Annotated in this window: 45 protein-coding genes and 2 pseudogenes; 18 read left to right on the top strand and 29 right to left on the bottom strand. The window is 41.3% G+C overall.

The genetic code is table 11. The annotated features are described in order from the left end of the window. Positions 1-87 precede the first annotated feature (87 nt). Complete coding sequence (locus AC5590_RS16235; protein ID WP_169264596.1) at positions 88-234, bottom strand: hypothetical protein; 147 nt, start codon at positions 232-234, stop codon at positions 88-90. A 345-nt stretch (positions 235-579) separates the two neighbouring features. Here AC5590_RS16235 and AC5590_RS16230 point away from each other — a divergent pair, with 345 nt between their 5' ends. Then, a complete protein-coding gene (locus AC5590_RS16230) occupies positions 580-1011 on the top strand; it encodes a hypothetical protein (protein WP_169264595.1) in 432 nt (143 codons plus the stop codon). Between the two features lie 275 nt (positions 1012-1286). On the opposite strand, the gene AC5590_RS16225 is transcribed toward AC5590_RS16230, so the two are convergent. Beyond that, positions 1287-1943 (bottom strand): LabA-like NYN domain-containing protein, encoded by a 657-nt coding sequence (locus AC5590_RS16225; RefSeq protein ID WP_169264594.1) that lies wholly within the window; start codon positions 1941-1943, stop codon positions 1287-1289. 681 nt (positions 1944-2624) lie between these two features. On the opposite strand from AC5590_RS16225, the gene tatA reads away from it, so the two are divergent. Next, on the top strand, positions 2625-2798 hold the full coding sequence (tatA, locus tag AC5590_RS16220; RefSeq protein ID WP_169264593.1) for a twin-arginine translocase TatA/TatE family subunit: 174 nt from the start codon (positions 2625-2627) through the stop codon (positions 2796-2798). 93 nt (positions 2799-2891) lie between these two features. On the opposite strand, the gene cphA is transcribed toward tatA, so the two are convergent. From cphA to AC5590_RS16205, 3 genes are all read right to left on the bottom strand, one after another. Next, the gene (gene cphA, locus AC5590_RS16215) at positions 2892-5591 is read right to left on the bottom strand and encodes a cyanophycin synthetase (RefSeq protein WP_169264592.1); all 2700 of its coding nucleotides are present in this window, start codon (positions 5589-5591) and stop codon (positions 2892-2894) included. Between the two features lie 195 nt (positions 5592-5786). Beyond that, entirely contained in the window at positions 5787-6650 is an 864-nt protein-coding gene (locus AC5590_RS16210; RefSeq protein ID WP_169264591.1) for a cyanophycinase, read from the bottom strand. 63 nt (positions 6651-6713) lie between these two features. Then, complete coding sequence (locus tag AC5590_RS16205) at positions 6714-6935, bottom strand: hypothetical protein (protein WP_169264590.1); 222 nt, start codon at positions 6933-6935, stop codon at positions 6714-6716. A 391-nt stretch (positions 6936-7326) separates the two neighbouring features. On the opposite strand from AC5590_RS16205, the gene trmD reads away from it, so the two are divergent. The 6 genes from trmD (at position 7327) to AC5590_RS16175 (ending at position 12913) form a co-directional block, all read left to right on the top strand. After that, the gene (gene trmD, locus AC5590_RS16200) at positions 7327-8031 is read left to right on the top strand and encodes a tRNA (guanosine(37)-N1)-methyltransferase TrmD (RefSeq protein WP_169264589.1); all 705 of its coding nucleotides are present in this window, start codon (positions 7327-7329) and stop codon (positions 8029-8031) included. A gap of 262 nt (positions 8032-8293) precedes the next feature. Beyond that, positions 8294-8788: a 2-C-methyl-D-erythritol 2,4-cyclodiphosphate synthase gene (gene ispF / locus AC5590_RS16195; RefSeq protein ID WP_169264588.1), complete on the top strand. Its 495-nt coding sequence runs from the start codon at positions 8294-8296 to the stop codon at positions 8786-8788. A gap of 481 nt (positions 8789-9269) precedes the next feature. Then, positions 9270-9878, top strand: a complete 609-nt coding sequence (locus tag AC5590_RS16190; RefSeq protein WP_169264587.1) for a hypothetical protein — start codon at positions 9270-9272, stop codon at positions 9876-9878. Positions 9879-10687: 809 nt separating this feature from the next. Beyond that, positions 10688-11362 carry a cadmium resistance transporter gene (locus AC5590_RS16185; RefSeq protein WP_169264586.1) on the top strand — a complete coding sequence of 225 codons (675 nt, stop codon included), beginning with the start codon at positions 10688-10690 and terminating at the stop codon, positions 11360-11362. A gap of 388 nt (positions 11363-11750) precedes the next feature. Next, complete coding sequence (locus tag AC5590_RS16180) at positions 11751-12038, top strand: hypothetical protein (protein ID WP_169264585.1); 288 nt, start codon at positions 11751-11753, stop codon at positions 12036-12038. A gap of 245 nt (positions 12039-12283) precedes the next feature. Beyond that, positions 12284-12913 carry a pentapeptide repeat-containing protein gene (locus AC5590_RS16175; protein ID WP_169264584.1) on the top strand — a complete coding sequence of 210 codons (630 nt, stop codon included), beginning with the start codon at positions 12284-12286 and terminating at the stop codon, positions 12911-12913. 348 nt (positions 12914-13261) lie between these two features. On the opposite strand, the gene AC5590_RS16170 is transcribed toward AC5590_RS16175, so the two are convergent. From AC5590_RS16170 to AC5590_RS16155, 4 genes are all read right to left on the bottom strand, one after another. Further along, the gene (locus AC5590_RS16170; protein ID WP_169264583.1) at positions 13262-14242 is read right to left on the bottom strand and encodes a glutathione S-transferase family protein; all 981 of its coding nucleotides are present in this window, start codon (positions 14240-14242) and stop codon (positions 13262-13264) included. 140 nt (positions 14243-14382) lie between these two features. Next, positions 14383-14673, bottom strand: a complete 291-nt coding sequence (gene gatC, locus AC5590_RS16165; protein ID WP_169264582.1) for an Asp-tRNA(Asn)/Glu-tRNA(Gln) amidotransferase subunit GatC — start codon at positions 14671-14673, stop codon at positions 14383-14385. Between the two features lie 215 nt (positions 14674-14888). Beyond that, positions 14889-15410 (bottom strand): photosystem I assembly protein Ycf3, encoded by a 522-nt coding sequence (locus AC5590_RS16160; protein WP_169264581.1) that lies wholly within the window; start codon positions 15408-15410, stop codon positions 14889-14891. A gap of 109 nt (positions 15411-15519) precedes the next feature. Beyond that, positions 15520-16188 (bottom strand): SOS response-associated peptidase, encoded by a 669-nt coding sequence (locus AC5590_RS16155; RefSeq protein WP_169264580.1) that lies wholly within the window; start codon positions 16186-16188, stop codon positions 15520-15522. A gap of 202 nt (positions 16189-16390) precedes the next feature. Between AC5590_RS16155 and AC5590_RS16150 the strand changes: the two genes are divergently transcribed. Further along, positions 16391-17011: a glutathione S-transferase family protein gene (locus tag AC5590_RS16150; protein WP_169264579.1), complete on the top strand. Its 621-nt coding sequence runs from the start codon at positions 16391-16393 to the stop codon at positions 17009-17011. An 81-nt stretch (positions 17012-17092) separates the two neighbouring features. On the opposite strand, the gene AC5590_RS16145 is transcribed toward AC5590_RS16150, so the two are convergent. From AC5590_RS16145 to AC5590_RS16135, 3 genes are all read right to left on the bottom strand, one after another. Further along, a complete protein-coding gene (locus tag AC5590_RS16145; protein ID WP_048869566.1) occupies positions 17093-17317 on the bottom strand; it encodes a DUF167 domain-containing protein in 225 nt (74 codons plus the stop codon). A gap of 414 nt (positions 17318-17731) precedes the next feature. Then, positions 17732-18274 (bottom strand): DUF2231 domain-containing protein, encoded by a 543-nt coding sequence (locus tag AC5590_RS16140; RefSeq protein WP_169264578.1) that lies wholly within the window; start codon positions 18272-18274, stop codon positions 17732-17734. A 29-nt stretch (positions 18275-18303) separates the two neighbouring features. After that, positions 18304-19044, bottom strand: coding sequence for an LmeA family phospholipid-binding protein (locus AC5590_RS16135; RefSeq protein ID WP_169264577.1), 741 nt, complete (start codon positions 19042-19044; stop codon positions 18304-18306). A 262-nt stretch (positions 19045-19306) separates the two neighbouring features. Between AC5590_RS16135 and AC5590_RS16130 the strand changes: the two genes are divergently transcribed. Next, the gene (locus AC5590_RS16130; protein WP_169264576.1) at positions 19307-20356 is read left to right on the top strand and encodes a hemerythrin domain-containing protein; all 1050 of its coding nucleotides are present in this window, start codon (positions 19307-19309) and stop codon (positions 20354-20356) included. A gap of 109 nt (positions 20357-20465) precedes the next feature. On the opposite strand, the gene AC5590_RS16125 is transcribed toward AC5590_RS16130, so the two are convergent. The 3 genes and pseudogenes from AC5590_RS16125 to AC5590_RS16115 all read right to left on the bottom strand — a co-directional run. Next, the gene (locus AC5590_RS16125) at positions 20466-21647 is read right to left on the bottom strand and encodes a M20 family metallopeptidase (protein ID WP_169264575.1); all 1182 of its coding nucleotides are present in this window, start codon (positions 21645-21647) and stop codon (positions 20466-20468) included. Between the two features lie 249 nt (positions 21648-21896). Next, positions 21897-22463 (bottom strand): pentapeptide repeat-containing protein, encoded by a 567-nt coding sequence (locus AC5590_RS16120; protein WP_169264574.1) that lies wholly within the window; start codon positions 22461-22463, stop codon positions 21897-21899. Between the two features lie 393 nt (positions 22464-22856). Continuing rightward, positions 22857-23150: pseudogene (locus AC5590_RS16115) on the bottom strand (NHLP bacteriocin export ABC transporter permease/ATPase subunit); the annotation flags it as partial. Between the two features lie 219 nt (positions 23151-23369). On the opposite strand from AC5590_RS16115, the gene AC5590_RS16110 reads away from it, so the two are divergent. Then, complete coding sequence (locus tag AC5590_RS16110) at positions 23370-24509, top strand: 5-methylcytosine-specific restriction endonuclease subunit McrB (protein ID WP_169264573.1); 1140 nt, start codon at positions 23370-23372, stop codon at positions 24507-24509. 3 nt (positions 24510-24512) lie between these two features. After that, complete coding sequence (locus tag AC5590_RS16105; RefSeq protein ID WP_169264572.1) at positions 24513-26354, top strand: hypothetical protein; 1842 nt, start codon at positions 24513-24515, stop codon at positions 26352-26354. 54 nt (positions 26355-26408) lie between these two features. Here the strand turns inward: AC5590_RS16105 and AC5590_RS16100 are convergent, their stop codons facing one another. The 9 genes from AC5590_RS16100 to AC5590_RS16060 form a co-directional block, all read right to left on the bottom strand. Next, complete coding sequence (locus tag AC5590_RS16100; RefSeq protein ID WP_169264571.1) at positions 26409-31760, bottom strand: NHLP family bacteriocin export ABC transporter peptidase/permease/ATPase subunit; 5352 nt, start codon at positions 31758-31760, stop codon at positions 26409-26411. A gap of 406 nt (positions 31761-32166) precedes the next feature. Further along, positions 32167-33606 (bottom strand): NHLP bacteriocin system secretion protein, encoded by a 1440-nt coding sequence (locus tag AC5590_RS16095; protein ID WP_169264570.1) that lies wholly within the window; start codon positions 33604-33606, stop codon positions 32167-32169. 597 nt (positions 33607-34203) lie between these two features. Next, positions 34204-34329, bottom strand: coding sequence for a hypothetical protein (locus tag AC5590_RS16090; RefSeq protein ID WP_256379363.1), 126 nt, complete (start codon positions 34327-34329; stop codon positions 34204-34206). 76 nt (positions 34330-34405) lie between these two features. Continuing rightward, the gene (locus AC5590_RS16085) at positions 34406-34669 is read right to left on the bottom strand and encodes a hypothetical protein (protein ID WP_169264569.1); all 264 of its coding nucleotides are present in this window, start codon (positions 34667-34669) and stop codon (positions 34406-34408) included. 1282 nt (positions 34670-35951) lie between these two features. Continuing rightward, positions 35952-36203: a hypothetical protein gene (locus tag AC5590_RS16080; RefSeq protein WP_169264568.1), complete on the bottom strand. Its 252-nt coding sequence runs from the start codon at positions 36201-36203 to the stop codon at positions 35952-35954. Between the two features lie 793 nt (positions 36204-36996). Continuing rightward, on the bottom strand, positions 36997-37275 hold the full coding sequence (locus AC5590_RS16075; RefSeq protein WP_169264567.1) for a hypothetical protein: 279 nt from the start codon (positions 37273-37275) through the stop codon (positions 36997-36999). Positions 37276-38628: 1353 nt separating this feature from the next. Beyond that, positions 38629-39411, bottom strand: a complete 783-nt coding sequence (locus AC5590_RS16070) for a helix-turn-helix domain-containing protein (protein WP_169264566.1) — start codon at positions 39409-39411, stop codon at positions 38629-38631. 1240 nt (positions 39412-40651) lie between these two features. Further along, a complete protein-coding gene (locus tag AC5590_RS16065; protein WP_169264565.1) occupies positions 40652-42427 on the bottom strand; it encodes a protein kinase domain-containing protein in 1776 nt (591 codons plus the stop codon). Between the two features lie 138 nt (positions 42428-42565). Further along, complete coding sequence (locus tag AC5590_RS16060; protein ID WP_169264564.1) at positions 42566-44170, bottom strand: peptide ligase PGM1-related protein; 1605 nt, start codon at positions 44168-44170, stop codon at positions 42566-42568. Between the two features lie 548 nt (positions 44171-44718). Here AC5590_RS16060 and AC5590_RS16055 point away from each other — a divergent pair. Further along, positions 44719-45573 carry an SDR family oxidoreductase gene (locus AC5590_RS16055; protein WP_169264563.1) on the top strand — a complete coding sequence of 285 codons (855 nt, stop codon included), beginning with the start codon at positions 44719-44721 and terminating at the stop codon, positions 45571-45573. Positions 45574-45720: 147 nt separating this feature from the next. Beyond that, entirely contained in the window at positions 45721-45978 is a 258-nt protein-coding gene (locus AC5590_RS16050) for a hypothetical protein (protein WP_169264562.1), read from the top strand. Between the two features lie 56 nt (positions 45979-46034). Here AC5590_RS16050 and AC5590_RS16045 read toward each other — a convergent pair whose 3' ends face one another. Together AC5590_RS16045 and AC5590_RS16040 are read right to left on the bottom strand one after the other, a co-directional pair. After that, on the bottom strand, positions 46035-47678 hold the full coding sequence (locus tag AC5590_RS16045; protein ID WP_348982700.1) for a N,N-dimethylformamidase beta subunit family domain-containing protein: 1644 nt from the start codon (positions 47676-47678) through the stop codon (positions 46035-46037). 211 nt (positions 47679-47889) lie between these two features. Further along, positions 47890-49041: a CobW family GTP-binding protein gene (locus tag AC5590_RS16040; protein ID WP_169264561.1), complete on the bottom strand. Its 1152-nt coding sequence runs from the start codon at positions 49039-49041 to the stop codon at positions 47890-47892. Positions 49042-49188: 147 nt separating this feature from the next. Here AC5590_RS16040 and cysS point away from each other — a divergent pair, with 147 nt between their 5' ends. The 4 genes from cysS (at position 49189) to AC5590_RS16020 (ending at position 53955) form a co-directional block, all read left to right on the top strand. After that, entirely contained in the window at positions 49189-50652 is a 1464-nt protein-coding gene (gene cysS, locus AC5590_RS16035) for a cysteine--tRNA ligase (protein ID WP_169264560.1), read from the top strand. A gap of 106 nt (positions 50653-50758) precedes the next feature. Continuing rightward, positions 50759-50929 carry a four helix bundle protein gene (locus AC5590_RS16030; protein WP_169264559.1) on the top strand — a complete coding sequence of 57 codons (171 nt, stop codon included), beginning with the start codon at positions 50759-50761 and terminating at the stop codon, positions 50927-50929. A gap of 103 nt (positions 50930-51032) precedes the next feature. Further along, a complete protein-coding gene (locus tag AC5590_RS16025) occupies positions 51033-52472 on the top strand; it encodes a TldD/PmbA family protein (RefSeq protein ID WP_169264558.1) in 1440 nt (479 codons plus the stop codon). Between the two features lie 136 nt (positions 52473-52608). Next, positions 52609-53955: a TldD/PmbA family protein gene (locus AC5590_RS16020; protein ID WP_169264557.1), complete on the top strand. Its 1347-nt coding sequence runs from the start codon at positions 52609-52611 to the stop codon at positions 53953-53955. 156 nt (positions 53956-54111) lie between these two features. On the opposite strand, the gene AC5590_RS16015 is transcribed toward AC5590_RS16020, so the two are convergent. The 3 genes and pseudogenes from AC5590_RS16015 to iscB all read right to left on the bottom strand — a co-directional run. Then, complete coding sequence (locus tag AC5590_RS16015) at positions 54112-55512, bottom strand: sugar porter family MFS transporter (protein WP_169264556.1); 1401 nt, start codon at positions 55510-55512, stop codon at positions 54112-54114. Positions 55513-55735: 223 nt separating this feature from the next. Then, on the bottom strand, positions 55736-56734 hold the full coding sequence (locus AC5590_RS16010; protein WP_169264555.1) for an ABC transporter permease subunit: 999 nt from the start codon (positions 56732-56734) through the stop codon (positions 55736-55738). Positions 56735-56965: 231 nt separating this feature from the next. Continuing rightward, positions 56966-57568: pseudogene (iscB, locus tag AC5590_RS16005) on the bottom strand (RNA-guided endonuclease IscB); the annotation flags it as partial. Positions 57569-57671: the final 103 nt, after the last annotated feature.

The following is a 57671-nucleotide window of genomic DNA, read 5'->3' as shown; positions in this document are numbered from 1 at the left end:
GGTTAGTGTATGTACGGGCTGGCTACCGTGATTCCACTAACAACGAATCGCACCGGCTTTGTTTGCTACTATAGCCACCTATTTAAGTTATTGCTTTACATTATGATCACGGACTTTTTTGAGTTCTTGCTTGATGATAGCTTTTCTACCATCATCAGTTGCGAGTTCCAAGGCTTTGAGGTAGTTAGCCTCTGACTTGTCGTATTTTTTCTCTAGACTGTAGAAATAACCCAAAAGTATGTAATCATCGCTGGTTGCTTGTCCTGAAGATTTCAGTGCTTGAAGTTTTTCGATTGCAACGTCATTCGTAACATTATTAAGTTCAGGACGAGTACTTACTTAAATGAACTCTGAGAAGGACTGGTATTGCCTTGTGGACTTAAAATTGGACATGCCCACGCATTATCCTTACATTCGGGCTTCGGTTCTTGAATCGGTCTAAGAACTCTCTGTCTGCTTTCTGAAGAACTGGTATCGCCTTGTGGACTTAAAATTGGACATGTCCACGCATTATCCTTACATTCGGGCTTCGATTTTCTAGGAAACGCAGTAGCTGGACTCAAAATACGAAGTTATGCTTTGTTTGGTTCGGATAATGGTCAACCCGGTGGTACTAATCCTTATCAAGGTGACACTAGTATTAATGAATATCGAGCGCTGCTCTGCATTAATAAAGAGACAGTCGCTCCGGCACCAGCAAGTCTGCCGCCATCTAGTGTAAGACCTGGTGGTGCGACTAAAGGCTCTTGGTCTGGCGGTACAGTGTTGGTGATTCCCAATATCCAAGGGAAGCAATTAACGTCTGTTGCAGTTGCAGACAAGATGTGCGAAAAGGCAGGACAAATTACTCGCGGTATTTCTGGATATCGTATGGCAGAATTCCATGATGGTACTGATCCTAACGCTGGATGGAGTTTCTGGGCAGAAGGCGAGGACGAGATAAACGGTTTTGTTCCTAACCGCTTTTGGGTTCGCATTAATGACCAACCTGCGAATCCTTGGGGTAATTAACATTAAATAAGTCGGCGCAAAAAATTAAAAGTTTGTAGTAAGCGCTTACTACAAACGAATTTTCAAACTTTACTTTTCTTTACATAGCCCCTGCCTGATTGAATTATCAAACAGGTATGTCGATTTGATTGAGTGAGGGTTTGATCTGTTAATATCACCGCCCTGTATCCCTGGCATAAAAGTCTATCGCCTACCGTGCGTGAATTTATTAACCTGGCAGTTGATCGATTTCAGCATGGACTAGCAAAATTGATCGAAAAAATGAAACACCCGAGTTATTGAGTGGATACCTTTTTTTGAATGTCTTGTTTGATAAGTTCAAGGTCAGTATAAGAGTCAGCAACCCTAATCAGACTTTCATTAGTCATACAACCCAAACCAACAACTTCCACTTTAACTCCTCGGTAGGTAATGTTATCTACAGCATAAGCAAGGTCGCCATCTCCACTCAACAGAACTAAAGTGTCGCAGTACCTTGCTAAGGTCATCATATCGACAGCAATCTCTACATCCAAATCCGCTTTTTTAGAGCCATTAGGGAGCACAATGAGTTCTTTACTCACTACACGATAGCCATTGCGACTCATCCACATCAAAAAACCTTGCTGTTTATCATTCGTGTAATCAACACCTGTATAAAAGTAAGCCCTAAGCAGTTGACGCTTTTTTGTTAGGTAGCGCAGCAGTTTAGTGTAATCAATTTCAAGATTGAGGTGCATAGCTGAGTAAAACAAGTTTGCACCATCAATAAAAATGGCAATGCGCTGGTCTAGCTTCTTGTCTGGATTGTTTTTCTCGCACGGTTGTAAGGTATTTGCGCTTACAGTATCTGGTTTTTCAAATGCAGAAAGCTGTGTCATATTCAACAGTGGCTCAGGCTCCAACTTTAAGCGTCGCTGGTTATTATGCTGAGGTCGTGGAAGTAGCTGCATGGAAATATGACTCCGAGCGTGCGTGATTTTTTTTAAAGATAGCGGTGAAAATTATTCGACTCATGAATGAATAGATAGAGAAAACTGACAAATTAATATTTTCTTTATTTTCTACTATGGTTTGTCTTGCAAATCATCTAATTACGTACAATTCTTTACTTTTTGTAATCTTTATTCTAACAAAAGATAAAAAACTAAAAGATTGACCGAAAATCTGTGAAGTTGATAGTAGCTTTGGTAGTGCGTCGTTCACTGCGCCCACACACATAATCGTTGGGTAAATCCCGCTCAAACAAAGCCACCGTCTAGAATTGACGTCCTGCTTGAATCCACGCTTCGGGAGCATGCTCGGGTGCTTGTTTAAAACTCTGACAAGAAACCTGACACACAAGTGCGCCCAATTTTGCTCTTTGGGCAATATTGAGTAAGCTTAGTGAAGGGGTTGAACTTGTGTAAAACTGCAAGACTGCCACGAGCAATCGTCGTGCCCACCTAGGTTGCCTGTGGCGATCGCTATAGTTTTCTTGACAAAAAAATTAGGCGATGGATGCCCTCTGTTGCTGTCGCATTGTCCATCCTCGCCCAGTTTTACATACTTTTGTGAAAAGCCCAGTGAAGCAGAAATTATACTTAAATACTAGACTTGTGTGGCGTTGTATTAGTTTTATGGAGTAGAGGCTTATGTTTGGATTGGGATGGACGGAAGTAGGTGTCATTGTTTTGGTCGCTGTCGTGATTTTTGGACCAAAAAAAATTCCGGAGTTAGGCAGCGCACTGGGGAAAACTCTGCGGGGTTTTAAGGAGGAACTGAAAAATCCCAGTGAGGATACTAATCCGGAAGAAGAAAAACAATAGTCCTTTGTCGTTTGTCGTTTATTTTTCGTAATGACAAATGAACGGCACTCACTTCAAGTCGGGAAACCCGAATCAAGTGCTGCCTGATTCTGACTATAACAGCGTGTTGACGACAGTTGATTTCACCCCAACTTGAGAATCTATGGTAGACGGGTTAGTTTGTTGGAGTATGTCGTCTTTGACGACTCCACGTGCTGTAATTAAGGCAATAGCACGGCTAATGCTTTCTGGCAAAATGACCACTAGACTGTTATCTGGAGCCATGTCCAATGCTCTGTTAACGGCTTCTGTTTCGCTCAGAATTTTTTGATGCTGGTAGTTGGGGTTAACTTGCTTGATACCTTGAACAATTAAATCAGCAGCGCTACCGCGTGCCCGTCCCCTAGTATCGTCATCTTCTTTGACGATGATAGAGTCAAAAATTTCCGCTGCTAGTTTGCCAAGCATAACGAAATCTTCGTCGCGGCGATCGCCAGGTCCGCCAACAACTCCAATCCGTTTGCCAGAAATCCAATTGCGGACGAAAGCACCCAACGCTTGATAACTAGCTGGGTTGTGGGCATAATCTACCAAAGCGTGATAATTCCCCAAATTAAACAAATTCATTCGTCCGGGTGTTTGACTCACCGAAGCGCGAAAGGTATTTAAGCCAGCACGACTTTGTTCTATGGTGACATTTTGTACGAACGCTGCCAAAGAAGCTGCTAAAGCATTGGCAATCATAAACGGCGCACGTCCACCCATTGTCAGGGGTATATTTTCTGCCCGTTCAATCCGGTGCGTCCAATCACCTTTTAAGATTGACAGATAGCCATTTTCATAGACTGCGGCTACTCCTCCCTTTTGAATGTGCTTTCGCACCAATTCCGATTCCGGATTCATAGTGAAGTAGGCAATATTGGCTTTTGTTTTTTCTGCCATAGCAGCAACTCTGTGATCATCAGCGTTGAGGACTGCATAACCGTCAGGAAACACAGCTTCAGCAACCACACTCTTGAGATGCGCCAACTGGTCAATAGTATCAATATCGCCTATGCCCAGGTGGTCAGAGGCAACGTTTAATATCACGCCCACGTTAGCATTTTCAAAAGCCAGTCCAGACCGAAGAATACCACCACGAGCAGTTTCGAGTACCGCCACTTCCACTGTTGGATCTTGCAGGATGAGTTGGGCACTTTGGGGACCTGTATTGTCTCCTGACTCTACCAAGTAATCCCCGATATATGTCCCATCCGTAGTTGTATAACCTATGACTTTGTTAGTTTGCTTAAAAATGTGTGCCAACAGCCGAGTCGTGGTGGTTTTGCCGTTGGTGCCCGTTACAGCAAGAATGGGTATGTGAGTGATTTTATCCGCTGGGAACAGCATATCTATGACTGCTCCTCCGACATTACGAGAAATCCCTTGACTTGGAGCAACATGCATCCGGAATCCGGGAGCGGCATTAACTTCTACAATCACACCATCCACTTCTCGCAAGGGACGGCTAATATCCGCTGTGACAATATCAATTCCTGCAATATCCAAACCGATAACTTTCACTATCCGTTGTGCCAGCCAAATATTTTCTGGATGAATTTCATCTGTACGGTCTATGGCAATGCCCCCTGTACTCAAGTTTGCCGTTGCCCGCAGATAGCAAATTTCGTTCTTAGGTAAGACGCTATTAAGAGTGAAACCTTGTTTTTCCAGGAGTTGGTAGCTGGTGCGATCGAGTTCAATTTTGGTGAGGACATTATCATGTCCGTCACCACGGTTTGGATCTTTGTTAGTTTCTTCAATCAGTTCAAAGACAGTAGATTTGCCATTGCCCACCACATGAGCGGGCACACGTTCAGCAACTGCCACAACTTTGCCATCCACCACTAATACCCTGTGATCTCGCCCAGTGTAATACCGCTCAACAATAATTGCTCGGGAAACCTGTCTAGCAGAATCGTAGGCAGCTTCGGCTTCTTCCCTGGAAGTGATATTAATGGAGATACCACGTCCGTGATTGCCATCTAAAGGTTTGATGACAATAGGGTAGCCGCCAACGTATTCTATGGCTTCTAGTAAATCATCCAAGAAGTTGATCACGGTACCTCTTGGTACTGGGACTCCAGCGTTGGCAAGAACGCGTTTGGTGGCTTCTTTATCGCAGGCGAGTTCTACTCCCAAGATGCTGGTATGATCTGTCATCGTCGCTTGTACTCGCTTTTGATTCACGCCGTAGCCCAACTGAATCAAAAAGCGTGCGCCGAGCTGCATCCAAGGAATGCCTCTTTTTTCTGCTTCTTTGACAAGTGTATCCGTACTCGGTCCTAAAGCCGCGTCACGCCATAAGTCTTTGAGGTCTTGCAAATCTTGCTCTAACTCTGCCTTTGGATAACGACCTCGATCAACTATACTTTGGCATAGCCGCACTGCTGCTCTGCCAGCGTAGCGTCCCGCTTCCTCGTTCAGATATTCGAGCACTACCTGGTATACTCCCGATGTTGATGTTTCTCGGGTCCGACCAAAGCCTACGTTCATTCCAGTCAAATCTTGCAATTCTAGGGCTACGTGTTCCACAACATGACCCATCATGGTGCCTTCGCGCACTCGCATCAAAAAACCACCACGACAGCCCGGTGAGCAAAAATGACCTTCCAGACTCGGCAGTGCCTCCACTAATCCTTCATAGAAGCCGGGAATTTCATTTGTGGGCGTCTCGGCAAGGTTTTCTAAATCGAGGCGCATGATAATTAGCTTGTGGCGTCGAATGCTCCAATAGTTGGGGCCGCGTAAGGTCTGGATCTTGAGGATTCTCATGGGAAATAGGTAGATGGAGATTCGGAACCAATGTTCTAGTTTCTTACTGGAATTGACCGCTTAACTGTTCATAGTAAACAGTTTTTTCTTCTTACATCGTATTATTCTCATTTTTTTGGCTGCAAGCAACCTAAAATCTAGCGGTCAATTCAGTGTTCGTTTCGATTACCAATGTAACATCAGCTACTCATATCGTCAGCTGGAGACACGGTACACAGCAGGTAATACTGTACGCTGATACATGTGATAACGATCACCATGACTGAGAAGATGCAGTCGTAGATTATGGATGTTTAAGGGTTCAGTTGCTCCCACATGTGGCTCATTCGTGTGAGTTACCTCAGTTGGATCTACAATCGTAACACTACCTTTTCCTAGGACTTGTAGCCAACCATCCCGCTCGAACATGGCACATGTATCTTCATCAATCCCAATCCCTAGGCGATCTGGATGAGCTGCAAGCGCGCTCATCAACCGCACCATACGATTGCGATTGTGGAAGTGTTGATCTACTATCACCTCTGGGATCAATGCTAAACCTGTAGCCATATCCACTAGGGAGCGATTTGGCGATTCGCCGCTACCACCCCCTGCGATCATGTGATGCCCCATCACAGCTGCTCCTGCACTCGTCCCAGCTACGGTGAGTTGTCCAGATCTAACGCGTTGCCGGATAATATCCATTGCTGGTGTATCTGACAAAACCCCACACAGACGCAATTGATCTCCGCCTGTCAAAAATACTCCTGTACAGTTTTCTAGAGATGCTTGGATGTAAGAATCTTTACACTGATCCCGTTCTCGAATATCTAAGATTTCGACTTTCTTAGCACCCATTTCTTCAAAAATACGAATATATCTACCACCTATGATGCTTGGTTCGCGGGAGGCAGACGGGATAATTGTAATGTGGCCATTGCCGGCACCAGACCGACTGACAAATGTTCGCAAAATTTCGCGTCCATGTACTTTGTCTTCTGCGCCTCCGATGACCATAACGGCGGTTTTGGTTGCTTGGGGTGTCCTCATTTCCAGCGATTTGACTTTTAATTGCGGCATTGTGTTTGTTCTCCGTCAACAACTTCAGGTCAATTAAACAAAGTAGCTTTCGCCTGATTCTTTTTATGCTTTGCCTCTTATGGAGGAGAGTGCTTCATGTACAAAATGCCTCAGCTTGTGGAACATCCTTTGCCATTCCTTTTGGGTTTGTTCTTTCACATTCGCTCCCAATAGGGTATGGTGTAACGGCGGATGGCTTTGCGCCTCTGGATCTGCTGTACGGGCGCAAGGAATTGTGCCCGTACTGGTGTAAGGTAAGAAGGTGATTTGAACACCTGTGTCCATGAAGATTTGGTTTTAGTCTTGTGAATTTGTTCATGAAGAAAAACAACGAGATTCTTTTTTTAATACCCTGAGTTCATATCTCTCGGGTTCTCTACGTCATACCACCAACACTTCCCAGCGTGGAGGAACAAAAGCAGATCTTGACGCACTTTTTGGTGAGGCAAGCTACATGCATCGGAAGAAGTTGTTAACTCGGTTCAGTTTAATAATTTAAATGTAGATGTGACAATATTTAAACATAAATTAAGTAATTAGAAAAACTTGTGTTGACACGGAAAACCCAATATTTCCGGTACTTTGAGACACAATTGATGATGTTGATTTGTCTTGTCGGACAACATCGTTTTCAAATCATCCAATTTTAGATTAGTGTCCTCCAATACGAAATACTGTGCGCTTTGATATAGTTACGCTGTTTCCTGACTGTTTTACCTCAGTTCTCACAACCGGGCTAATAGGTAAGGCTCTAGCAAAGCAGATTGCCCAAGTGCATCTGATTAATCCACGGGACTTTACCACTGATAAGCACCGGAAAGTTGATGATGAACCTTACGGCGGTGGTGTCGGGATGCTGATGAAGCCAGAACCTATCTTTGCTGCTGTAGAGTCCCTGCCAGCTTTACATCGACGAGAGGTTATTATGATGAGTCCTCAAGGTCAAACCATGAATCAGCCACTGTTACGAGAATTGGCGACAAATTATGACCAATTGGTAGTAATTTGTGGTCATTATGAAGGAGTAGATGAGCGGGTACTCCATTTAGTTGACCGCGAGGTCTCTTTAGGCGATTTTATTCTGACTGGTGGAGAAATTCCAGCAATGGCATTAATGAATGGTGTTGTACGCCTTTTACCAGGAACAGTCGGTAAAGTCGAGTCCCTAACGGCGGAAAGCTTTGAAGAGGGATTGTTGGACTATCCCCAGTATACCCGTCCTGCGGTGTTTCGTGGCTGGAAAGTTCCTGAGGTCTTGCTTTCTGGCAATCATGCTGCAATTTATAAGTGGCGCTATGAACAACAAATCACCAGAACACGCCTGCGCCGCCCTGATTTGTTAAAAAGTTGGGAACACAAGCACAGCGAGCACCAGGAGTAGCACAGAAATTATAACTCCCAATCCTCGCTTCGTTTTCTACCAAACTCTTGACTTGTGAGTACTAACTAATGACTAATGACTAATGAACGGCACATGCTAACTCCTGCGGAGACGCTCTTGCAACAAGTCGGGAAACCCGACGGCACTACCTTCTCCCAAGGGGAGACGCCAAAGGCGAACAAGTCGGCATAGCCGCCCAACGGTGTGCCTCCCCAAGGCAGTGCCTCCTAATGACTAATGACTAATGACTAATGATTAAAAAATGAATATTCGTATTGGTAACGGCTACGATATCCACCGCTTGGTGAGTGATCGCCCTCTAATTTTAGGCGGAGTCCATATACCCCACTCTCTGGGTTTGCTAGGACACAGCGATGCTGATGTTCTGACACACGCGATTATGGATGCTATGCTGGGGGCGCTTTCTTTGGGGGACATTGGACATTATTTTCCTCCCTCAGACCCCCAATGGGCAGGAGCAGATAGTTTGGTACTGTTGAGTAAAGTTCATCAACTGGTTCGCCAACACGGTTGGCAAATAGGTAATGTTGACTCAGTGGTTGTGGCGGAACGCCCGAAATTGAAACCCCATATTGAGAAGATGCGGCAAACAATAGCACAAGTTTTGCAAGTACAGCCGAATCAAGTTGGTGTCAAAGCGACTACCAACGAAAAACTTGGTCCTACTGGACGCGAGGAAGGTATTTGTGCGTACGCTGTTGTCTTGCTTGAGAAGTTGGAAGATTCTGCTTGCTGAATAAATTTGAACAAGACTGGGTATAGGCAATACAGTTCGGTTAAGGCGTAGAAACCGGGTTTCTGTCCGGGTGCTTATCCGAACCGTATTGGGGGTGTAGGGGAGCCAGTGCCCTTTGGGTATGCCTCCGGCACGGGCTTTGCCGAACGCAGTCGCGCCCGAGAGCGCAGACCGTCCTCATGCGCGCTGTCTCACCGTGGGCGGGTTTCCCGACAGCCAGGCATCTGGCGTTGTAGGGGAAAGAAAATAAGTTGCGTTCAAAGTGTTGGCTTCCATTACTTCTAATTATTGTTTCAAAAAAAAATTACGTTTGATCATCTCAGTGAGAAAACTTAAAGTAAAACTAAAGTTGCCAACGCACTCAGACAAAAAAAACAGCAGACAATAAATTCTCCTGTGAACACAGCCTCATCTAAATCTTTATTACTTAGTCTGCCTGAAAGTTTGCCAAAAAATCTCTAGTTATCAAAGGAGAAAAATCATGAAACTTCTGAAAATTGCACTTGCGATCGCAGTTCTGTTTGTTAACTTAACTTTAGCCCAGCCTTCCTGGGCAGATAGACCCAAGTTTAGCAAGAACCCCGATTACATCGAAGTCACAAAAACCATTCAAGAACTGAAGAAAAGTGCTGAAGGTACGATCCCTGCAGATGTACAACGTCAAATTGATGAATTAGAGTTTCAAAAAGCAGCCATAGAGTCAGGGACAGCTTGGGGACAATGTCGTAATGAGAGTGGCGGTAACCTAGCAATCTACGGTACTGGTAGCGAAGAGTCTGGTAACAGCAATCAACTTTACTTCTTGGCAAATAAACAAACGACACCTGATCAATGGGATTGTCAGGGTGTTTATCTTCCCGCTGATGTGAAAGTTACAGGATTGGATAAAACTGGTGCTGTTGCTGTCAAGATTATGGATGGTACACAACTTTTAGTCAAGAAAAACCCAGATACTTCGGAATTGGAATTAAATCTCCCCAATGCCAAAATTGTTAAGCCTGGTGAAACCGACTGGTTTATTCCAAATGTATCGCAAGCTTTTCTTGATTCTCGTATTCCCAATACATTGACTGCTGCAGAAAATGACTAATTTTAAATTGTTGTAACAGCGTTCGTTAGTCAGATAGATATTGAGTTAATTTTATCTGTAGATTAAATAGGACTGGGACTGATATAACTTTCGCTATTAAATGTAGGTTGAAGAAAACCAGAATTCTAGCCCTATTTTCATAAAAATCATTTTTTTAAATAAATTTATAATACTAATAAATAAATGATGGCAACACATGGATTGACATAATTGGTTTATGTTTAATCGCAGAGTCTAGAGATGCTTTTCGCGATTCTGCATAATCGGTGTTGATGGTTTGGAGTCGGAGACACTAATCGTCAGGTAACTTTCATAATTACAATTATTCTCCCATTTGCACGGTTGTATTTGTGCTGAATCTAGTTTATAAATCACGCTCTTAGGTCAGAGATAGCTAGTCTATGACTCATTTTTATGCGTTTTATTTGGGGCTATTTTGATAATTATCTTGTTTTCTTAATCTTGATTTAATAATTACAGCACATTGCAAGTAAATCAAGTACAACACTAAGAGCTAAAAGCCAGACTCTAAGCCCTTTTTACTTCTGACTTCTGACGACTGACGCCTCTATTCTGCTGTATATTTAATAAATTTTGTTTATTGTTTTCAAAAAAAAGAATATTTGCTCTTATTTGGGTAAAACCATAATATTGAGAACAAGCTAAGTTGTTAAGAAAAAAATCTCAAATGTGATTAATAGTAATCGCCTCGAAAGAAAAAACAATTGAATAATCCCCTAAACTGCCATCATTTCTATAAGCAGAGTAAGGATTAGAGAAATAAATTTGAACCTTTGTGAACAATAACTATGAGTTGGCTAATTGCTACGTTAATTATTGGTATCTCTACCGCTTGTGCAACTACCTTTGACGACAATATCTACTTGACAGCTTTTTTTGGAAAAGTCAATAACACCTTTCGTCCTAAGCATATTATTCTGGGTGAATTTGTTGGATTTACTGCTTTAATATTTGCTAGTCTCCCTGGTTTTTTTGGTGGTTTATTTCTTCCAGAAGCTTGGATTGGATTGCTAGGCATCTTGCCAATTATCATTGGTATCAGTCATTTAATGAGTCGAGATAATGATGCAGATACAATCCAAGATGTGTCAGTTAATTTTGGTCATTCAGTAAAATTCAGACGTCAGAAAAAATCATTTTTTGGAACTCTACGCGAACCTCAAACTTACCGTGTTTCGGCAGTCACTATTGCTAATGGAGGAAATAACATTGGTATTTATGTACCGTTGTTTGCTACTACCAATCTGCCAAGCTTAGGAGTGATTTTGTGTGTTTGCTATTTGACTGTTGGGGTGTGGTGCTTTCTCTCTTACCATATGACTCGTAATCCGCTCATGGCTCCACTTATGGCTCGCTATGGTCGAAAAGTCTTTCCATTTGTGTTAATTTGGCTGGGATTCTCGATAATGATGAAAAGTGGAACATTTCAACTTGTTCCCAGCCTAGCAATGCTTTTTAATTAAATGTTGAGCGATAGCGTAAGCGCAAGCGCACGCCAAGGGCGTTCGCGCAGCGTCTCCGTAGGAGATACGCGTAAGCCTGTCCCCTTGGGACTCAGCGCTGCTGCTTTGCTGCAGTTCGCGTTTTAATTAGAAACTTGCTACCTTCGTTCAGTGTAGAAAAAAGTGCTCTTCTACCTCCACTACTGATTAGTTCTAACTTCTGGCTACATCTCCCTAGAACTTGATTAATAGATTCGGGAGAAAAGCCAAGTTTTAAACAAGCTTCAAAGTTGATTTTAAATGAATCCAAACAAACTAGAGTTACAGCTTGCTTTGAAGATGAGATAAGGAAATTTAGTCCAAGTGCAATAAATTGGGTATTGAATGCCCTAATACAAATATAATGACTATGAAACTTCTCCAAATCGCTTTATTAGTCTTAATACTTTCAATCAATTTAGTAGTTGCTTACCCCTCCTGGGCAGACGAAACACCGCATTTTAGTAAACAGCCTGACTACTTAGTAGGTCAAAAAGTTGTTTGGCTTTATAAAGCTCGTACTGGCTCTGATAATATTCAGAGAATTCCTGGCGAAGTAGTTAAGCTAGGCTCAAAGAAGGTACAAGTTAGAGTGCGGAAACGCAACAACGAGTTCGTCAATCGTTGGGTGAATCGAGACAAACTGGAAAATCGCTAAAAGGTTGTTTGAAAAATCTAATAGATTACTTACCCAAACGTCTGTATTTATTATACAGTAAAGGTTCTGAGCGTTTTTAGTATAAATGCACGCGAGAATTTCAGACTAAAAGTAAATCATCACTTTTATCTATTGTTAGGAAAAATAATAATATTTGCTTTTAGAGTTTGATTGGTTCTATCTTGAAATCAAGGTGAACTAAAAGCAGATAAAAAAAGATTACCAAGAACGAGAGGAATAAACTAATGAACAAACAAAATTCAAAAACATTAACCTCCTGGATTGTGACTGCTGTATTTATTGTGTTAATAGCGGGATTATCTCTGTTTAATCAGCCCAGTGCTTTTGCTCAATCAGAAACACTACCTGTTGTACCTACTGAATCAGTACCTGCTCCCGTAGTATCTCCAACTCCCGCCACACCTCCAACAACATGGTTTGTAGATCCTGTAGCAGCAAATGTCAGACGTTTATTAACAACCAATGAATGTGTTGGATGTAATTTATTTGAAGCACAACTAGAGAGAGTAAATCTGCTGGGAGCTAATTTGGAAGGTGCAAACTTACAAGAAGCAGAATTAGAAAAGGCGAATTTACAGGGAACAAATCTACAAACAGCTAATTTGCAAGGAGTAGATTTCAGCAAAGCAAACCTGCAAGGAGTAAATCTCCAAGGAGCAAACCTATATGATGCAGATTTAGAGGGGGCTAACTTGCAAGGAGCAAATTTGCAAGGGGCAAATCTACAGAAAGCTGATTTACAAAAGACAAATCTTACAACAGCAAATATAGAAGGAGCAAACTTACTAGGGGCTGATTTAGAAGATGCATTCTTACCCCCAGGATCGCAACTCAATATCAGTTTCAGTAAATAAGTGGTTAGGCAAAATTAAAGTTATGGGTGGAGGTAAGGGGATAGGGAACTCTTAACACAGAATAGGATAGAGACATGCGTGATGTCAGAAACCCGGTTTCGCAGAAGTTACCGGGTTTCTAGATTTTGAGTACCCCCACTCCAATCGCCCCAAAATCAACCATACTGACATCTTCCTTACTGAAGTAGTATTGTCTGTATTATCACTTAGGTGCCAAATATCGCAATCCTAAATATTCATGATAAACAAGATCCCCGACAACTTTTAAAGGAGTCGGGGATCTGTCGCTTTCAATTCTCACAAATCAAATATAATTACTAGAGCAATCCTAAGATATGGCGGTTCTCGCTAAACTTCCATAGCCGCACGCAGTTGATCCCGGTTATGCGGTGCATCAAAATCAATGATTGGTCCTTTCGGTACAATTCCAGTTGGGTTTACGTTGGGATGACTTTTGTAATAATGTCGTTTGATGTGATCCAGGTTACAAGTTTCTTTAACTCCTGGCTGTTGATAAAGGTCTTTGAGATAATTCCACAGATTGGAATAATCTACAATCCGACGTAAGTTACATTTGAAATGGACATAGTAAACCGCATCAAAGCGAAACAGAGTTGTAAACATACACCAGTCCGCCTCAGTGATTTGTTCACCACAAAGATAGCGTTGCTTTCCTAACACTTGCTCCCAGTGATCAAGAGCATCAAAAAGTTCGGTTACCGCTTCATCATAAGCTGATTGTGTCGTGGCAAATCCCGCGCGGTAAACACCATTATTTATCGGCTGGTAAATTGCATCAATTGTCTTGTCAATAACTTTTTGTAAATGTTCTGGATAAAAGTTTACATCTTGTTTGGCGAAGACATTAAACTCTGTATCTAACATCCGTATAATTTCGCGGGATTCGTTATTGACTATTGTCCCAGTTTGTGTGTCCCATAAAACTGGGACTGTCACCCGTCCACTATAGTTAGGATCAGCTTTGAGATAAACTTGCCAGAGATACTGAGTTCCATTGACTGTATCAGGAATGCTCCCCGGTTCATCAGAAAATTCCCAGCTGTTATCATGAATTTCTGCCGCTACCACGGACATGCTGATGACATCTTGCAACCCTTTCAATTGGCGCATAATAGCAGTGCGGTGTGCCCAAGGACACGCCCAGGAAATGTACAAGTGATAGCGCCCTGGTTCTGCTTTAAATTCGCTGGAGCCATCTGCTGTAATCTGGTTACGGAAAGTTGTTGAAGGACGGAGAAATTTACCTTGTGAGTCTTCTTGCTGGCGATCGCTTACCCACTTACCATCCTTGAGGATTCCCAAGCCCATAAGTTTAGTTAGTAGTTAGTCGTTACTAGTTATATCTAATAATCAACAATTGCCTAAGCGTCTTTAGATAGAACTACTAACAGCATTGTAAATTATTACTAACAATGACTAACTCATAACTACTAACCAATAAATCCTAACTATTGCTCATTCAGGATTTTAGGTACCTTGAAAAAGTCGCCTTCTTGTTCCGGCGCACTCTCAAGAATATCTTCGCGGTTGGGATAAGGTTGTAAATCGTCTGCCCGCGTCACATTCTTCACATCAATTGCTCGTAATGTTGGTGGCACATTATTCACATCCAATTCACTCAGTTGTTCAAAATAGTCAAGAATAGTTCCCAACTGAGTTGTGAATTTCTCTTCTTCTTCAGGCGTCAACTCTAAACGCGCAAGATTAGCTACTTTATGAACTTGTTCACGGTCAATCATGGTTAGTCATTAGTCATGAGTCATTAGTGAGACCAGTGCTGCGGGAGGGTTTCCCGACAGCCAGGCTTCTGGCGTTAGCGTTTGCGCAGCGCCAAAGTCTGCCGGGGGGAGTATCCCCCCGGCGAGCTTTGCCCCTTAGGGGCTAGCGGAACCGGAGGTTCTCCCCGAAGGGTCATTAGTCATTAGTATCATGACAAACGACTAACGACAAATTATTAAAAGAATACGTCAATTTGGGAGCGTCCACTGGTCTTTAACCAGTTTTGAGCTTCGATGTAGTTATTGGGAGCTTGGCGAATAGCTCTAATCCAGTAATCAGCCGCTTTGTCAAACAGTGCTTCTCCCCCGTCTTCGTCTCCTGCTTCTTTCGCCTTTTCCCCTTTATAGTGGTAAATAACAGCGATGTTGTTTAAAGCTTGGGGTAAGCGTGGATTAAATTCCAGTGCTTGATGATACAACTCTAGAGCTTTGTCATGTTCGCCGTTGCTGGCGTGTATCAAACCCATGTTATAGAGGATATAGCTTCGGTCGTTGGTGTCTTCTTCAAGTTCTAAAGCCTCTCTATAGTTGTCCAAGGCTTCAGCGTATTCTCCTTCCGACTGAGCGGACATTCCATCTCGGTAATAAACAAAGGCTTCTTTAGCTTTTTTATTAGTTGGCAGAAGCTTGAGGATCAGATCTGCCATGACTGTAAAGCTTTTGTCAACAAAGTTATCGTTTTTCTGGGTTCTTGGCATAACAACTTATGTGATAGGTTTGCCGCAATCATGACGATGACTGGGTACTTGAGGAGCGCTCTTTGCACTCACTACAAGTTAATGTAACTGATTAGTACCTCATGAACAGTTACAAAGGCTTAATACAATCTGAAATATTTTGCTTAGGGCTGTTGACAACTTTGCTTACTGGGTAAGCAGTCATCGCTTCAGATGGGTAGGGGTGCAGCAGTTGTTGTAGCGCCTCACGTGTTTGTACTTCTGGATTTAACCATACATCGTAATCCTGCTGTTGAAGAATAACTGGCATACGCTGATGAATCGGCTGCACTAATTCGTTTGCCTCTGTGGTCAAAATTGTACACGATGTGATTTCCTCACCTTCGGGCGATTGCCATTGCTCCCACAACCCTGCAAAGCCAAAGGGTTTTCCTTGTTGTAGACGAAAATAATAGGGCTGTTTTTGATTTTCTTGAAACTGCCACTCGTAAAAGCCGTCTGCTACTACCAAACAGCGACGGTGCTTGAATGCAGAGCGGAAAGCTGGTTTTTCTGCTACTGTTTCTGCCCTAGCGTTGATCAGCTTGACTCCGATTCCTAAATCTTTTGACCAAGAGGGAATTAAACCCCAACGTAACTTCTGAAATTCACGTTGTTCGCTTTCTTGATTATACAAGACTACTCCCACCATTTGCGTAGGAGCGATGTTATATTGCGGCTCTAAATCAGGAAGTTTTTCTACATGGAAGGTTTTGTATAATGCTTCTGCTGTTTGGATTAAAGTAAATCTTCCACACATAGTTTTTCTTCTATCGCTTATTAAGATTACAACGTCGAAATCCTGCAACAAATATTACTTTTATTATTTATTAATCAGAGAATTGTGTTTCGTACTAAAATGCTATACATCAAACAATTTTAGCATATTTATTTGTATATTTCGATAATATGCTGTATTTGTACGGCATAACTCATTAACCATTTCATCTCAACTTATTGGCATGAAAAACCTGCGTTTGTATGATTTTTTACCCTCTGGCAATGGTTACAAGATTCGTCTTTTATTGACGCAAATTGGCATGCCATTTGAGAGGATAGAGGTTGATATCACTAAAGGTGAGTCTCGAACGGCAGAATTCTTAGGTAAAAATTCCAACGGAAAAATTCCCGTTTTGGAAGTTGAACCAGGGAAATATTTAGCTGAATCAAATGCCATTATGATTTATCTGAGTGAAGGAACAGAGTTTTTACCATATGATCCCTTTTTTAAAGCCCAAGTACTGCAATGGTTGTTCTTTGAACAATATAGCCATGAGCCTTATATTGCTACACCGAGATTTTGGATTTCTATTTTAAATAAGGCTCAGGAATACCGTGAAGTTATAGAGCAAAAACGTGAACCTGGTTACGTAGCTCTTAGGGTGATGGAAAAACACTTATCCAACCACGCTTATTTTGTAGGAGAGCGTTATACAATTGCTGATATTAGCTTGTTTGCTTACACTCATGTTGCTGATGAAGGTGGGTTTGACTTGACACAATTTCCTGCTATCCAAGATTGGATAGAAAGAGTGAAAGCACAACCTGCCTATATTAGTATTACAGAAGAGTTAAAGCATTAGTTTAGCTAGACATAATTGAAAGAAAAGCCAGAATTCAGGAATTGCTGAATTCTGGCTTGGTGAATTCTTCTTTAAGATAGTCTAATCTGTATCAATCTCAATCAGCTTTTGCCGAGAAGATAAACCAGACTTAATTTTGATATGCGATTTTGATACATCAAATTTTTCCGCTAGTAGTTTAATTAACTCTTCATTAGCCTTGCCATCTACAGGAGGGGATTTGAGATGCACTTTAAGACTACCATCAGCTTCTTCCTCAATCTTTTGAATTTTTGAATTAGGTTTAACTTTAACTTTTTTTTGCATAACCTTTACGATGTAATTGACGCAACCACAACCAACCTAAAACACTACCCAACACTTAACAATTCAAAATTCAAAATTCAAAATTAAAGACAGTTTCCGCCCTTGGATTTAAACCAAGGGCGAAAACTGAGTCCCCAGTGTCGTGGGCAAGTTTCCCGACAGCCCAACATCTGGCGTGTTACGTGTAGACGTAGGGATCACCAGATCCTTTAAAGTACGATCATTAAACCACTCATGAGCAGGACCAGTGTAGTACTTAAAGAAAAAGCCCATCGTTACAACGATGAGCATACAGACGATGATATAAAAGATTTAAGTTGGTTTTGATAGCATTTTCGCAACCAGGAACTAACAAAGATTTTTGTCCTTGCACCAAAGCTTTTTGGGTTGGGATTTGTGAAATCTAAAATCTTGTTACGGATATCTTCTGCTACCAGGACCTACCACACCAATTTTGTGGCGATAGGATAGTTCAGCACCGAACCAGCCAGAAGCACTCGTCAGCGTACCGACAACAAGTGAGATTAAGAGTCCCCAAGGTAATATTGCTGACTCAGGGTTGCCGAGACGCAGAATGAAGTTAACGGCGCTCAACACTAGAAGCACTACATTAAGAATCAGGTGCGCCCAGCCAGCAGAACGCTTGCGGACTCGTTCAATTTGCAAAAAGTCGCTTATGCCGATCAGCGCTGCTAAAACGCCTCCAAGCAATCCCAGTCCGATTAACCACAGCGAAGCTTTTGCCCAAAAGAAATCATGAGTTAACCAGTAGCCGAAGTCGCTACCCAAAGCGCCGGCTAAAAAGGCTATGGGAAAGACGACACTCAGGGGGTGTAAGGGATGCCCTGCGATCGCAACAGTGCTAGGTACACCAGTATCATGATACTCTCTATCATCACTCTCAATAACTGGTGGCAGATTTGGGAACGGTGTCGAACTTCTTTCTGTAGTTTCCATAATTTTTACTCTCCTTAAGGATCCTAATTTTATGCGGAGGGAATTTGCTCCACGTGAGCTTCAGCTTGCAGTATCAGTTTAGCTGTTTCCACTTCAAGTTGTTTAACTCGTAGAGTTATTCCTTGTAAATCAAAGTTACTCAGATTCAAAATTTCGCTTGTTGCATCTATCAAAGCTTTTGTCAACTCTGGTGAGATTTCCTGTGTATCACCATACTCAACATTTTCTAGAGAAACTGTTTCTCCATTCGCACTCACTTTCGGTACTGCGGAGAAAGCTACTTGATGAGTTTCATTCGTTTCTTTTAATAGAATAGAAGCGCTTAATTCGACTTTATTATTACCAGGTAAATGAAAATCCACGTGTTGAGGAATAATTGTTGTTAACTGCCCGTTGACGTGAATTTTCTGGCTTTGCAACTGTGAACGGATATATTCTGAGTTGAAGGCACGGTTGATATCGTTTTCGAGCAAAACAACTTGTGTACTTGCTTGCGTTGGTTTTGTCAGTTCAATCTTACCAAAAGCTGCACTTAAAGGATTAATGGCAATGCTACCCGTTTGCATTTTCAACTCCTCCGCTCGGAGGTCTTTTTGCATTACCAATCCTTTGCCTTCTATTGAAACTGAATCAACCTCTCCTTGAATCACTTTCAGTGGGTCTGTTTTGACATCTACATCGAGATATTCTACTTTATCTAACTGGCTAGATAACGCGATTTCTACAGCTTTGTTCAGTGCCTGCTCCCCTAACCCCTGATTATCCGGCATTCTGAATTGATATCCTTTTTTGACTTTTCTTGCGTAAATCTAGAAAATTAATATTAAAAATTAATCTATCTGCCGAATGAGGATAAAAAAAACAATTATCTATCTCAAAGTAGAACATAAAAACTTATTAAGTTTTCTTCTCCTTTTTCTACCCAGGGTTTATGAGCTATCGGTCAAAAGAAAGATGGAACCTTCTTGATAGCTGTGTCACTTTGAGAGAGTAAATAACACGAAAAACTTGATCCTGAGGGGATACCAGAAAATGGTTGCAACACTAGATGATACCAAGCGTTCTGCTATTGCGATTCAACTGGCAGATCTGAAAGCACTTCAACAGTTGATTATTGAAAATGAAGAACAGCTTATCAAACAAGTCAGTGACCAAGAAATCGCTAAGCGCCTCCGGGACTTTCTCGAAGATGACAGAAAAAATCTGGGCGTTTTGGAAACTGTTATCGGTCAGTATGGCATCCAAGCCGAGCCAAAAAAAACCATTACAGAAATGATTGAAAAGGTTCGTCAATTGCAGCAAGGCTCTAAGCTGAGCCTGTACGAGAAAGTATTTCAGCATGAATTGCTCAAGCACCAGCAAGTTATGACCGGTTTGACAGTTCACAAGGCAGCACAAAAAGTTGGTGCTGACGTGTTACTGGCAATTGGACCTCTGAATACAATTAACTTTGAGAACCGCGCTCACCAAGAGCAACTCAAAGGTGTTCTAGAAGTTTTGGGTGTTCGTGAACTGACGGGACAAGATGCTGATCAAGGAATTTGGGCACGCGTTCAAGACGCTATGGCTGCAGTCGGTGGCGTTTTAGGTAGTGCTGTTACCCAAAACACTGACAAGAAGGATCTGAACATCCAAGATGTTATTCGTTTGGATCACGGCAAGGTTAACACCTTGTTCACTGAACTTTTGGCAAGCCAAGATCCCCAAAAGATTCAAGAGTACTTTGGTCAAATCTACAAGGATTTGAGTGCTCACGCTGAAGCTGAAGAACAAGTCGTCTACCCGAGAGTCCGTCCTTTCTACGGTCAGAACGACACTCAAGAACTGTATGATGAACAAGCGCAAATGAAGAAGATGTTAGAGCAAATCAAGGGTATCAACCCTTCTAACATGGAGCAATTCAAAGGTCAAATCAAACAGCTTATGGACGTTGTTGGCGACCACATGCGTCAAGAAGAAAGCTCGATGTTTGCTGCGATTCGCAACAACTTGAGCACTGAACAAAGCGAGCAACTGGCTACAGAATTCAAAGCCGCTAAGACTGAGATTCAAAAGAAATTGGGCGTAGTCGGCGCTAAGTAGTTTCTGGAACCACAAGACGCAAATATTTGCATCTTGCGGTTAGTTTTGCTAGAATAGCGACTCCCAACACGGTAGATGCTGGGAGTTTTTCTTTGGATATCTAAGTTTATCAAGTTTGGTGCCAGTATTTGTAGGCTGTATACGCCATCGTGACAACTCCAGTAATAATGGCAGATTCATTCACCTCAAAGAGTGGATGGTGCAACGGGTAATTAATCAGCCTATCTTTGAAGCCCACACCCAAGCGAAACATACTACCAGGAGCGTGTTCTAAATAAACAGAAAAATCTTCAGCACCAAGAGAAGGTTCGGGTAAGACTTGAACGCGATCGCTACCCCATGCTTCTTCTGCTGCTAATTGCGTCAACTGCGTTAGGGAATAATCGTTTTGCACGCTAGGCACGCCTTGGCGATAATCTACCTGATATTTTGCACCGTACGGCTCACATACGTTAGCGACAATTTTTTCAATCCAATTTGGAAGATTGGCACGGGTTTCGGGATGGAGAGAACGGACTGTTCCCAACAACTGCACTTTATCAGCAATCACGTTTGGCGCTCTACCACCGTTAATCTGCCCTATGCTTAACACGACAGGACGTAGAGGATTCTGGGTTCGGCTAATTGCTTGTTGCAGTGTAGTTATGACTTGCGAAGCAATCCAGATAGCATCTACCGCCTCATGGGGACGAGCACCATGTCCGGATTCACCGATAATGATAATCTCTAAAGTATCAGCAGCTGCCGTTAACGCGCCGTAACGCACACCAATCGAACCTGCGGGTATCGAAGGGAAAACATGAAGGCTAAGTATATTTGAAACCTGGTTCATTACGCCATCGTCTATCATCCAACTAGCGCCCTGGGCTATTTCTTCTGCTGGCTGAAATAAGAACCGTATTCCACCCGGTAACTCCTCTGCTATTTGAGACAGTACCATTGCCGTTCCTAAGCCGACTGTCGTGTGGACATCGTGACCACAAGCGTGCATAATACCTAGTGAGCGAGAGGCGAACTCTAGACAAGCGCGTTCTGTAATTGGTAACGCATCCATATCAGTGCGAATTGCCAATAGACGCTCATCTTTGCCAGTACCTTGCAGTTCTGCAACAACGCCAGTTTTACCCACCCGCTCTTTTACGTGAAGACCATTAGAAGATAAAATACCAGAAACAAAAGCAGATGTTTGCTGTTCTTGACCACTAAGTTCTGGGTGAGAGTGGATGTGACGGCGAATCTCAATTAAGCGAGGTGCCAGTTTGATTGCCAAGTCTTTAATAAGAGTGAGCATTGGTGAATTAAGTTACACAGTGTTTTGTCATTTTTCTCATGATAAAGAAATGTTAACTAAATGCTGATTGAACTTCCATATATTTTGAAAGTCAGGAAGTGGAACAGATAGGGAGAGTGGGGGAGTGATACCCTTTGACAAAAATCCTGATACATTTGACTCCTCCTACTTCCCCTACTTCCCCTACTTCCCCTACTTCCCCTACTTCCCCACTTGCCCACCATGTTCTAACTTTAAAGTGAAACGGTATTACTCACCGCGACAAGTTGTACCAGGAACCTTTTGGTTTTTGAACTTATCACATTCAAGTTGTTGAGCTGGACGCTGTAGTGACCAGCCATAATTTTTGTTAGAAGTGACATAGCCTGTGGGCATTGTGGTCAAACTGAAATTTGCGCCTCGAAAGTTTGTATACTGTCGTTTAGCTCCTGTGAGATTGGCAGCTTCTAAATTGGCACCGATGAATCCAGCAGAACTCAAATCGGTATTGTTCAGAGATGCTGATTTGAGACTCGCACCAGTTAAGGAAGCATTCGAGAGGTTTGCAGAGGTTAAGACTGCGGTGTCTAGATTTGCGCCTGTGAGATCTGCATTTGTCAAGTTTGCCTGAGATAAATTGGCACCTTTCAAGTTTGCTTCTCGTAAATTGGCTCCACTTAATCTAGCTTGAGATAAATCAGCACCACTTAAATCACAACGAGGACAAGTATTTGTTGTTTTTAAAACTTCCAAGTCTTGCTCGTTGAGTGCGAAGGCTTGTGCTGTCAACCCAAAAAAAGTAAACAGAACCGTACTCATGACAATTTTAATGTTCATATTTTTACAGATAGACTCAATTTAGAAAGTTTGGGCAGTAGATGTAATGCTACACTTATATATAAGACTAGTTCAAGAAATAGCGAGAATAAAGAACTAGTAAAGATGTTGTAAAAATTCAGTAAATTCTTGCGATAAGACTGTACAAAAGTGAACACAGTTAATAGAATAAAAACATCAAGACATATACAGAAACTCTATAGTCTACGACCTATTTTTTCCCCCCAAGCCTAATATAAAAGCGGCTGGGGGGAATTATTTTTAGCTTAGATTGCCCAAGTGTGATATGCCTTTATGCGTCTGTTGCTCCTTTGCGATACGCGTAGCGTCAAGAAGAAGGAGTGTAAGGGTATAAGGGTATAAGGGTGTAGGGAATAAATCAGTTTACTGAAATTATGTCATCTGCCTCGCCATCAACTGAGCAAACAGCCCCTCAACTCTAGCCAGTTCCTCAAAACTACCCTGCTGCAAAATTCGACCTGCTTGGAGTACATAGATGCGGTGAGCGTTACGGATTGTACTCAGTCGGTGGGCGATGACGATTCGGGTAACTTGGAGTTTATCTAAACTTTGGCTGACGATCGCCTGAGTTCTGTTATCTAAAGCGCTGGTTGCCTCATCAAAGATCAAAATGCGGGGTTTTAATGCTAGTGCCCGAGCAATCAGCAGTCGCTGTCGCTGTTCCCCCACTTTCTGTTTTGTATCAGAGTAATCCGCTTGGAATCAGGGTAACATTCATCCACTAATAAATATTTACAAGTAGATATGAAACACCTTAGTATGTAAATTTTTACATACGAAAAATTTTATCTGATAGAAGAAAATTTTGCTTTTTGATAGTACGGTATTTGTTTTTCTAAACAGAGTGCGTACAATATTGAGGTAGTATTTGTTATAACCAAGACTATGGGCAATCAGTTTCAGCCAATCCAGAAGATAATTTTTGGCAGTCCTGGGACTGGCAAAAGCTACAAGATACGAGAAATTGCCGAGGAAGAACTCTTAATTGGGTTTGATGAAGCTAACAAAACTCTGTCTAATACAGTAAAAACTGTATTTCATCCTGAATACACATACTCTGATTTTATGGGCAAATTGTTACCCCTAACGTATGGAGGTTCTATAGTATATAAGTACTATCCTGGACATTTCCTCAAGGCGTTGGGTATGGCATATCGGAGTTTGGTTGATGGTAAAGAGGAGAACTATTTACTGGTCATTGATGAGTTGAACCGGGGCAACGCCGCTGCCATATTTGGTTCGGTATTTCAGCTATTAGATAGGGAAGAAGATGGTTGGTCAACTTATGAAGTTGATATCTCTGAAATGGAGTTAGTTGGCTTATTCGATGCGATGGGGTATAAGGCTAATGTTTCCAATGATGGTGTGATACAGATTAATGGTACTAATCTTGAATATTTTAGTAAAATTTTGGAACAGAATTTTAAAGATAACTCGAACCAAAACGGTTTAAGGTTGTTCAACAATTTGCAAAGTCGTAAAATTAATATTCCCTCCAATCTATCAATTATTGCAACCATAAATACATCTGATGAATCTATTTATTACTTAGACAGTGCTTTTAAGCGTCGTTGGGATTGGGAGTATGTAGATGCTCCTAGTAAAGCTAATATGTCATCCAAAACTATACCTGATGCGGTGCGATATACTAATTTGCCGCTAAGTGATGCTAAAATTTTAGATTGGTATCGCTGTATTGTAGGAGTAAATGAATTTATAAAATCACACTCTTACAGTATTAGAAGGATAGAAGATAAACTAATTAGTTGGTGGTTTATCAAGCCGAAATATGGTGAAGTAACTCTGGAACAGGTGCAAGATAAACTAATGTTTTATCTATGGGACGGTGTCTTTGCCAGAAATAAGCAATTATTAACTGAATTTATTCGAGATAAATTAAATAAGAAAAATATTAGCTTAGTTACCTTTACTGATTTTTTGATTTATACAATCGACTTACTAGAGTACTGGCATGATAGCGTGCCTACTGTAGAAGAAAAAGATGATATTGATGTTGGTTTTTAACTAATGCTAAACTTCCACGAATTGCAACCAGTTGTTAACGATAAATATTCGTTTGTCGGCATTCAAAAGCGCGATTCCCAAATCCAATTGTGCTTGCCCCGTGGTTTTGACCCTGCTGTGTTTGATACGTATAATAGCAAATGCTATATATTCTTCTTGCTCTACAAGATATTACGCCAATTTAAAGATATTTGTAATTTTAAAGGATATCTGCAATCTACTGCTGATAGAGATGGAGTTGTTCGGGGTGATGGCAGCACTCAGAAAATCAGCCTACCTGATGCTGTTAATGAAGGAAATATGCTCTATTCCAAGCTGGATAATATTGGTGCTATTTTGGCTGCTTATGATGAACTAAAAATACTGTCTTTAGCTTATCGGTTAGGGATAACTGAGAAAATTGACTACTCTCAGATTCATCGCTTTTTGCACAGGGCAGTGTATCAAAATAATGGTGGGGCATATATTGATGCAATGACCTTGCCCCGACAGCAAGTAAAGTACCAGTCTACAGATATTGTGGCAATGTATTGCTATATCCTCTGGGAAATTAAGCAGAAGCTAGATGAAGAAATTCCGCCTGAGTTGCAGGTACTAGCAGAAGATTTTAAACATAGATATATAGGGGCAGAGTACAGTTTATTCCATGAAGAGTACTGCACTCAAACTATAGATATTCTCAAGGATGTTTTGGAGTTAATCAAACGCTATACTCCGCTTAAGGATGATGATTTTTGGCAGTTTCACGATGCGATTGAGTTATTTTTATATGGAGAACTATCCCAACAGGATGAAGGAGAAATTTGGGGTATTAAGAACTTCCATAGCGTTTGGGAATCTATGTGCATAACATATTTAGCGAAGAATTTAGCGCCAGAATATATTTTGCATTTGGATGGTAGATACATAGCTGATGATGTACTGGCACTAGTTAATAGTAAGCCAAAAATCTTGGATTTGACTGATACTTTTATAATTAATGGCAAGCAGCTAATGCCTGATGCAGTTGTATATTATTTTGGTAAATATTTTATACAAAATAATATAGAACGCTTCAATCAATATTTCACATTGTATAGAAAGGATTGGAATGATTATTCTTACGAAACTCTTTTCAATTGTTACATATCTGGGGAAGTAGAGTATGAGCGTAGGATAAGGATATGTTATAAAAATCAATCTCCAGAAGCAGGGCATACTTTTGTAGAGCTAGAAAAAATATATTCTGTAGTTGGCAAGAAATTATTGATTAATTCGCAATTACCTAACAACTTTTATTCATTTTGGCATATTGATGTCGATGAATTAAACCCTAGTGAATTAGATTTGATGTTTCAAGTTAATCATGTCTTTTGCGTCGCTTTGAAAAATGGTATTTTGACACCCGCTACGTTTAAAGATTTTTTAGAAACTGACTTAGGTGTAGAAGTAGATTATTATAATGTTTTTAATAACTCTTTGTTTAGATATTATGTTAGAGAACGTTATGACAAGAGTATCGATGATTTAGTTAGTACGTTTGCTGATTTTATACAAAAAGTATCTTGTGGTTTTCAAATAGTTGATATCAAATATTTAGAACCGGAAGCTTTTTCTATTAGTAACAATTTTAGAGAATTGAAAGAAAGAAGTATCAGGAAACAATTTGTGTACGAGTATTTGTTACAGCAGCGCATAGAATCTAACGGGAAATATAAAGACTTAGAAATTAGAAGTGATTTTTGGTTTCCCTCTTCGTGGAGTGATTCTAATGTCTTAAAAGAAACAATTAATAACTCATTTTTTGGATATATTGATTTTAATGATGTAAATTTTGCTGCTATTGCTGATAGTTATCTTAGATAATGCAACGTTCGCGTTTCCCGACAGAGTAAACTTTTCAAAACGAATTTTGAATTGTTAACTCATCTGCCTCGCCATCAATTGAGCAAACAGCCCCTCAACTTTAGCCAGTTCCTCAAAACGACCCTGCTGCAAAATTCGACCTCCTTGGAGTACATAAATGCGGTCAGCGTTACGGATTGTACTCAGTCGGTGGGCGATCACAATTCGGGTAACTTGCAGTTTATCTAAACTTTCACTGACGATCGCCTGAGTTCTGTTATCAAGCGCACTGGTAGCCTCATCAAATAACAAAATGCGGGGTTTTAATGCGAGTGCCCGAGCAATCAACAGCCGCTGTCGTTGTCCGCCGGAGAGATTACTACCTCCCTCACTGACGATTGTATGCATTTGCATCGGCATCGCGGCAACATCATCTGCAAAACCTGCCATTTGAGCTGCTTGCCAAGCTTCATCCATCGTAATCAATGCATTACTGGCAATATTCTCAAAAATAGAGGCTGACATCAAGCGACTATTTTGCAGTACTACACCTAATTGGCGGCGCACAGCATGGACATCTAACCCTGCTAAATCTTGTCCGTCGTAATAAATCGTGCCAGATTTTGGGAATTCAAATCCCAAAAGTAACCTTAATAACGTTGATTTCCCGCTACCTGAAGACCCGACAATAGCGATAAATTCTCCTGGTTGGGCGTGGATACTGACATTTTCCAAGATTAATTGACCATCATCGCGGTAACGGAAAGATACCCGATCTACATCTAATTTACCTGATAGTCTTCCTGGATCTGCCTGATTAGACTTGACTTCTAGTTCACCTTGCAGTATTGGTTGAGCACGTTGCCACAAAGGCAAGATTTGTAAAACTTCCACAACTGTGCTACTTAAACTGGTAGCTCCGTTGACAAAAGTGCCAAAAGCGACGTTAAATGCTAAAAAAGTACCAGTTGATAAACCAGAGCCTCCAGGAACTTGGGACTGCCCAATTAAGCTAGTAGCAAACCAGAAGAGGGCAGCAGTTGTTAATGCAGGTAACACGTGATTGATAACGGTGACAGTGTCTTCAATGACTTGGGTACTTAGGATTAATTTCAATTGATGGGTATATTGTTTTCCCCAATAACCAAAGGCGCGGGCTTCAGCTTTAGCGACTCGGAGTTTGGTAACTCCATTAATTAACTGCACCATCACACCAAAGATTTGTCCTTCTTGCTCTAGCAGAGGGCGAACTTTGCGGACAATCAGAGTACCAGAGATGATTGTGACGGCAATATTTACGAATGCTACCACACAAGCTATCAAAGCTAAGGGAAGACTGTAGTAGAACAATAGTCCCAGATTGAGTAGCGAGAACAAACTGGAGAAGATTGTTCTTAAGATTGTACTACCTAGTCTTTGGCGAATTTGAGTAATCGCCGTGACTCTAGAATCCAAATCACCAACTGAAAAGGAGCGAAAAAAGGAAGCTTTTAACTTTAACAATCGATCCCACACTGCGGCTTGAGTAGAGGAATCGGCAAAAGTTTCTAGCCTAATCGTAGCAAATCCAAGGGCTAGTTGAAACAGCATTCCACCAAAGGCAGCAGCTATCAAACCAAAAGCAATTTGGCTTAACAACCCCCGATCAGCATCTGGGATAGCTTTGTCGATCAGGATTGCTGTAGCTTGAGGTGTTAGCATTCCTAATAGACTGATAGTCATGCCCATCACTAAAATTACGATCAGTTCTTTGTAATGACCTTGAAGGGCAAACCGAAGCAAATCAAGAGTTTTGAGCTGTTTATCAGGCAAAGGTCGATAGAATACGTAGGCAGTCGAAGCTAACACTCTTGCTATGGGGGTATCTACAGGAATGCGCCTTTGTTCCGAAGGGGCGTAGAGTTCGTAACGCGTAGCAGACACTGGTAATAGTGCTACTGGCAGTTTGTCCTCAATCGTAAATGCCAACATTGCCCCGCAATCCTTTTCCCACCACTTGTCTCGCAACTGAATTCGCCGTACACGGATATGGGAAGCACGGGCGATCGCTTCCACAGGATCTTGCACTCGTGATAAATCTTCTGATGCAGCTGGGGGACAAATCTTAATTCCTAATGCTCGTCCTACAGCACCAGCAGCAATTAGTAAGGCTTGATCTGGATCAGTTGAATCAAGACTACTACTGAATTCTGAACTATTATTTAGTCTGTCTGACTTTGGCTGTGGCAATACAGATGCTAATTCTGCTAACGTCTCTTGCATCACTTGCCTTTCAAGACGTTCTCTGGCTTGAAATCTCAGTAATTCTGCATCCACTTCCTGCCGTTGGAGCAGATTAATACAATAAAGGAAATAAGTTTGTAATTGGGACAAACCGCCTAATAAGGAATTGATATCTTCGATTTCTAAGGTGTTAACACTTTTTAGCTCAACAGTGTTATCTGCTTGTAGCCACATATTCGCACCTAAAGGCAAGATTGCTGATGCAGGAGTTAACGAGAGTTCCTCAAACCCCATCCATCGAACACGTCCTTGCACGACTTGCACCCACGATATTTGATGCGGCTGGAATATTTGGTCTTTGACTAAGGAGATGTCGCGGGTTTCCGGAAGCGATGTTGGTATCGTTGGTGTAGTGATGCCAGCAAGTACTGAACCTAATTGATAAATCCAGTGTTCTATCAGAGTTACGACTTCTTTATTAGCGTTAGCAAACAATTGATTAAAGTCGGCTTTGGATACTTTGACAATTTCTGTCTCCTCAAGCGACACCGCTAAAATTTTTTGCTCGTTGTCTGTCTTACTTGGTGCAGTCGCAAACATCGCCTGTCCTGCTGTGCTACTAAATAAATAGCGACGGGTATCTTTTGGAATGCTATTATTCACTGCAATCGCAAATAACGCCAAGCTACCAGATTTCACTAGCCAAATTGTCTCAGGCTCATCTAGCTGTAGCGATTCATTGCATTGTAAACGGTAATGTTGTCCTTTGAGATTTGAAAAAGACAACACAGATGAGGCGGATGAGGCAGAGTCTTCTAATTTTGAATTGATTTGGTCCCCTACTCCCTGCTCCCTGCTCCCTACTCCCTGCTCCTCCTGCTCCTCTCCTTCACTGCGGATTAATTCTAAGTACAGCCCTTCAACTTGCTGTAATTCTTCATGGGTTCCCCGTTGGACTATCTTGCCGCGATCAAGGACAATAATTTCATCACAATCTCGGATGGTTGAGAGTCGATGTGCCACGATGATGCAAGTGCAACCGCGCAACCGCAGATTTCGAGTGACGTTCTTTTCTGTTTCGCTATCCAAGGCGCTAGTGGCTTCATCCATGATCAGAATACTAGGATTATTAACCAAAGCACGTGCAATTTCTAGCCGTTGTCGCTGACCACCACTCAAATTGGTTGCACCTTCCAAAAGGTCGGAATTGTACCCATTTGGCAGTGAAAGGATGACATCGTGAAGTTCTGCGTCTTGACAAGCCCGAACCAGATGAGTGTCAGGAATAGTACTATCCCAAAGCGTCAAGTTATCTCTGACTGTACCAGCAAACAACAAAATCTCTTGCTCTACAACAGAAATAGAATTGGCTAGTACTTGACGAGAAATTTCCTCTCTGCGGTTCTCGTCAAATCGAATTTCTCCTTCCCACGGTTGGTATAAGCCACACAAAAGTTTGGCAATGGTAGACTTTCCAGAACCACTTCCACCTACCAAAGCAACTCGTTGCCCTGGCCTGAGCAAAAGATTAAAATTTTCAATCTGCGGTGGAGCGATTTGGCTATAGCCAAATGTCAAATTGCGTAATTCTACGTATCCCCTGAGTTTGGTTAGAAGATAGGGGGATGTTTGCGAACCGACGAGCCGTAAGCTAGAAGACAAGGAAGGCACATAAGGCAAGGAAGAATTTATTTCTCCCTGAGATTCCCTGCCCCTGTGGTCCCTTACTTCCCTGCTTTCCTGCTCAAGCTGCCGATCAATTGGATTACGTAAGATATCATCAAGGCGAGTGAGATTACCTTCCATCTCTTGGAGTTGACTTCCCAAGTTGATGAGATTACTTACCGGAGCGAAAAACCTTTCCATCATACCGAGAAAGGCGATTAACATTCCGATGCTCAAAGCTCCATCCATAACTCGCAAACCGCCCATAGCTAAAAGTAGCATGGAAGCGATCGCTTCGAGAAAACTTGGTAAAACACCAATTGTCTGGTTTGTTTCCTGTAATTCTTGGTCCGTGTTGACGGCTTTGGCATAGTGACCCGCCCACCGGGAAAAAAAATCTGATTCTAACCCAGATGCTTTTAGCGTCTCCATACTCTGAAGACCAGAAATTTCTACGCCGCTGACTTTTCCTTGTTCTTGGATGAGTTTAATGTTGGCATCTACGCGCCGCCCTCTGACCCACTGCAAGGCAGCAAGGTTTATAATCACAAAAGCGATCGCAATTAAGGTTAGCACCACATCATATTGCAACATCACTATTACATATAGAGATACAGATGCTGCTGCAATTACTGTAGTCGCTAACTCACCCGAAAGCATATCAGCAACACTGTTGTTGAGCTGTATACGGCTACTGATTTCCCCAGCATACCGCTGATCATAAAAACTCAGGGGTAGGCGTAAAATGTGCCACAGATACCGACTCTTCATCCCCACGGACAACTTGATTTTCATCTTCCGCAAGAACTGCAACTGTAACAGCGTCAAAAACCCGTTGAGTGCAGCTGTAAACAGCATACCTAAAATTAGCGGACGCAACCATTCATACCGATGCTCAATCAATACGTTGTCTACAAATACCTGGGAGAATGCAGGTAGCGCCAGTCCGGGAATGACTAGCAAAAATCCTGCCACCACGCAGTAAATCAATGCACTAATAGAACCTCGCAGCCGTGACCACAAAGCTAAGATTGTGCTGGGCTTGCGTCCTCCGCGTTGAAATTCTGTACTAGGTTCTGCAACTAGTACGACACCTGTGTAAGCACCACTAAATTCTTCTAGGGAAACAGTACGCCGTCCCATAGCGGGGTCATTAAGAAAAACTTGCTGTTTGCCGAATCCCTCTACAACTAGGAAATGGTTAAAGTTCCAAAATATAATGTAGGGAAATTTCAACTGCGACAAGCCAGCTAAGTTGGTCTTAAAGCATTTGGCGCTAAGTTTATAGTTTCTAGCAGCCTTGAGGATATTTAAAGCACTAACTCCGTCCCGCGATACACCGCAAGCCTGCCTCAGTTCCGTTAGTGGGACAATACGATGGTAATAACTTAGAATAATTCCCAAAGCAGCAGCGCCACATTCTACTACTTCCATTTGCAGTAGAGTAGGAGTATGACACCGCTTTTTTTTAGGCGATAGCTTCGCTGCTGCGCGGAGCGCAGATCGCCCTAATATATTTTTTAGATTTTGCCAGAACATAAAAATATTTTTAAAAAATTTTGACTGTGATTTAACAGTTATCAGTTAGCAGTTATCAGTTCAAGACTTACGCAAAATAATGAAAAAATGAACCGCCTTAGCGCAGCGTGTCCGCAGGACATAGACGCAAAGAACGCAAAGGTAAGAGGGTTTAAAAGGGTTTTTGCGTAAGTCCTACAGTTATCAGTAAGCCAGCGCTGCAGGAGGGTCTCCCTCCGTAGGCGACTGGCGTTCGCCGTAAGGCGTGCGCTCTGCGCACACCCGAAGGGTTATCAGGTAGGAAACGGACTCGTCCACCCCTTGTTCACTGTTCACTGTGTAGGTAGCTGTTCACTGTTTTTATTTATAGTCATCAAAATAATGAAACGGTATGATTTATGTTCCGTCGGAACAGCATAATACCATATCACGAAATACCACTCCAGGATTTTAAAAGTGGCAGGACAAATGTAATCGGGGCGCGTTCTTCCACAGTGACTTGTACTGAGGTAGTAGTTCCTGAAGTGACTTTCATCTGTGGTCCAGTTGAAGAAGACCATTTGTAGCCGCTAAAGCTCGAAGAGTCTGATTGCAATCGAGAAGTCATTAAGATTTGCGGTCCTTGTGACATTAAAGCTTCCACAAATTCGGTATTACCTACTACACTTAATGCACCCTGTTTAGTCACAGGAAAGGGTGAGACATCTGTGACACCACCAATGATGCCACCAAAGCGTTCCCGTTGCACTGTACTAGGCGTGACTTGTAACTTCATTCCCTTTTGAATTTTCTTGCCATCGCCAACAGGAAAAAATGCCACACTCATAGGTTGAGTTGATCGCTGTTGTGCGGCTATTGTTCCTATGGGTGTACCCTGTGAGACAACTTGTCCTGGAGTTGCCGAAATTTCTAAAACCCGTCCAGAGTAGCTACTCTTGATTAAGCTGCTACTCGACAATTGCAGTGCTAATTGAGCAATATTGCGCCGGACTTCCTGAATTTCTTTTTTGCGAGTAGTTACTGCTTCTAAATCTTGTTGCGCTGCGGTTGCTTTTTTACTATCTAGTTGTTTTAACTGCGCTTGCAAATCTTTAATTGAGTTCAGGTTCTCTAGATATTGTCTTTGTGCATCTGCTTCTTTGACATCCAGTTGCTTGAGTTGCGATTCGGCTTCATTAATTTGTGTCACCGCATTTAAGTAATCCTGCTGTGCTTGTAGTACCGTATCGCCAGCAATTGCTCCTTCGTTTAATAACTCCTGACGGTTGTTCAATCTCTGTTGGAAAGTAGGTAGCAGTTTTTGCAGTGCTTTTAAAGTTTGTGTTTGGTTAACGCGATCGCGTTGAATCGAATTTAGCCCTTTGTCTCTTAAAATCGGTGTTAATTTCTGTACTGCCTGGAGGTTTTGCCGCAAAGATTCGCTTTGCTGTTTAATCGCTTCTTTGTCTGCGTTTTGCCGCTGTAGTTGCACTAAACTAGCAGCGCGATCTTCTATTTGTAGTTGCCCTAATTTAGAGCGTTGTAGTTGTAGCTGTTTGAGGAGTTCGCTTTGGTCTAGCGTTGCCAATATATCTCCTCTATTTACAAAATCGCCAACCCGGATGTTAACTGTTTGTAATTTACCACCAAGTGGTGACTGAAATGAGGTAATTGTACTGGGATAGACTATAATTCCAGTACCCGTGACCGTAATTGGAATTCGACCTAAAAAACTCCAAGTCAGCCCCATTGCCACCAACGAACCAACTGCAACTATAGGTAGCCACTTTTTCGGGCTGACTACCTGCATGATGTGATCTAATTCTTCAGGCGAAGAAGCACGGTCTAAAGCTTCTTTGCGGAACAAGTCGCTTCTTTGATTAATCACCACAGACCATCCCATTGTGCTACCGCAACTTTATAAGTTGCAGCTTTGATAAAGGGTAAGCAATAGTAACGTTTTGTTTGCTTTGGCGTACAATTATCCATAAGATTTATGCACTCTCGACGTCACCCCTTCGCTTAATTCAAAATTCAATCCGGGACTGCGTCCCCCTGCCCTAACAAAATTCACGCATTATCCTGCGCAAAGGCTTACATTAGCGCTACACACGCAATTTCGTCATCTGTGCATAAACAAGCAGTGGCTCCTGTCAGAACCACATTTTATTGATTATTTAGGAGAATATTGACGGGTAGGTAAGAAGTAAGGGATAATAAACGAAGGTCTCTTACCATTTGACCTTTCACTTTTATCCCGCTTACACCCGTCAATGTTCAAAGTAACGTTGTAGTAGGTTTTGCAGCCAGAAAATACCAGACCACTATGTTATAAGATACCCGTATACTTATTTGTAAAGGTCGTTATTAGTCCTTTGTCAGTTGTTGGCAGCATCTGGCAAAGGACTTCTGGTTAATAACTGTCTTCACGAAATAATCTATAACTTGCATACCTTCTAGCTTAGTGCTGTTCTGATTTGTATGATTACAAATCATGGATGATGTAAGGAATTTTTGGCAATACAAACTGCTGTAATGGCTTTTGGTTGAGGTGCTCACTCAAGATGAGCATACTATCGAGATAAGCTAGTAACCCTACTGAGTCAGTCAAAAGTCAAAAACTTTACAGTATAAGCTTTTCGTTGATTTTGTAGACACGGAGGTACTTACCGCAGGGTATGCGTGCTTTATGGGCGGCGTTTTGTCTGAATAACCTTTTGAGTTGCATCTTGTTTAACACTAGCTTTCCCGTCACCATTAACGACTAGTGCGACACCAACTTGAGTGATTTGTTGCGTGGTTACAGTTGCACCATCAATTTTTACATTAGTGGGAGCTTTAACACCAATAGCGACGTCTGAACCTCTTCCTCCTACAATTCCATTGATTTCTTCATCAGTTAACTCGGTCAAAACTGTGAATGTTTCTTGCTCAAATTTTAGAGTTGACATAAAAGTTCCTTCGTGGTGTGAAATAGTTTTGGGAGAGTGAAATTCTTTTCTTTACTTCACCAATAATTGGTAATCAAAAAATCCTTAGATGCTTCAACTCGTGATTATCTACTGATTTTTTCTTATTGTCGTTAAATATTACCATATTCTTAACATTCAAACGACATTATTTGGTTAAGTCTTGCACTTTCACTACATTATAAATATTACATATTACCAGGACACTTTTTATAAATTTTGGATAAAAGTTCTATTAAGTATTTTAATTAGTATTTTTTTCAAATTAGAAACTATGGACAAAAAACCTATTTAAAAAATAGGATAAATAGAAATAGTAAGTCGTTACAAAAAAATAAAAGTTAATGTCTAAACTCTATAAAACATCTAAGAAAAAAATTATTTATTTGACAAGTAACTTACAAATCTTATAAGTTACTACTGCTTAGACAAGCTAAAATACACCAAATTATTCATAACAAACAATATCCCCAAACTATAATAAATTCCGGGATACATAAGTAGCTTGTGAAAAAAATTACAACTATATAACGAAAAGCGAAACAAAAAAATTAGAATTTAATTTCACACGTTCTGTACTGTAATTTGCTTTTTATCCTCTAGCTTGAATACCGTCAATTACGGCATAAGGCAAGATCTAATTCCTCATCAAATATTCGCCCAGATACTCCAGAAAAATTATGCAATACAGGCAATTTCGTCACCATGCCTGACTTCTAATCCATATACGTACGAACGAAAATAAACCTATCATTTAATAAGAGATCAAAGGCTGAAGAAACAAAAAATTTTGATACTTGAATTGCGCATAAACAAGGAGTGGTTCCTGTTGATACCACAATTTTATTAATTTTTCGAGGGGAAAGTTGACGGGTAGGTAAGAAGTAAGGGATAACAAACGAAGGTCTCTTACCCTTTGACCTTTCACTTTTATCCAGCTTACACCCGTCAATGTTCAAAGTAACGTTGTAGCAATTTTTGCAGCCAGAAAAGACCAGACCACTATTCTTATAAGATGCTCGTGTAGTTATTCGTAAGAGCCGTTATTAGTCATTTGTCAGTTGTTGGCAGCATCTGGCAAAGGACTACTGGTTAATAACTGTTATTACGAAGTAATCTATAACTTGCATACTTTTTAGGTTAGTGCTGTTTTGATTTGTACTGATGATACAAAATCATGATAGAGGAATTTTTGGCAATACAAATTGCTGTAGTGACTTTTGGTTGAGATGGTCACTCAACTAGAGCGTACTACGGAGATAACTTAGTACTTGTAGGTAACGTACGCACGATCTTTGCTATTATCAATCGATTGATTTGAACCTTGAATAGAGGTAGCTTTTGTATCGCTATTTTTTCCTCCACCATTTGCTATGACAGTAGCAGATTGATTGGATGATTGTGCGTTAACACCTTTAGCACTACTGTAACCAGAGTTTTTGGAGGATTGACCACCACCAACAATTCCGCTGATTTCTTGTTCGGTTAACTCGGTCAAAATTGCTACTACTGACATAAAGGCTCCTTCCTGGTAAAAATAGTTTTGGGACAGTGAAATAAATTTCTTGACTTAACCAATTATTGTTAATAAGAAAAATCTTTAGATAGCTTGATAATTATCTACTGATTTTTTTAATTAACTTAGTTGTCAGATTTAATTTCAATGTAAAATCCGACAAATATTTAGTTGGTAAAGCTTTGTTTTTTCACTATGTTTAAATATTACAGCTTTTATTATTTAAATAATATAAAGATACTTTAAAGTTTATAAGCACTTTTATAAAGTTTATGTTTTATATAGTTAAAAAATAGAACTACAAATGTCATAAGAATAAAAGTAATAAAAGTAGGATAAATAAAAATAAAAAAGCCTTCAAATCCATTAAACTTTACAATTAAAAGTAGATAAAAAATATACAAAAAAAGTATTTAAAAGTCATTGACAGATATCGCAAGCTCCTACTGCTTAAGCAAGCGAAAGGATACTAATTTATTCATAAAAAACAATATCCCCGACTTCTTTATAAATCGGGGATATATACTTTGATTGGATGCACGAAGGGTAAGTTTAAATGTAATCGTTCACGGGCGGTAGGTCTTTTGCCTAAATCCTTAAAAAACAGTTGCCAACGCACTACGCGCGGTTTTTTCTATTCAAAATTACCCAAAAAAATCAAACTTAGGCTGATTTTAGTAGTGATTTCGTGGATTTCATGTTCGATATTTTTTGCTCACCTCGTGAACGGTTACAGTTTAAACAAAGTTGTCGTGAATCCTAATGAATAATCTCTTAACCTCAAAGATCAACGTCATGCTTTAATGTTAAGATCCAAATCTATCTTGATACCTAAACTTTTGAGAAGCTCATTGAGCGATAGTCTGGGTGGTCTTTTACCAGGATTCTTTCCAGATTCTTGAATAGCACTCTGATTGATAGACTGACTTCCATCAGTTGTGATCACAGTAGTTTGTTCAACCTTAGAACTATCTCCTCCGACTATTCTTTCTAATTCACTTTCTATTAGTTCTTCAACAATAACTTTCTGATTACTGTTGGGTTGTAAACCAATTTGATCGATCTTAGCCATAACTAAACTCCAAACATTGTATGTAATTTGTACCTAGGTTCTCTTTATAATTAACAGTTTTTTAAAATGTTGTCAACCGATTATAAAGATATTATTTATTCCTAATTTTCGAGATAATTTTTTCCACTTTATTCTACTTTTAGTATTAAAATTTTCACCATACTCTCACTAAAAAAAAACAGGTTTTTTAAGACGTTTTATCACAGAAAAATATTATCAGTTTGTTTTAGGGATCAGACAAAAGCAAACTATCGGGACTTCGATAAAAATTAAGCCTACAATAAAGCCTAAACTGGCTTCATAAGCAGTAAATACATCACGATTAACGGTTAGTAAGCGTGAAAAATAAAAAAGATATAGCTGTTATACAGCAGCAGTTTCTGAGTCAGAAGTCACCAAGTAAGAAGTAAAAAGTAAAAAGGGCTGATAAGTCTGGCTTTTAGACAACGTGGTTGTACTTCATTTACTTGCAATGTGCTCTAAAAGCATCTATTGCTTCAATAAAAGTGTTCAAAGTAATGCTCGCCCATTTTTGTCGAGCTTAAGAGCTTCTTTGGTTAGCTCTTCAGCAGACATTTAGTCCTAAATAGATTGATTTTTGAGATATGATTTTTCAAATCCGTAAGTGTACGGTTATTATGTTATGTTTTTCACAATTCCATTACAATGCACTTTTTTTGGATCAAGAGTCACATTTTTTCGTGTCACTATTCGTAAGCTTTACAAAAACTTTATAATTTTGGTTTTTCTTTAATGTTGTAAATACAACATTTTTCACCCTGGCATATGTAAGTGGATAACCCAATACGGTTGGTGATAAGAAATTTGCTCGTGTTAGCGCTTTGCGCGGCGAGAAAGCTGGAGCAAGGCAAGCAGGGAGCACGCTACGCTCGGGGGCAGGGGGAGGGGGAGAATGTGGCTCGGTTTTCTCCCTGCTCGGGTGCTCCTCAGCCGCCTCAACAAATAAATGTCTTAACACCAACCGTATTGGTGGATAACCCTCAATAGTTAATTAAACTTTTTTAGTTACCACAAATTATTCGTAAAAAAACAAACACTCCGACTTCGATCTTGAAGTTGGGGTTCTGAATAAAGTTTCACAATAGATGCGTAATACATGCATAACTCAATGCAGATATGCGTGCAGATGCTAGCAAATGAATGGCAGATAGATGCCGCCTACCTGCTCATACCAAGTTACGGCTAAATTACCTAACCTTAACCTTTGTAGGAGGTCCCACTCTCTTGGGGCTTTCAAGAATCTTTTGGTGCGTGGAGACGCTTATGAGTTGCCTCCGACTACAATGCACAATCTTTCTGTGAGACTCGCAATTTTTTCGCTTTTATTCCATGCTACTCTTCAGAGTGCTGGATCTTTCTCCAAGCTTGAGGAGTGGTTCCGTGGTACTGACGGAACTGGCGAAAGAAATGACCCTCATGTTGATAACCAACTGTTAAAGCAATCTTATTTACACTTTGTTTGGTTTCTAGCAGTAAAGCACGTGCTGCTGACATTCGGCGCTCAATGATCCAATGATTCACTGTTTTTCCCGTCAGACGTCGCACTAAATCTGTTAAGTAACCTGCGGAGTAACCTACTGCCTGAGCGACATTGCAAAGGGTGATAGCTGAATCATAATTCTTCTCAATGAAATCAAATATTTGACTGAGTAAAGAATCAGTAGGAAATATCGAGTTATCGTCTGTTGAGTTTGTAGTTTTAGGCGGAGATGGCTTAGATTCCTCCTCAGACAGAGTAACACGCCAATGCTTGTTCAAAAGACTTTGTTCTTCCAAACTCGCAGTGTAGATGGAGAGTTCCCCTAATTCACATATTTTTCTCAAGAATTCTTCTAAAGCAGAAGATTTGTTTAGATCTTCATCTGTTTTCAAATTCATATCTTGGTGCTGTTTAAGTCTACGAGTATTAGAACTGACTAAATTGAAAGGAATAACCGCTCTGACAGAGCCTTGATACAGCACTTTTATGAAACCGGTACTATCAAGTCTAGGCATTTCTATTTCACAAAGCACACTATTATTAGGAAAGGATTTTCCTGTCTGTTTTGCGCTGATAAAGCTATTTTCTGAGTCTGAAGCCTCGAACACTTTTGCCTCTAAGTCTTTTAAAAACATGTTACTGCTTAGCACCTGATTATCAATGAGAACAAATGTTATATTATTTTGCTGATGTTTCTTTTTTGACTTACAAATATGAGTCAAAAATGCTTGTATTGGTAGTAAAACAAGACATGATTGTAAACACCAATCAATAAAAGACTTCAGAAATCCATTAAACCTTGCGGAGAAAAAACTCAAAAATCATGAAAAGCTCTGTTTCGCCACTAAGTATTATAAATTAAGAATCATTCTGATTAAATTGAGACTTATCTACTAGTGGCTAAAACAAAATACTATCGCCTTAATAAACAAGTTCTTGAGTTTGCTTAGTTTCTCCAAATATTTTTTGGATCAAAAAAACTGACATAAACGTAGTTTACTATCACAAATGTGTTTTTAACTACTTTTTATATAACATACATGAAAAATATCATATACAAACCGTATATTCAATAATTTACTTTAAAGATTTTTTAAAGAAGTATTACTTTATATTTTTTGTATCGAAAAATAATAATTGAAAGAATCACTTTTAAACGTATGCTAAATATATCTAAAAATTTTTAAGAATCAACCTTTTTAGAAAAATACTAAATTATTAAATTTTGAATCTTAAGCTAAAGTTTGCCAAATAAAATTACTTGTGTGGGTAGTTGTGCATTATTTTTAATCAATTTGTCAGAGGCTCAGCACCTGCCATAAGATAGAGTTTTTAAAATTAAAATAAGTAAAAATGGAACTAGACAATGGTCAAAAAAGCTGCTATAGAATACCAATGAAAAATCGGAATTTTTTATTTATTCATTTATTTACAAAATATACTGTTTCGTTTGTGCGATAAGCCTGCTTGCTGACTTCTTGTGCGTATCGCCAAAGCTAGCAGTATGCATCACAGACGCTTCACGCACAATCTTTCTGTATTATTCAGTTCTTTAGCTCAACCAGAAATAGATAAAGTTAATATGTTTGTGTAAAGTTATATTAGCAAGAGCGTAAAATTCACAAATAGTGGATTTTGTCAATAATATAAATTCGTCAATTAATGCCCCAATTAGAGCTATAGGTTGGTTTCAAGAGGCGCTTTGGAGCAACGGAACGCTTCGGAGCAGGGGAGAAGAAATTACATCGGTAATCTTACACTCAGCAGGGGGAGTAAATCATTCATGAAAAACAAGATCCCCGACAACTTCTGCGAAGTCGGGGATCTATATCTTCAATTTATGCGCTACGCGCAGGCTAGGCCAACACAAATCTATTAACGCCAGCCTAAAAAGCGCAACCCAGGGACAATAAGGTAATGACTCACCCCCAAAAAGAAGCTCAGAAAAACGCCGACAAAACCAAAAAAAGTTACTGGAAGCCAGAGTTCGTTCCAGTTGGGTAAGCTGAGGAAGTCGAATATATTTGTTGGAAATCCTAAAAGAACGAAAACCGCGAAGACAACAGCGGTGCCAAACGCAGCAACTATAGCGTGAACGATATGATGGCTACGAAGACCTAAGCTAATAGTGAGCAGAGAAACAGCTGCCAAAATCAATCCGAGTAATCTCTCACCACCCTGTTGTGGTGTGAACAATTGTAAAACTAGCCAAGCGAATCCATAACTGATAATGCCCATAATCGATGTTACAAAAAACCGCCGCTTCTGACCAAAACCCCGTGCAAGTGTTAGTCCCCATGCGGTTCCCAAGCCAGCACCTGCAAACAAAAGAAGCTCTAAGCCTGAGATAGCTGGGGTTGTCAGACTCAACTCGGGTAGTTGATCAGATATGAATTTGGTAATTTGTTCGTCTATGGTTGTCTGTGAAGCTAAAACAAAGCCACCTATAGTACCAAAACTAGCGCCGACACCAGTCAGAAGGATTGTCCAAAATGTGTCCAGACAAGCGAAAAAAATCTTGAAAATTGCCTTTAGTATAAACAGAGTTGTTTGACCGACGGCGTGAGCAGAGGTGGTAAGTGCTTGTCCTACAGAGTCCTCCACTTTAACCAAAATCCCCTTAGCTTGTCCAAACCCCTGCGCAAAAGATTGCTGAATTTGGGATTTTATCCCCTGGTGTGGCGAAATTCGGGAAATTTTTTCTAGACGTTTTTGAACAATTGCTGCATTGGCTGGACGCGATCGCCCATCCTCCTGTACCATCTCATCAAGTAAATCTGCCAGTTGGGAATTGACATTAACCACTTTGCGCCAAAGCAATTCCCCACTTACGGGATTTTCCAAATCGCTAAGAGATTTGCCCGTTAACATCTCAATCATCGTTCGACCAAGGGCATAGAAATCAGCCGCAGGTCCAATAATACCCCCAATAACTTGTTCTGGGGGACTGTAGCCAGAAGAATATAACCGAGTTGAGGAAGGTTTTAAACCAAACAAGTTGGAACTATATTGTTTTGCTCCCCCAAAATCAATCAGCACCAGCTGATCTTTCCTTGTTCCCCCCTTATTTACAGAACCTTGCGGAATACGCAGCATTAAATTAGAAGGTTTGATATCGCGATGAATGATCTTGCGAGTGTGTAACTCCTGTAAAATCTCCACAGCTTGAACAAGCCAGTTTAAAATCCACTCCTGAGGACACCCTTGGGGATACTGCTGGAAAACTTCTTCCAAAGTTTGACCGTGAATTTTTTCCATGACCAAACAATTGAATTGGTAAGGCTTGAGATTGCTTTGTGGAGTTGTTACAGACAACATCTCTACAGAAAAATATCCATCAGCATCAACTCTAGGAACACCTGGATGTCGCAAACTTTTTAAAACCGTCGCCTCTTGAGCAAACAATTCCAGCGCTTTGGGTGAACTTTCCATCAACACTTTCAGCACTTTTTCTGTTTGTGTCTTTTGATCCCAAACTGTGTAAATTTGGGCAAAACCACCTGATCCCAAACGCTGGAGTGGGACATAGCGGTCTAAAAGTTGCAGCGGTGCGCCACAGGTGTGGCAAAATTTGTTTCCCCAAGGCTGGGGATAGGGACGCGGACAGTCTGAATTGATGCAATGAACTGCATTTTGATTAGTGTGAAACACAAGCGCTCAAAGACATAGCCTGAGTCGATTGTACATAACTGGAGACTGGGAAATGGTTCGTAGTTAGTGGTTACTAGTTCAGCAGTCCTTTTTGACAGCCAACTCGTACGCAGGTGACTACTCACAATTCCCCATTTTCTAGCAGCTAGATCCATCCCAAGTCATAGGGAAGGCATATTCCGATGACGAGGATAAATCGTTATTGTTGCTGGAAGTTTCTTTATCCAAAACTTTGATAACTTTGTTGTAAGTTTCTTCTGCCTGTTGTGGAGAATTACCTATACTCGTCAATCCCAACTTACCAAACTGGGAAAGACAACCCATCAAGTGAAATACCGTGCCTGTTTCGGTTCCAGTGTCAAAGTGTAGCCTATGACGAGCGATGATGTCCATCAAATCGTTGGGCAAAAGCCCCCGATAGGAGTCTTTTTGTAAGTTATCAGTAGCCATGTAGTATTTGGGACGCCCTTGCTGAGTGTAAAATAAACCCGTTGAGAGTTCATAGCGACCGTTAGTTAATAATTTCAGACTCATAAAGGGATGAGTCGTACCACCTTTACGTAGGTTAATTTCAATTGCTTGCAAGTCCCACTGTCCATCACCGTTGTCAACAGCGATAAAATCAACTGCAAATCTTTCTAATGCACCTTTGTCTGCCAAATTTTTGCCAACTTTTAACCCTATCTGCTGCAATTGCAGTCGATAGGTTTCATCGGCGGGAAATTCGCAACCCAAATAAACTTGACCGTCAGGTCCTCCCAGAATTTGGTCGTGGGTTGAGAGGATTTCCACCTCCCCATTGGGTGTAATAAGTCCTTGGACGCTGGGCGATCGCTTGACTTCTCCTTCCACGAACGCCTCAACAATTGCCCCTAACTCAGGGATTTTTAGCGAAAATGTCTCCCAATTCTCTTCTTTCGCTTGAAAGCGCAAAGTTTTAAAGCACTCACTCATCGCTGTTAGTCGTTCCTCATGAGAACTACCAGGAGGTGCTAAATTCAAAATCGGCCTTAAGTCCAAGAGCGCATTTCCTTCTCCAGAGATTCCTTCGTTGAGTTTTACTACAATCCGTTTTAATGTCGGCTGGCGTTCCCACAATTCGGCTGCTGCTTGTGCCAAATCTGCATCATTCCAAACACTTTGGCAACCATCTGGAAACGGAACTCCGCTTTCTGCAAATATTTGCCGACTGCCACTTTTCGTCCCCCAAATTTGTGAATCTGGTGCTGCAGCGAACAGCGGCACTCCCAATTTTAAAGATAATTCTGCTTCTAATTCGGTCGAATTATAGCATACCATAAATGATTTTTCAACCCTTAAAGCTTGATGAATCTGCTTTAGCAAGCGGGGGCGTTCTAAAATCTTTTGAGTGAGGGGTTTGGCAGAGGAATCGTAAGTGGAAAGTAGCAGCAAGCGATTGCGAGCATGAGAAAAAGGAATTCCCGGTAAAAGTTGCAGATAGTAATCAATGACGCTGGGATGCATTGGCATTGATGTGATATAAATCAGTCGAGTGCAGGGATTCTGCAACTGAATCAAGTAAAACAGCAGTCGTTCCTCATAATGCTCAAAACCTTCGATTTTTTTTAGTTCTCCCTGGTCAATGCTCAATGAGGGAATAACTAAAATATCCGCGTCGCTGTTCTCAATTTCCTGGAAAGTGTTCCAGCGATCGCTTAAAGTTAACTGAAGATTTCGAAACTTGTCAGTTTGTTCATTTGAAAAAATATTAAGTTTTTGCATAAAATTAAGTTAAATCCTGCCTTGGTTTTTCCAGTCTTATCTTACTTTGGTATATTTTAATTAATTTTTCGTTTGTCGCGGCTCTGCTACAATTCGTTTGTTATACTCATTCTCATTTCATCATTTATATTATCAAAGCACCTGTTGCCACGCACTGCATACCCTCGACTTACATTTGGTCTAATTTTTTTTACCTCTTAAGATGGATAAAATTTAAATTTGTTTACATCTAAAGGGTGAGAAATAATCCCCACACAATAGATAACTTAAGAAACAGATGAAAGGTTTAAATATTTCCTTTCACGAGAATAGCATAGCTGTGTTTAGTTGTCAGAGAAAGAGCATGTGTCTTGTGTGACGATAATTAACAACAGTAACGTACAATTGCTCAGGTAATGAGTACGACAGGCTTAAAAATAGGAAAAAGCCTAAACTGTTGAATGGCAATTGCTAGCCAAAGAATAAAACCTTGGATTGATAGTTCAGTCCAAGGTTTAGTTTTGAAATGGTATTTTTTTTGTTTGTTTATTTTCAAGGAAGATTCTACTATGCCAGAAGAACAATTACAACCACCTCAATCTCAAGAAACACCGGGTACGGAATCAGAAATGACGCCGAAACCGAAAGCAGATGATGCTCAATATAAAGGAAGTGACAAGCTCAAAAACAAAGTTGCATTGATAACAGGTGGAGATAGTGGTATTGGTCGTGCAGTGGCGATCGCATTTGCTAAAGAAGGAGCAGACGTAGCTATAGCCTACCTGAACGAACACGACGATGCTAAAGAAACAAAAAAATTAGTTGAAGAACAAGGGCGTCGTATTGTCGCTATAGCTGGTGACATTGGTGATGAAGTTTTTTGTCAGCAACTTGTACAACAAACTATTGATGAATTTGGCAAACTGGATATTTTAGTCAACAACGCTGCTGAACAGCATCCGCAAGAAAGCATCGAGGATATCAGCAAAGAACAGTTAGAGCGGACTTTCCGCACAAATATTTTCTCGATGTTTTTCTTAACCAAAGCGGCGTTGAAACACCTGAAAGAAGGTAGTACCATCATAAACACCACATCAGTCACAGCTTACCAAGGTAGTAAACAGCTCATTGATTACTCTTCAACAAAAGGTGCGATCGTTGCCTTTACTCGTTCCTTATCACAGAGTTTAATTGAAAAGGGAATTCGTGTGAATGCCGTCGCTCCCGGTCCAATTTGGACACCTTTGATTCCGTCAACTTTTCCTGAAGAAAAAGTGAAAAAATTCGGGAAACAAATTCCAATGCAAAGACCTGGACAACCTGAAGAAGTCGCACCCAGTTATGTGTTTCTAGCATCTGATGACTCTTCTTACTTCTCTGGTCAAGTGTTACACCCCAATGGTGGTAATGTCGTCAACGGCTAATGAAGTTGTACAGACGCGCCATAGTGCCTCTGTACATAAGAATTCAATCCTAACTCTTAACTTTTTTAAACCATTAGGGGGATGAATTAATACTTGAATTGAGAGATGATCTGAAAAGGAAACCTTTATAAAGTCATAAAAACAGATATGGCATCCCAAACACCACTAAAAGGCACCGAATTAGTAGATTGTGCAAGAGCAAATGCCAAGCAAGGAATTGAAACCGCTGCTTACCAATGTGGCTATGGAGATGACCTCAGGACTTTTGCACAAGAGTTACGACAAGCCTGTGAGGAAATGAACTTACAAGTTAAGGAACTCACAGATTTAATTACCGATCAGGACATGATCCTAAATGTGGGAACTGGCGAAATCGTTGCGCCAGATACGGCATCAAACCTGTGAAAATCAATCATTACAAACGAGGAATTATGAGAAATGTCCATAATTCCTCCTGATCCTTAATTGCTCACCATCCTGGCGAGAATGTTACGTGTGATAGCTTGTGCATCAGCATTTAAAACAGAAGGGCGTAGCTCTGGTGCATTGTAATCATCTAACCCCCAATTCCATTGCATAGAGCCAGTAGCAAATACTGTTGCTCCTGATTTTGGAGTATAAACTGTCATGTCTGCATATCGGATCCCTTTTCCATAACGATAAGGTGAATGGGCAATGCGGATCGTGTTTGCTGGGGCGTTACCAAACATCCGATCAACTTCGTAACCCAAAAGCCCCTCAAGACGCATTTCTTTGTTAGGTACTTTCAATGTACCATCCACGGAAGCTTGAGTTTTACTTGGACTTAATTGTGTATTGACAAGCAGCCAATCTGGAGCTGTATGATCAATGACAATATCCGCGTTGACCTGAAATGTCTGGTACATGACTCCAATGAGAGCTTCCTCCGGAAGACTCACAGGTTTTGATCGCCAAGTAGTTGTGACTAGGTAATCGTTGTTTGGATTACTGTCTCTAGCAAAGGGGTCAAGGGCAGCACCTTCTTTATATGTCACAATGGTGCGATTGAGCTGCTTTGTCAAACCACTTGCTTCAAAGCGAATTTGCCAATAGCAGGTGTTGGAAGAAAAAAAGCCGAGACTCACCCCAGCGTCTCTTGCTGCTTTTACATTTTGGCGCATATTCCACGACCAGTATTCATCATGACCAACCGAAAGAAATGCTTTATGCAACAATAACATTGGTTTGCCACTGTATTGGTCAATGCGATTTTCGTGGGTGTCAATATCTGTGCAATAGGTGACATCATAGCCTTCCCGTTCTAGCCATCGCACCATGTTGTATTCCCACCCAGCGCTAGAGGTTCTCCTTTTGGGTTGAAAGTTAGTCAAAAATTCTCCTGCTCCGACCCCATAAGCCGCTTTCAAGTTGGGACTCAGGGCATATGGGCGGTTGAAGGAAACTTTGTATGCTTGTTTTTCTCGACTGTTCCACCGATAAAGCGACATTCCACCCCAGTTGTTATATGCTTGATAAGTTGTGACGCTCGATTGAAAGAGAAAATCAGAAGTACGGCTATCATCACGTACTACAAAAATAATGTAGCTTTGCTTGCCACTTTTGTTTGTGGTTAGTTTGGCTAGGTAAAAACCACTTGCCCATTGTGTAGGATCTGCTGAATTGTAAGGAATTTTCAAAACATAAGGATCTTTCCAATTGCATTCAATTGATCCGGTGACTTGATCCACTTGTGGGAGCGGTTGTTTTACACTTTTGCGTGTCACTGGAGGTGCTGTTTGCCGTCCTCCTGCGCCACCATACCAGCCCATACGGAAAATTTCAATCGTATAGCTGGGTTCTTTTGTGCTCACAAAAAACTTAATTTCGTCGCCGCGATTGACACTAGTCAGGGAAGCATAACCTTCAATTTCTCGCTTAGTAGCAGGATTTGTCAACTGCCAATGAGTCGTACCTGGTTTAGTATTTTCAATAGTTATGGAATTGCTTTTATGGCTGAGTTTTGGTACGTCTACAGCCTGATTAACGCCACTAAAAGGAACAATAGCGATGATGAGTATAAAAAGTGCTGGTAACAGGACTCTGCTAACTAAGTTAAACTGTTTTCGGAAAAATATTTGACTCACAGTTATTTTTGCCACTCAAATGAGAACTTATTGCATTTTGTCACTTTTATACATAAATCAGAAGAAAAATAAGTAATGATTTGGTTAAGAGTTACAAACGAGGATTTTCATAATTAAGAGTGATGAGTAGAACGCATAGACATAACAAGTCAGCTCACGCATCACTCATCACTCATAACTTTCTACAGTCTAAGAGCCTTACGTCAGTCAGCTATTTGCCAAACCCTTTACCGCGAGTCGTCGAAGGAAGACAAATGCAGTTTTCAAGCTGATTGATCAAAGTCTCACGATCCAGATTTTGACCAATTAACACCAACTGGTTTTTCTTCTCACCTTTCCACTCATCATCATCCAAACTGAAGCGCTTACCGCAAAGATGGAAAATATGACGTTGAGGGCTTTCGTCAAACCACATTATCCCCTTTGCTCGGAAGATTGTTTCAGGTAGCTGATTATCTAGAAAATATTGAAATTTTCTAATCGCAAAAGGTTTGTCCGTCTGGAAAGATATGGAAGTGAAACCATCATTCTCTAAGTGATCGGAGTGATGATGGTGATGGTGCTCATGATCATGATCATGAGTGCACTTAGAATGATCGTGGTCATGATCATGCTCATGGTCGTGATGGTCATGAGCGTGCTCAGAATGATCGTGGTCATGGTCGTGATGATCATGACTATGGGAACTCGCAGTATCAGTGAAATACTTGTCTGACTCAAACAAACCAACGCTGAGAATTAAGGCTAGTGGTACTTGTGATTTTGTTGTACGGATAATTCTCGCTCCTTCCTTGACTTCCCGAAGTTTGACTTCCAGCGTCTCTAATTCTGCTTGAGAAACTAAATCCGTCTTGTTCAGCAGAATCACATCACCATAGACAATTTGACTGTGAGCCGCCTCAGAATTGAATAAATCCAGGCTGTAATTCGCTGCGTCTACTACGGTAATGATTGAATCCAGACGGGTTAAGTCGCGTAACTCGGTACCAAGAAATGTGAGCGCCACTGGTAGCGGATCTGCCAGTCCAGTTGTTTCGACAACGAGATAATCTATTTTGTCTTGGCGTTCCAAAACTTTGTAAACGGCATCCACCAAGTCATTATTAATGGTGCAGCAGATACAACCGTTACTCAGCTCCACCATGTTATCGTTACTATCGTCGGTGGAGATAATTAACTCGTTATCGATGCCAATTTCGCCAAACTCATTCACCAAAACAGCAGTTTTCAGTCCCTGCTGATTGGTCAGGATATGATTGAGTAAAGTCGTCTTGCCGCTACCGAGGAATCCAGTAATAATTGTTACTGGTAGTCCTTTCTTCGGTGCATCCATTGATTGAGATTCGGAACTAACTGCTTGCATAGCGATGCTGTGAAAAAATCAAAATAGTCAGAACAAAGAATGTAGCGCACAGAGGACAGAAAACACTAGCATAGGGTAGCTGGTTTTTCATCCCAGTTATTCTCCCCTATTATTACGTATCTCTATTTCAGCAGTATCACGCTTGTTATGACCCTAACACTTTACAATACACTCACCCGCCGCCAAGAATCCTTTCAAACCGTCGAACCTGGAAAGGTTAAGATGTATTGCTGCGGCGTGACAGTGTACGACTATTGCCATTTGGGTCATGCTCGTTCCTACATCATCTGGGATACGATACGTCGTTATCTCCAGTGGCGCGGCTACCAAGTGCACTATATTCAAAATTTTACTGACATTGACGACAAAATTCTTAACCGTGCCAGAGAACAAGGCTCGACAATGGAGGCGGTGGCAAATCGCTTTATTGATGCATATTTTGAAGATATCCGCCGCTTAAATGTCATGGATGCTGATGAGTATCCCCGTGCGACAGAGAATATTCCTGCCATCATTGAACTGATTGATGCTTTAGAAGAAAAAGATTACGCTTACGCGGTTAGTGGTGATGTTTACTACAGGGTCGAACGTTTCCCTGCGTATGGAAAGCTATCTGGACAACAACTGGATCAAAAGCTGGCGGGTGCGAGCGGAAGGTTAGATCCTGAAGATTCAGAAGCAAAAAAGCAACATCCCTTTGACTTTGCCCTGTGGAAAGGTGCAAAACCAGGAGAACCAGCTTGGGATTCACCTTGGGGAAAAGGTCGTCCAGGCTGGCATATTGAATGCTCAGCGATGATTAGGGAAACACTGGGTACAACTATTGATATTCATGGTGGAGGTAGAGATTTAATAAATCCTCACCACGAAAACGAAATTGCTCAATCGGAAGCTGCTACGAACCAACCACTCGCTCGTTACTGGATGCATAACGGTATGGTGATGGTGGATGGTGCAAAAATGTCTAAGTCTTTGGGCAATTTTATCACGATTCGCGAGTTGTTGGATGGAGTAGGGGCGCACAGTCATGCACCTGTAGACCCAATGGCGGTGCGATTGTTTGTGCTGCAAGCCCATTATCGCAAACCGCTTGATTTTACGGAACAGGCGATCGCCACCGCTTCTGCACAGTGGAAAACCCTTAAAGAAGGTTTACTATTCGGCTATGTACATGGCGAGAAACTTGCTTTTGCTCATCATGTTCATCAATTAGATAAAGGCCTGATCCAAGAGTTTGAAACGTCAGGAGATGATGACTTCAACTTCTCCAAAAGTTTGGCAGTGCTGTTTGAATTAAGCAAGAAGTTACAACGCGAGGGAAACCTTCTCGTGCATGAGGGAAAAACAGAAACTCCACCAGTAGAATTACAGAAAGAGTGGTACACATTAGTGACACTAGCTCAAGTTCTTGGTTTAGAAGCCAAACAAGAAGTGGAAACACCTCAAAGTCATGGTATTAGCGATGCCGAAATTGAGGCTTTCATTCAAAAACGGCAGGATGCACGTAAAGCTAAGAATTTTGCCGAAGCCGATCGCATCCGCAACGAACTACAAGCAAAAGGTATTATCCTCATTGATAGTCGTGAAGGCTCTAAATGGCACCGCAACTGAGAATTCAAAATTCGTCTTGAAAAGTTTGCTACGGAGGGAAACCCTCCTGGCAACTTTTCGCAAAATTCAAAGTTCAAAATGAATAAAATAAAAGACAAAAGGCAAAATGAGTAGTGATCATAAGGCAATTACTGACAGGACGTTTGAGTTTGCTGTCCGCATTGTTAAACTTTGCCAAGTACTAAATGAAAGTTCGGGAGTGGCAAAAACACTTTCTAAACAGTTGATTAAGTCTGGAACGTCAATTGGGGCAAATGCTAAAACAGTTAACAGTTAACTGTTAACTGTTATCAATAATTTTTTGATAGCGCAGCGTGCCCGTAGGGCATACTTTGAATTTTGTTCGCGTAGCGTGCCCGCAGGGCATACTTTGAATTGTTATGTGGTCTGAACTTAAAAAAGCGATCGCCCAAATAAATATACCAGCCGACTGGCTCGGTATTAGAGTCGTCAAGGAAACTTCATTTACCTGTCATGTCCGTGACGGCATACCCCAAACTAACGGCAAATCCTCTACGATGGGGTTTATGTTGGAAGTTATGATCAACGGCTGTATAGGATATGCAGCTACCAATTCGCTCGCAATCCAAGACTTAGAAGCCGCAGCCCAAAAAGCATACAGACAAGCACTTGCTGCAAGTGAGTGGTGGATACATCCGTTTGGAGTTGAGAATGAGCGCCCTAAAGTTGTTGGTCAATATATCTCGCCATTTCTGAAACCCTTTGATGCTTTGAGTCCAGGGGAAATCAACGATTTACTTGTTCGTGTCTGCCATACCCTAAGAGTTTCTGACCAAATTGTACAAACTCTAGCTAACTTGACAACAACCGAGAGAGAGACTTGGTTTGTCAGCAGCAACGGCTCAGAAGTGTATCAAAAATTTATGTTTTTTGGCACACATTACGGAGCTACAGCACAAGATGGGGCGGTTGTCCAGCAACGCACTAACAACGGCTTGCAAGCAAACTGTTACCAAGGTGGACTGGAACTTTTCCAACAACCTGACTTATGGGTTCGGGTGCAGCAAATTGGCGAACAAGCAGTAGAACTGTTGACAGCAGAAGAATGTCCAACGACTTGTACTTCATTAGTGTTAGCCCCAGACCAAATGATGCTGCAAATCCACGAAAGCATTGGACATCCCCTAGAAATTGACCGAATTTTGGGCGATGAGCGCAATTACGCTGGAGGTAGTTTTGTCAATCAGAGGGATTTCGGCACTTTGGCGTATGGTTCTCCCCAGATGAACATTACCTTTGACCCCACCGTACTTGGTGAATTTGCCAGCTATGGCTTTGATGATACAGGTGCTGTGGCAACACGGGAGTATTTAATTAAAGAAGGTGTTCTCCAGCGAGGTTTGGGTAGTTTGGAAAGTCAAGCAAGAGCAGGTGTACCAGGAGTCGCCTGTGCTCGTGCCTGCTCTTGGAATCGACCAGCAATTGACCGTATGGCAAACTTGAATTTAGAACCAGGGGAAGGGTCTTTTGAGGAAGTTATTGCTGGTATAGAACACGGTGTCTACATGGAATCCAATCGCTCCTGGTCAATTGATGACCGCCGTTACAAATTTCAGTTTGGTTGCGAATACGCTAAATTGATTGAAAACGGCAAACTTACCAAAACCCTCCGCAATCCCAACTATCGAGCCACAACTCCAGAGTTTTGGCACAGCTTAGTAAAAGTAGGAAATTCCTCTACTTGGGAAATGTACGGGACTCCTTTGTGTGGCAAAGGAGAACCTAACCAAACGATTTGGGTAGGTCATGGTTCACCCATTTGTGTATTTGCTAACGTGGAAGTCTTTGGTGGTGGTTGAAGAAGACACAAGGACAAGTTAATTTGCTGATTCAAAATATCTCCTACGGAAACACCTAGCATCTTAGTAGGAGATATAAGAATTTCCACTCAACATTTCCTCTAGCCGCCCAGCTCCCTCTCGATTTAGAATGCTCATGAAACACGAAGAACTATCTGCTTTAGAAGCCAGCTTTAATCAACTAATTGAAACTCTTTTAAATAAGAAACAAGAAAGTGAAGAATTTACTGTGAAACTTAGCAGTGAACGCAGTCAATTTACTCGTTTCAATCATGCCAAGGTGCGGCAAACAGGCTGTGTGACTGATGGTTCAATTGAACTGACTTTAATGCAAAATCAACGCAGTAGTTTTCGGCAGTTTCCCTTTACTGGAGATTCGGAAATCGATTGGCAATTGGCATACCAAGCACTGCAAGAATTACGAGAAGAACTTCACCAGTTACCTCTAGATCCATATTTGGTTTTACCATCAGGAACAAATACCAGTCGAGAAGTTCATTGTGGAAATTTATTGGCTGAAGAAGTGCTTGTACCAACAGTGCTAGAACAGCTTGCTGAACTAGATTTTGCTGGGATATATGCTGGGGGGGTTGTTATTAAAGCGTATGCTGATTCTTGTGGTCAAAAACACTGGTTTAGTACAGAAACTTTTTCATTAGACTATTCTATATTCACAACTGAAGCACAAGCTGTTAAAGGGACTTTTGCTGGTAGTGAGTGGAATAATGAAGCTTATAGCGAGAAAATTAGCGATGCGAAAAGACAATTACAATTGCTTTCTCGTCCAATAAAAGAATTGCCACGAGGACACTATAAAACCTACTTTGCACCAGCCGCAGTTGCTGATTTAGCGGCAATGCTTTCTTGGGGAGGTGTGAGTGAAGCTGATTTACAACAGGGAGGGAGTTCTTTAGCATCACTGTGGCGCAAAGAAAAGCAGTTATCTGTTGCATTTCATGTCAAAGAAAACTTTCAACGAGGATTGGTACCGCGATTTAATGAATTAGGAGAAATGGCTCCGCTAGAATTACCTGTTATTGAAAAAGGAGTCTTAGTTAATACGCTCGTCAATTCTCGCACTGCTAGAGAATATCAAAAAACTGCTAATGGTGCTAATAGTTATGAGAGTTTACGTGCACCAGAAATTAGTCCAGGAAATTTAAGCTTTGAAGATATTCTTACTCATTTAAATACGGGTTTGTATGTCTCTAATTTACATTACTTGAATTGGAGCGATCGCCCCACAGGTAGAATTACAGGTATGACCCGTTATGCCTGCTTTTGGGTAGAAAATGGTGAAATTGTTGCTCCTATCGAAAATTTGCGTTTTGATGAAAGTCTTTATCGATTTTGGGGAGATAATCTTGTAGATTTGACCAATTTCCAAGAATTCGTGTCTGAAGTCGGAACATATGATGGTCGTCAACTGGGAGGTAGTATGGTTCCAGGTATGTTGGTAGAGGATTTTACGTATACCCTCTAAAAAAAATAGCCCCAATTATAATAAGCTAAAACACATTTAAAATGATTTAGGACTGCCATAGTAGGTGAGATGGGGACGGCATGAGGGAGAGAGCTAAGAATCTTTTCCCACACTCCCACAGTCCCACAGTCCCACACTCCCCTAGTTCGATGCCAATTACATATCCTCTAACTCAATTCCTTTGGTTTCCTTAATAAAAAACAGAACAAAGAATAACGAGATAGCCGCCGCAATTGTATAAACACCATAAGCGGAACCCAGCCCAAAGTATTGCAGTATGGGAGGAAAGGTTGTAGAAATGAGGAAATTAGCAACCCATTGCATTGCAGCAGCAACTGAAAGGGCAGCACCTCGAATCTTGTTATTAAACATTTCTCCTAATAGTACCCAGGTCACTGGCCCCCAGGAGAAACCGAAGCAAAATACATAGAAGTTGGCTGCTATGAGAGCGATAATACCCGCGCTTCCACTCAAAGTTGGGTTGCCAGCAGCATCCACCGCAGCAGTCCCAAAAATAGAAGCCATCGTTCCCAAGGTCACGGTCATGCCAATTGACCCTATAATGAGCAAAGGCTTGCGACCAAATTTATCTACAAAGGCGATCGCAATAAGCGTAGTAATAATATTTACCGCTCCTGTGATCACCGTGATCGTTAAGGAATTTTTTTCGGAAAACCCAACTGCTTGCCACAAAACGCTGCTGTAGTAGAAGATGACGTTAATACCAACAAATTGCTGAAGTACAGATAAGCCTATTCCTACCCAAACAATCGGTAAGAGTCCACCACTTCTGCTTAAAAGGTCAGAAAACTGAGGCTGGCGTTCTCGAAGCACTGTTTGGCGAATTTCTTCGATTTTTGTCAGCACATTACCGCCCAAAATTTTGCTCAGAACGTTAGCAGCTTCTGACTCGCGGTTTTGGGCAACTAAGTAGCGCGGAGATTCAGGAATTGTTAAAGCTGCCATCCCGTAAAGTATGGCTGGAGGAATTTCCGTCCAAAACATCCAGCGCCAAGCAGCGATTCCAAACAAAAATGGTGACTCAGCTGAACCTGCTGAAACAGCGATAAAGTAATCGGAGAGGAGGGCAATGAAAATTCCTACTACAATCGCTAGTTGCTGGAGAGATCCTAACCTTCCCCGCAAATGCGTGGGAGAACATTCTGCAATGTAAGCTGGTGCAATCACACTGGCAACACCAACTGCAATTCCACCCAATAATCGCCAAAAGGTAAAATCCCAGATACCTATCGGAAGCCCGGAGCCAATAGCACTAATGGTAAACAACACCGAAGCTGCAACCATTGCCTTAACTCGACCATAACGATCTGCGATCTTCCCTGCATAAAACGCTCCTACTGCAGATCCCAACAATGCCAGCGATACAGCAAGTCCTGTCTCTAAACTGTTGGCGTTAAAGGCTTTGGAGAGGGCTGCAACCGCACCGTTGATCACTGCTGTGTCAAAACCGAACAAAAAGCCCCCGAGGGCAGCAGCACCAGCAATCAAGATGACATAATACGTGTTGGCTTTACGACGTGTAGCAGTAGGGTTCATGATTATATCTCATATATTAAGTGAGAGTGTTTACTAGATTGGGTAAAAACGAATAGTGATTTACTCCTGGTGTCTGTGTCACAGAAATTCACAGAAGTGTTTTCCTGTGTGCCTATAACGCTTAAATAGATATTCTTTTCTGACACCGAAGGGAGTAAATCCCCCACTAATTACATTGCTCAGTTTTGAGTTCTTTAATTTTTTACTAAAGCCGCGTGATGCTTCACCGTCTAGAACGTCTGCGCAGCCGATCTATCGTCACCGCCAAAATAATGACTAATCCTTTGACGACTAGTTGCCAGAAGTAAGACAAGTTCAACAAAGTCAAACCATTGTTGAGAACAGCAATGATCAATGCACCAAGAAGAGTTCCCCCAATAGTACCAATACCGCCTGTAAAGCTGGTTCCACCAAGGATAACAGCAGCGATCGCATCCAATTCGTAACCAGTACCGACAATACCACTAGCACTATAAAGACGGCTGCCACTCATGATTCCTGCCAAACCTGCCAGTAATCCGCTGACGCCATAGACAAATAGCAACACACGATCAACTTTAATCCCAGTTAATCTTGCTGCTCGCTCATTACCACCCACTGCATATATTTGCACCCCCAAAACAGTTTGTCGCAGGACAAACCAACTCGCGACTATACTTAGTAGCGCAATGATGACCAGCCAAGGAAGGGGACCGACATAGCTATTGCCTATCCAAGCAAAATTGATGTCACGGTTAATAACCGTTGTACCTTTGGCAACCAAAAAGGCAACGCCCCGCAAGGCAGTTAGTGAACCCAGGGTAACAATAAAAGGCGGCACATCCAAAAAGGTGATCAGAGCGCCGTTAATTAAGCCCAAAAGCAGTCCTGTCAGCAAACCAGCAGGCACAGCCGCCCAACCAATAGCGGGAAGTAGCGATACCAGTAACGTAACGACTGCAGAAACAGCCAATATTGACCCAACTGAAAGGTCAATACCTCCAGTCAGAATGACAAACGTCATTCCTGTTGCCAGCACAATATTGATTGATGCCTGACGCAAGATATTAACGATGTTTCCGCCTGTGAGGAAGCTGGGAGAAAGTAATGTAAATAAGATGCAGATAATTATTAGAATCGGCAGAATACCTGCAACCTCAAGCAGAGTGTTGATTGATTTGCGGTTGCGCTGCGTTGAATTCTTGTCTGATCTATTATTGACTGGTCTTATTGTCTGACTCATGACGACCTCGCGGGAGTGTGGAAACTCTGTGTCTTTAGACCAGAGAGGAAACACGACACGGTTGATAAATCAACCGTCAAGTTCTCCAAATTAGGCATACGAGTAACCATCCTTTTTGTGAATGTGTTTACAAAACTTGTGGCTAATTCCTTGGACTAATCCGTCTTTGGTTGAAATATTGAAACTACCTGTTGCACGTGTTGCAATCCTTCCGAGGTACACACCAACTTTCTTCATATCAAAACGTACAAGCTCTTGGCTAATCGCTTCAATTCGGGCTACCTTGCGCAGTTTGTTAACCCAGGTTTTGATATTTTCGACTCGACTTTGTAAGCTAGGCGCTAACCAACCTTTAGGACGTGTTCTGTTTAAAAACCTTGGTTGACGATATCTGGTCTTACGGTTTCGTCTGCTGCGTCTTATCTGTCTCCTGGAAGCTAAAGACTCTCTGATTGCAAAACCTCTATGCTTTAGTTCGGCAGCAAAGACAACTTCACCGGGGGAATGACTGGAAAAATGGGGCAAGCCCTCTTGCGTTGATCTGGAAGCATCACGATTTATCGTGTTGTTATTAGGGCTTGCCCCATTTTTTTGTCCCAATGCGTCACCCCTTGAGTCATTCACCAAAGCAATTCCTGTATGCTTAGCACCAGGGTCTATTTTTAGCCTGAGCAGTGAAACAGTAACGTCAATAGCGGATTTTTTAAGAATCAAAGTAAATGGAAAGCGTTTAAAAACGGCTGCTTTCTTATTTCTTAACAGTTGTCTTGCTTGCGCCGGATGTATTGGAGCTAAAGGTCTTTTTTCTGAATCAATTACAAACACTTTGGACATAAATGTCCCTCCTTACGGGTAAAGTTAGCTTTGACAATGTTCAGAATCGGTGAGGCAGCGCGGTCTTGGGGAGCGCTAGCCATGCAGGAGGGTTTCCCTCCGT

It is taken from the genome of Brasilonema octagenarum UFV-OR1 (genome assembly GCF_963888615.1).
Lineage (GTDB): Bacteria > Cyanobacteriota > Cyanobacteriia > Cyanobacteriales > Nostocaceae > Brasilonema > Brasilonema sennae.
This window is presented reverse-complemented; position numbering and strand designations above follow the sequence as displayed.

Coding starts and splice junctions, on each gene's coding strand:
- AC5590_RS16120 (WP_169264574.1), bottom strand. CDS start 22,463: ATGAACATTAAAATTGTCATGAGTACGGTTCTGTTTACTTTTTTTGGG.
- AC5590_RS16160 (WP_169264581.1), bottom strand. CDS start 15,410: ATGCCAAGAACCCAGAAAAACGATAACTTTGTTGACAAAAGCTTTACA.
- AC5590_RS16085 (WP_169264569.1), bottom strand. CDS start 34,669: ATGTCAACTCTAAAATTTGAGCAAGAAACATTCACAGTTTTGACCGAG.
- AC5590_RS16075 (WP_169264567.1), bottom strand. CDS start 37,275: ATGGCTAAGATCGATCAAATTGGTTTACAACCCAACAGTAATCAGAAA.
- AC5590_RS16190 (WP_169264587.1), top strand. CDS start 9,270: ATGAAACTTCTGAAAATTGCACTTGCGATCGCAGTTCTGTTTGTTAAC.
- AC5590_RS16030 (WP_169264559.1), top strand. CDS start 50,759: ATGAGTAGTGATCATAAGGCAATTACTGACAGGACGTTTGAGTTTGCT.
- AC5590_RS16130 (WP_169264576.1), top strand. CDS start 19,307: ATGGTTGCAACACTAGATGATACCAAGCGTTCTGCTATTGCGATTCAA.
- AC5590_RS16025 (WP_169264558.1), top strand. CDS start 51,033: ATGTGGTCTGAACTTAAAAAAGCGATCGCCCAAATAAATATACCAGCC.
- AC5590_RS16170 (WP_169264583.1), bottom strand. CDS start 14,242: ATGGGCTTGGGAATCCTCAAGGATGGTAAGTGGGTAAGCGATCGCCAG.
- AC5590_RS16110 (WP_169264573.1), top strand. CDS start 23,370: ATGGGCAATCAGTTTCAGCCAATCCAGAAGATAATTTTTGGCAGTCCT.
- AC5590_RS16070 (WP_169264566.1), bottom strand. CDS start 39,411: ATGTTTTTAAAAGACTTAGAGGCAAAAGTGTTCGAGGCTTCAGACTCA.
- tatA (WP_169264593.1), top strand. CDS start 2,625: ATGTTTGGATTGGGATGGACGGAAGTAGGTGTCATTGTTTTGGTCGCT.
- ispF (WP_169264588.1), top strand. CDS start 8,294: ATGAATATTCGTATTGGTAACGGCTACGATATCCACCGCTTGGTGAGT.
- AC5590_RS16100 (WP_169264571.1), bottom strand. CDS start 31,760: ATGTTCTGGCAAAATCTAAAAAATATATTAGGGCGATCTGCGCTCCGC.
- AC5590_RS16150 (WP_169264579.1), top strand. CDS start 16,391: ATGAAAAACCTGCGTTTGTATGATTTTTTACCCTCTGGCAATGGTTAC.
- AC5590_RS16185 (WP_169264586.1), top strand. CDS start 10,688: ATGAGTTGGCTAATTGCTACGTTAATTATTGGTATCTCTACCGCTTGT.
- AC5590_RS16080 (WP_169264568.1), bottom strand. CDS start 36,203: ATGTCAGTAGTAGCAATTTTGACCGAGTTAACCGAACAAGAAATCAGC.
- AC5590_RS16060 (WP_169264564.1), bottom strand. CDS start 44,170: ATGCAAAAACTTAATATTTTTTCAAATGAACAAACTGACAAGTTTCGA.
- cysS (WP_169264560.1), top strand. CDS start 49,189: ATGACCCTAACACTTTACAATACACTCACCCGCCGCCAAGAATCCTTT.
- cphA (WP_169264592.1), bottom strand. CDS start 5,591: ATGAGAATCCTCAAGATCCAGACCTTACGCGGCCCCAACTATTGGAGC.
- AC5590_RS16125 (WP_169264575.1), bottom strand. CDS start 21,647: ATGCTCACTCTTATTAAAGACTTGGCAATCAAACTGGCACCTCGCTTA.
- AC5590_RS16180 (WP_169264585.1), top strand. CDS start 11,751: ATGAAACTTCTCCAAATCGCTTTATTAGTCTTAATACTTTCAATCAAT.
- AC5590_RS16155 (WP_169264580.1), bottom strand. CDS start 16,188: ATGTGTGGAAGATTTACTTTAATCCAAACAGCAGAAGCATTATACAAA.
- AC5590_RS16015 (WP_169264556.1), bottom strand. CDS start 55,512: ATGAACCCTACTGCTACACGTCGTAAAGCCAACACGTATTATGTCATC.
- gatC (WP_169264582.1), bottom strand. CDS start 14,673: ATGATTGACCGTGAACAAGTTCATAAAGTAGCTAATCTTGCGCGTTTA.
- AC5590_RS16105 (WP_169264572.1), top strand. CDS start 24,513: ATGCTAAACTTCCACGAATTGCAACCAGTTGTTAACGATAAATATTCG.
- AC5590_RS16145 (WP_048869566.1), bottom strand. CDS start 17,317: ATGCAAAAAAAAGTTAAAGTTAAACCTAATTCAAAAATTCAAAAGATT.
- AC5590_RS16175 (WP_169264584.1), top strand. CDS start 12,284: ATGAACAAACAAAATTCAAAAACATTAACCTCCTGGATTGTGACTGCT.
- AC5590_RS16050 (WP_169264562.1), top strand. CDS start 45,721: ATGGCATCCCAAACACCACTAAAAGGCACCGAATTAGTAGATTGTGCA.
- AC5590_RS16055 (WP_169264563.1), top strand. CDS start 44,719: ATGCCAGAAGAACAATTACAACCACCTCAATCTCAAGAAACACCGGGT.
- AC5590_RS16225 (WP_169264594.1), bottom strand. CDS start 1,943: ATGCAGCTACTTCCACGACCTCAGCATAATAACCAGCGACGCTTAAAG.
- AC5590_RS16040 (WP_169264561.1), bottom strand. CDS start 49,041: ATGCAAGCAGTTAGTTCCGAATCTCAATCAATGGATGCACCGAAGAAA.
- AC5590_RS16210 (WP_169264591.1), bottom strand. CDS start 6,650: ATGCCGCAATTAAAAGTCAAATCGCTGGAAATGAGGACACCCCAAGCA.
- AC5590_RS16010 (WP_169264555.1), bottom strand. CDS start 56,734: ATGAGTCAGACAATAAGACCAGTCAATAATAGATCAGACAAGAATTCA.
- AC5590_RS16205 (WP_169264590.1), bottom strand. CDS start 6,935: ATGGACACAGGTGTTCAAATCACCTTCTTACCTTACACCAGTACGGGC.
- AC5590_RS16135 (WP_169264577.1), bottom strand. CDS start 19,044: ATGCCGGATAATCAGGGGTTAGGGGAGCAGGCACTGAACAAAGCTGTA.
- AC5590_RS16140 (WP_169264578.1), bottom strand. CDS start 18,274: ATGGAAACTACAGAAAGAAGTTCGACACCGTTCCCAAATCTGCCACCA.
- AC5590_RS16020 (WP_169264557.1), top strand. CDS start 52,609: ATGAAACACGAAGAACTATCTGCTTTAGAAGCCAGCTTTAATCAACTA.